A 56867-nucleotide genomic window follows, 5' to 3' on the forward strand; every position below is an offset into this window, starting at 1 on the left:
GATTCTGCGCCGCACGCGCAAGGCGCCAAGGAAATGGCCTGCGGCTGCGCCGGTTGCTACACGGCCCTGCACGCGATGGAAATGTATGCGGAAGCGTTCGAACGGGCCGGCGCGCTCGATAAACTGGAAGCGTTTGCCAGCTTCCACGGTCCGGCTTTCTACGGCGTGCCGCGCAACACGGACACCATCACCTTGAAGCGCGAAAGCTGGACCTTGCCGGCCTCGCTGCCGCTGGGCGACAGCCATGTCATTCCGCTCAACGCGGGCGAGCAGATCAACTGGAAAATGGTCTAAGCGTTCATGCTGCCATCGATAGACTGGACCCGCCCCTGGTTTGCCACGGTGCTGCCGGCGCGACGGCAGCTGGATCTGCAGCGCGACACGGTGATTGCCGCGCTGAACGCACGGGCGCGGGCGCTGGACTTGCGCAATCCCACCGGCTTGCCGCTGGCTTTCGTGCCGCAAGCGGACCTGCCTGAAGGCGTGGCCTACGAAGAGTTCATCGGTGCGACGGGCGGCGTGCCCACGCGCGACAATCTGCACGATTTTTTCAACGCCCTCGTGTGGCTGACCTTCCCCCGCATCAAGCGGCAGCTGAATGCGCTGCAGGCGGCGCAGATCGCCCTGTCCGGCGTCGGAAAATCGCGCGGTCCCGCGCGCGATGGCGCGACGATTTTTGACGAGAATTCCGCCTTGCTGGTGCTGCGCGACAGCGACGCAGGGCGCGCGCTGGACGCGGCCTTGCGCGGGCACGACTGGCGCAGCGCGTTCATCGCGCAGCGCGACAAATTTGGCGCGGGCGGCGACGCCGATGTCTGGTTGTTCGGCCACGCGCTGATGGAAAAACTGGTAGCGCCGCGCAAGGCCATCACGGCGCACACGCGCGTGATCTTCGCCGGCGACGCCTACTTTGCGCTCGACGATGCGGCACGCCGCGCCTGGCTCGACGAGCGGGTGGCGCAAGACCTGGCGCAGCAAGGCCTCACCACGGCGGACTTCACGCCGCTGCCCGTACTGGGTTTGCCCGGCTGGTGTGAAGGCCAGGACGACGATTTTTACAATGACGCGGCGGTGTTCCGCCCGAAGCGCAAGGCGGCTGGCGCAGAAAGAGATCAATAGTATGGAAAATACCGTCCGCTGGGGCATCCTCGGCACCGGCAAGATCGCCCGCGCGATGGCCAATGGCTTGCGTGACGCGCCCGGTGCGCAACTGGTGGCGGTCGCCTCGCGCAGCGAGGCTGGCGCACAGGCTTTCGGCGCCGAATTCGGCATCGGGCGTTGCCACGGTTCCTACGAGGGGCTGGCCATGGACCCTGACGTGGACGTGATCTACATCGCCACGCCGCACACCCTGCATGCGGAAAACGCCTTGCTGTGCCTGGCCGCCGGCAAGCACGTCGTGTGCGAAAAACCGTTCACCATGAATGCGCGCGAAGCGCAGGCCGTGGTTGACATGGCGCGCGAGAAAAAGCTGTTTTTGATGGAAGCCATGTGGAGCCGTTTCCTGCCCGCCGTGCAGGAAGCGCAGCGCATCATCGCCAGCGGCGAGATCGGCGTGCCGCGGCAGGTGCAGGCTGATATCGGCTTCGTCGCCAATTTCCCGCCCGAACACCGCATGTTCAACCCGGAACTGGGCGGCGGTGCGTTGCTCGACGTGGGCATCTATCCGCTGTCGATGGCGGCCTTCTTCCTCGGCCCCGTATCGCAGGTGCAGGCGCTGGCCGAGATGGGCGTCACGGGCGTCGATGAGCAGGTCGTGTTCTCGCTGCTGCACGCGGGCGGCGGCACCTCGTCCTGCGCCTGCAGCCTGCGCGCGCAGACCCCCACGGAAATGACCATTTCCGGCAGCCTGGGACGCATCCGCCTGCCCAGCCGCTTTTACAAGCCCGATCAGCTGATCGTCGAAACGATGGATGGCGCACGCCGCGTCGTCGCCGCGCCGCACCTGGGCAATGGCTACGCGCACGAGGCCATCGAAGCGATGCGCTGCATCCGCGCTGGCCTGCTGGAAAGTCCCCTCATGCCGCACGCCGACAGCGTGGCGCTGATGCGCAACCTTGACACCATGCGCGGCCAGATTGGCCTCGTCTACCAAGCCGACCAGGCGTAAACAGGAACCCCATGACATTGCCCTCATCCCGTCCCAGCCTGAAAACTGTTCTCATCGCCAGCGGCGTCGTCCTGACCCTGGCGATGGGCGTGCGCCACGGCCTGGGCTTCTGGATGCAGCCGATCTCGCAAGCGAATGGCTGGACGCGCGAAACGTATTCGCTGGCGCTGGCCATGCAAAACCTGATGTGGGGCGTCTTCGGTCCGTTCGCCGGCATGGCGGCCGACCGTTTCGGCACCATGCGCGTCGTCATCGTCGGCGCCATCAGCTACATGGCGGGCCTCGTGTGGATGGCGCTCGTGACGCAGCCGACCCTGTTCATCGTCGGTTCCGGCATCTTTATCGGCCTGGCGCTGGCCTGCACGGCGTTCGGCGCCATCAGCGGCATCATCGGCCGCAGCGCGCCGCCCGAGCAGCGCTCGTGGGCCTTCGGCATCTCGTCGGCGGCCGGCTCGTTCGGCCAGTTCCTCATGATGCCGGTGGAGCAGCAACTGATCTCCGCCGTGGGCTGGCAAAACGCTTTTTATGTGCTGGCCGCGCTGGTGCTGCTGGCCATGATCCCGATGGCTTTTTATTTGCGCGAGCCGCCCGTCTCGCACGCCAGCGGCCCGCAGCAAAGCGTGGGCGCCGCCTTCAGCGAAGCCATCGCCAGCCGGTCGTTCTGGCTGCTGCTGGCCGGGTATTTTGTCTGCGGTTTCCAGCTGGTCTTCATCGGCGTGCACTTGCCGGCCTACCTGAAGGACCAGGGCCTGATGAATCCGAATATCGCCGTCACGGCGCTGGCCCTGATTGGCCTGTTCAACATCGTCGGCTCCTACTACGCGGGCAAACTCGGTGGCAAGATCGCCAAGCGCTACCTGCTGTCGGCCATCTACGTGACGCGCGCCGTGGTCATCACCGTGTTCCTGCTGGCGCCATTGTCGGCGTGGTCCGTGTACCTGTTCGCCGCAGGCATGGGCGTGCTGTGGCTGTCGACCGTGCCGCTGACGAACGGCATCATCGCCGGCATCTTCGGCGTGAAGCATTTGTCGATGCTGGCCGGGATGGTGTTCTTCTCGCACCAGGTGGGCAGTTTCCTCGGGGCGTGGCTGGGCGGCTATCTGTACGAGCACCAGGGCAGTTACCACATCGTGTGGATGATCACCATCGGCCTGGGCTTGCTGGCCGCGCTGATCAACCTGCCCATCGACGAGCGCGCCGTCAAGCGCGTGGCGGTGGCCGCGTAATGGCCAGCTGGCGCACATGGCTGTGGCGCCTGGCTGGCGCCGCGCTGCTGGCCCTCGTCTTCCTGGCCTATCTGCGCCCTGACTTCATGCTCGACCTGGCGAACCGCTTCTGGATGTGCATGTAGGCTGCGCGGGCGCAAGGCTGTTTGTGAGAAGTCGGATTACGCTACGCTAATCCGACCTACCCGACCTGCCGCCGCGTATATCGCGTAGGTCGGATTAGGCCGAAGGCCGTAATCCGACACCCACGAAACCATGCGATACCGACGCGCATCCCAGCCAGGCGGCAGCTTTTTCTTCACGGTGGTGACGGCCCACCGCCGGCCTGTTTTTGCCACTGCCACGGCCGTGGCTTTGCTGCGCGACGCTTTCCGCGCCGTGCGCCATAAACGGCCATTCGCTATCGATGCCATCGTCATCCTGCCTGACCATCTGCACTGCATCTGGACCTTGCCGGATAGTGATGCCGATTTCATGACGCGCTGGCGCTTGATCAAGACGTGGTTCAGCAAGCGCTGCGATCTTGAAAATGTCTGGCAGCAGCGGTATTGGGAGCACGTCTTGCGTGACGAGAGCGACTTCGCAAACCACGTCGATTACATCCACTACAACCCCGTCAAGCATGGTCTTGTGAGTAAAGCCATCGATTGGCCGTATTCCAGTTTTCACCGGTATGCAAGGCAGGGATGGTGTGCCGCGGATTGGGGCGGGGATGGTGTGGATGTGGCGGGTGTCGGGCGGGAGTAGGCGGGGTCAACAATGTTGTCGGATTACGCTACGCTAATCCGACCTACCGTTTGCGTCGTGAGTAGGTCGGATTAGCGCAAAGCGCGTAATCCGACATGCAATGTAAGACCTACACCTTCAAAAATTCCTCTTTCCCACCCAGCCAGCGCGCCAGGTGCGCTTCGACGGTGGCCGCTGCGGCGGCCGTGGTGGCATGCAGCAGATCGTGCGCCACGTCGCGGGCCTGGTCTACCAGCCATTGATCCGTTTCCAGGTCGGCGAAGCGCAGCATGGCCTGGCCGGACTGGCGCGCGCCGAGGAATTCGCCGGGGCCGCGGATTTCCAGGTCGCGGCGGGCGATTTCAAAACCGTCCGTCGTTTCGCGCATGGTCATCAAACGCTGGCGCGCCACGCCGCCCAGGGGACCCTGGTACAGCAGCAGGCAGACGCTGGCCGCCGTGCCGCGGCCCACGCGCCCGCGCAGCTGGTGCAGCTGCGACAAGCCAAAACGCTCGGCATGCTCGATCACCATCAGCGAGGCGTTCGGCACGTCGACGCCCACCTCGATGACGGTGGTGGCCACCAGCACGTGGATATGGCCGGCGATGAAGGCATCCATCACTTCCTGCTTTTCCGCCGGTTTCAAACGGCCGTGCACGAGGCCCACCTGCAGCGCGGGCAGGGCTTCGGCCAGCATCATGCAGGTGTCGGTGGCCGTCTGCAGCTGCAGCGCTTCCGACTCCTCGATCAGCGGGCAGACCCAGTACACCTGCCGGCCTTCCAGCGCGGCCGCATACACGCGGGCGATGACTTCGTCGCGCCGGTTCTGGTCGATGGCGCGCGTGACGATGGGGCTGCGTCCGGGCGGCAGCTCGTCGATCACGGACACTTCCAGGTCGGCGTAATACGTCATGGCCAAGGTGCGCGGGATCGGCGTGGCCGACATCATCAGCTGGTGCGGCACGGCCGCGCTGTCGCCCTTGTTGCGCAGGGTCAGGCGCTGACCCACGCCGAAGCGGTGCTGCTCGTCGACGATGACCAGGCCCAGTTTGGCAAACAGCACGTTGTCCTGGATCAGCGCATGCGTGCCGATCACCAGTTGCGCTTCGCCCGATTCGATCAGGGCCAGCGCCGCCGTCTTTTCCTTTTTCTTCAGGCTGCCCGTCAGCCACGCCACCTTGACGCCCAGCGGCTCCATCCAGGCGGCGATCTTGCGGAAGTGCTGCTCCGCCAGGATCTCCGTGGGCGCCATCAGCGCGGCCTGGTAGCCGCTGTCGATCGCCTGCGTGGCGGACAGGGCGGCGACGACCGTCTTGCCGCTGCCGACGTCGCCCTGCAGCAGACGCTGCATCGGATACGGCTGGTGCAGGTCGGCGCGGATTTCTTCGAGCACGCGCGCCTGTGCGCCCGTCAGCTTGAAGGGCAGGGCGGCGCCGAAGGCATTCGATAAATTGCCGACGATGGGCAAGGAGGCCGCGCCTTTCGAGCGTCGCGCGCGCTGGGCGCGTTTCAGCGACAGCTGCTGCGCCAGCAGTTCATCGAACTTCATGCGCACCCAGGCCGGGTGCGAGCGATCCATCAGCGCGCTTTCATCGATGTCCTGCGGCGGATAGTGCAGCAGGTGCACGGCGGCGCGGAACGGCGACAGCTGCATCTGCTGCAACAGCTCGTCCGGCAAGGTGTCTTGCCAGTCGATGCGACGCATGGCGTCGGCGATCTCGCGCCGCAGCACGTGCTGCGACAGGCCTTCGCCTGACGGGTACACGGGCGTCAGGGCCGTCGGCAGCGGCGCGCCTTCGTTGACGACCTTATACGTCGGGTGCACCATCTCGGCGCCGAAAAAACCGTGTTTGAGTTCGGCGCGCGCACGCACGCGCGTGCCTTCGGCCAGCTGCTTGACCTGGCTGCCGTAGAAATTCATGAAGCGCAGCAGCAAATTGCCCGTTTCGTCCGCGATCGTCACCAGCAATTGCTTGCGCGGCTTGAAATTGACTTCGCATTTGGTGACGATGCCCTCGACTTGCCACGACTCGCCGCCGCGCAGACAGGCGTCGCGTATGGTGTAGACCTTGGTCTCGTCCTCGTAGCGCATCGGCAGATGCAGCACCAGGTCCATATCCGTGCGCAAGCCCAGTTTGGCCAGCCGGCTTTCCGTGCTGACCACTTTTTTGACGGCTTTCGGCTTCGCGGCCGGCTTGGCTGCGGGAGGAAGATCGGGCTTTGGATCGGACATATGCAAGGTTTTGGTGCCGCTAGCGTAAAATAGAGGGTTGTCCGGCACACCCTGTGCGTACCGCGGTTGTAAATTGTTGCGGCGGATTATTGTAATGCCTGTATAGGCGCACAGTATAGTGCCAGATGTTCCATTGCGCACTCCTAATCATTTTTGACGTACTTTTGAAGCAAAACGCATGTATTCGCTTTCCGATTTCGATTTTAATTTGCCGCAAGAAAACATTGCGCAAACTCCGTTGGCCGAGCGCAGCGCCTCGCGCCTGTTGCATCTGGACGGCGACGCCCTGGTCGACCGCAGCTTTGCCGACATCGTCGGGCTGTTGCAGGCGGGTGACCTGCTGGTGATGAACGATACGCGCGTACTCAAGGCGCGCTTCTTTGGCGTCAAGGAAAGCGGCGGCAAGATCGAGGCGCTGGTCGAGCGCGTGCTCGATGACCGTACCGTGCTGGCCCAGGTGCGCGCGTCGAAGTCGCCGCCGCCCGGCTGCCGCATCCGCCTGGCCGATGCCTTCGATGTGACGGTCGGCCAGCGCGTCGGCGAATTCTTTACCTTGCACTTCGAGGCCGACGTGTTTGACCTGATCGAGGCGCATGGCCGCTTGCCGCTGCCGCCGTACATCGAACACGATGCGGACGAATTCGACGAAACGCGCTACCAGACCGTCTTCAACAAGGTGCCCGGCGCCGTGGCCGCGCCGACGGCCGGCCTGCATTTCGACCAGGCCCTGCTCGACCAGTTGAAGGCCAAGGGCGTCAACTTTGCCTATGTGACCCTGCACGTGGGCGCCGGCACCTTCCAGCCCGTGCGCACGGAAGTGCTGGCCGAACACAAGATGCATACCGAGTGGTACACCATGCCGCAGGAAACCGTCGACGCCGTGCGCGCCGCCCAACTTGCCGGGCGCGACGTGGTCGCCGTCGGCACGACCAGCTTGCGCGCGCTGGAATCGGCCTCGCAAAGCGGCCAGCTGGTGGCGGGCAGCGCCGATACAGCCCTGTTCATCACGCCCGGCTATGCGTTTAAAACGGTGACGCGTTTGATCACCAACTTCCATTTGCCGAAGTCGACCCTGCTGATGCTGGTGTCGGCCTTTGCCGGCTATGAGCCGATCCGCAGCGCCTACGCGCATGCGATCGCGCAGAATTACCGTTTCTTCAGCTATGGCGACGCGATGCTGCTCACCACGCAATCGCGCGCTCCGTTGAACCTTGATACTCCCGTGAAAGACTGACATGCTGGAATTTACATTACTCAAGACCGACACGAGCGGCCTGACCAAGGCACGCCGCGGCACCTTGAAACTCAACCATGGCGTCGTGCAGACGCCGATCTTCATGCCAGTGGGCACTTACGGCTCCGTGAAAGCCATGTCGCCGCTGGAACTCAACGAGATCCACGCGCAGATCATTTTGGGCAACACCTTTCACCTGTGGTTGCGTCCTGGCAACACCGTCATGGAAAAATTCGGCGGCTTGCACGGCTTCATGGGCTGGAACAAGCCGATTTTGACGGATTCGGGCGGTTTCCAGGTGTTTTCGCTGGGCGCCATGCGCAAGATCACGGAAGAGGGCGTGCATTTCAATTCGCCCATCAATGGCGATAAATTGTTCCTCTCGCCGGAAGTATCGATGCAGGTGCAGCGCGTCTTGAATTCGGACATCGTCATGCAGTTCGACGAATGCACGCCGTACGAAATCCAGGGCCGTCCAGCCACCATCGAGGAAGCGGCCAAGTCCATGCGCATGTCCTTGCGCTGGGCGCAGCGCTCGAAGGACGAGTTCCACCGCGGCGAGAACCCGAATGCGCTGTTCGGCATCGTGCAGGGCGGCATGTTTGAAATGCTGCGCGACGAGTCCTTGGCCAAGCTCGAAGAGATCGATTTTCCCGGCATCGCCATCGGCGGCCTGTCCGTCGGCGAGCCGAAGGAAGACATGATGCGCATGCTGGCCCACGTGGGCCCGCGCCTGCCGGCCAACAAGCCCCATTACCTGATGGGCGTCGGTACGCCGGAAGACCTGGTGGCCGGTGTCTCGAACGGCATCGACATGTTCGACTGCGTCATGCCGACGCGTAACGCCCGCAATGGCTGGCTGTTCACCCGTTTTGGCGACATCAAGATCAAGAACGCCAAGTACAAGGAAGACCAGGCGCCGCTGGACGAGACCTGCAGCTGCTACGCCTGCCGCAATTTCTCGCGCGCCTACCTGCACCATCTGCACCGCTCCAAGGAAATCCTCGGCGCGCGCCTGAACACCATCCACAACCTGCATTACTACCTGGACCTGATGCGCCAGATGCGCGAGGCGCTGGACGAAGACCGTTTCCATGCGTTTACGCTGCAATTCCACGCGGAACGCGCACGCGGAACTTAAGAAAACCTTAGCTTGCGTCCCGGCGGCGGCATGGCCGGAAGTTTTGTGTATTGGTGCTTGGACTGGGGCGATAAAGCATTGCATAATGCCTTTTTAGCCCCATTTAAAGTTGCCATGGCTGCAATTCGGGTTATGACGTATAGCCAATGCTAGAATACAGCGCTATTTTTTCAAACTGATTAGAACTGGAGTCACCGTGTTTTTCATTTCCAACGCTTATGCGCAAGCCCCAACCGAAGCCCTGGGCCTCGGCGGCAACCTGACCAGCTTCCTGCCGCTGGTATTGATGTTCGTGGTCATGTATTTCCTGATGATCCGCCCACAGCAAAAACGCGCCAAAGAACAACGGGCGATGATGGACGCGCTGGCCAAGGGTGACGAAGTCGTCACCGCCGGCGGCATGCTGGGCCGTGTTGTCAAGGTAGTGGACGCTTACGTCACCATCGAAGTGGCGGCCGGCACCGAAATCACGGTGCAAAAGAGCTCCATTACCACCTTGCTGCCTAAAGGCACCCTGAAGGCACTGTAATTCCTCGCTGTCATTGCTTCTGCAATGACAGACCCGGGGCGGCTATCCGCCGCCCCTCGGGACGCCTCCGACGCTCAACACTGAACGCTGAATCACTATGAATCGCTATCCTGCCTGGAAATACATCATCATCGTCGTCGCCTTATTGCTGGGCGCACTTTATACGGCGCCCAATTATTTCGGTGAATCACCGGCGCTGCAAGTAACCAGCGGCAAGTCGACCGTCAAAGTGACGGGCGATCTGATGACGCAAGTCGAGCAAATATTGACGAAAGAAAACGTCAAGTCGGAAGGTGTCACCATGGATGGCGCCGGCAACCTCGCCTCCGTGCGCGTGCGTTTCGCCGATCCCGATACCCAGTTCAAGGCGAAACTGGTGCTGGAAAAGGACCTCAATCCCGATTCCACCGATCCCGCGTACATCGTGACGGTCAACCTGCAAGCCAATACCCCGATGTGGATGCAAAAGCTGCATGCCTTGCCCATGTTCCTGGGCCTGGACTTGCGCGGCGGCGTGCACTTCCTGATGCAGGTCGATGCGAAAGCAGTACTGAACAAGAAAGTGCAGGGCGTCCAGTCCGCCGCGCGTAGCGTGTTGCGCGACAAGAATATCCGCCACGCCGGCATCGAGCGCGTGGGCGACAGCGTGCAGATCAACTTCCGCGACGCGGAAACGCGTGTGAAAGCTAAAAATGTTCTGTCCGACCAGATGACGGAGCTGACGTTTGCCGATGCGGGCGAAGGCAGCGACCTGAAACTGAACATCACCCTGAAGCCTGCCGCCCTGAAGGCGACCATCGACGAAGGCGTGAAACAGAATATTTCCACCCTGTCCAAGCGCGTCAACGAGCTGGGCGTGGCCGAGCCGCTGATCCAGCAGCAAGGTCCTGACCGCATCGTGGTGCAATTGCCTGGCGTGCAGGACGTGGCCCGCGCGAAAGCCATCATCGGCCGCACGGCGACCCTGGAAGTGCGCCTGGTCGATGAAAGCATCGTGCCTGGCACCGAACTGTCGAGCGCCATTCCATTCAACTCGGAACTGTTCACCGTCGGCAAGGGCGTCCCTGTCGTGCTGGCGAAAGACGTGATCCTGACGGGCGACTATATCTCCAGCGCCACGGCCAGCTTCGACCAGAACCAGCAGGCTGCCGTGTCGATCGACCTGAACGGCGACGGCGGCCGCAAGATGCGCGAAGCGACGCGCGAGCGCGTGGGCAAGCGCATGGCCATCGTGCTGTTTGAAAAGGGCAAGCCGGAAGTGCTGTCGGTTGCCACCATCCAGCAGGAACTCGGTTCGCGCTTCCAGATCACCGGCATGGGCGGCGCGGAAAACGCCAACGAACTGGCGCTGCTGCTGCGCTCGGGCGCACTGTCCGCACCGATGACCGTCATCGAAGAACGCACGATCGGACCGCAACTGGGCGCGGAAAACATCGCCAAGGGCTTCCACTCGACCCTGTACGGTTTCATCGCCATCGCCATCTTCATGATCGCCTATTACATGCTGTTCGGCGCCTTCAGCGTGCTGGCCCTGGCCACCAACCTGCTGTTGCTGGTCGGCTTGCTGTCGATGATCCAGGTGACCCTGACACTGCCAGGTATCGCCGCTATCGCGCTGGCGCTGGGTATGGCGATTGACGCCAACGTGCTGATCAATGAACGTATCCGTGAAGAGCTGCGTGCCGGCAATACGCCGCAAGCGGCGATCGCCGCCGGCTTCGACCGCGCCTGGGCCACGATTCTGGACTCGAACGTGACCACCCTGATCGTCGGCCTGGCACTGCTGGCCTTCGGCAGCGGTCCCGTGCGCGGCTTCGCTGTAGTGCATTGCCTGGGCATCCTGACCTCGATGTTCTCCTCCGTCTTCGTCTCGCGCGGCGTGGTCAACCTCTGGTATGGCCGCAAGAAAAAGCTGACGACCTTGTCGATCGGCACGGTGTGGGTGCCGGGCACCAGCAAATAAGCGGCGGCCCGAACTCACTCCATAGCGACAACAGCGATAGCGTCCGGTGGCACAGCCGCCGGACGCACAGAAAAGAACTCAGAGGATTTCATGGAATTTTTCCGGATCAAAAAAGATATTCCCTTCATGCGCCATGCGTTGATTTTCAACGTGATTTCGGCCGTGACCTTCATTGCCGCCGTCTTCTTCCTGTTCCACAAGGGCTTGCACCTGTCCGTGGAATTCAAGGGCGGCACCGTGCTGGAGGTGAAGTACCCGAAAGCGGCCAACCTCGAGGGCATACGCGGCACCCTGATCGGCATGGGCTACGAAGAACCTGGCGTGACCAGCTTCGATACGGCGCGCGACGTCATGATCCGCCTGCCGGTGGAAAAAGGCGTGACTGCCGCGAATACCTCGCAGCGCGTGTTCGAAACCCTGTGCAAGGTCGAGCAAGGCACGACCAAGGGCATCGATACCGTCACCGACAAGGGTGAGCATGTGATCAAGAGCGCCTGTATGGATGCTGCCGGCAATGAAGCGCTGGTGCTGCAGAAAGTCGAATTCGTCGGCCCGCAAGTGGGCGACGAATTGACGCAGAACGGCCTGAATGCGCTGGTGGTGGTGATTCTGGGCGTGATGGCATATCTGGCCGTGCGCTTCGAATGGAAATACGCTGTCTCGGCGATTATCGCCAACTTGCATGACGTGGTGATCATCCTGGGCTTCTTCGCCTTCTTCGAGTGGGAATTCTCGCTGACGGTACTGGCGGCGATCCTGGCGGTGCTCGGCTATTCCGTCAACGAATCGGTGGTGATCTTTGACCGTATCCGCGAAAACTTCCGCAAGCAGCGCAAGGCAACCGTGCATGAAGTGATCGACAACGCGATCACCAGCACCATTTCGCGTACCATCATCACCCACGGCTCGACCCAGATGATGGTGCTGTCGATGCTGGTCTTCGGCGGCCAGACCCTGCACCACTTCGCACTGGCGCTGACCATCGGTATCTGCTTCGGTATTTACTCGTCCGTGTTCGTCGCGGCCTCGATCGCCATGTGGCTGGGCGTCAAGCGCGAAGACTTGATCAAGCCGATCAAGGAAAAAGACGAAACCGACGGCGCCGTGGTGTAAGCGCAGGTTTTTTTGCAGGTCGAATGAAGAACGATCACCGTTAGCGGTGGTCGTTTTTTTTATGGCGGATGACGATGAAGCGTTTTTTATGGGCAGGTGTGATGGCGGGCGTGACGGCGTTGGCCGGCGCCGCCGATTTCAGCCGTACTGGCAGCGGCAGCATTGCCATGCGCGGCCCGGTCGCCGAGGGCGACGTGGACAAGCTGCGGCGGCTGGCCACGCCGGACACCAGGCTGTTGCGCGTCAATAGCGATGCTGGCGATGCGCAGGCGGCGATGCAGCTGGGACGCATGGTGCGCCAGCTGCGGCTCGATATCGCCGTCGACACCGTGTGCGCAGGCAGCTGCGCCCTGTACGTTTTTCCCGCTGCTCGCGGCAAGCGCATTCCGATGGGCGCCGTGCTGGCGCTGCAGGAATCGGCCTTTTTGCGCGCGCAGGCGGACCGGGTGCAGCTGCGGCGCACCCTGGTCGGAGCGGGCGTGGCGGCCGAGGACCTGGACAGTGAAACGCAAGCGCTGGCAGCTCAATTGGCAGAGACGGCGGCGCTGGAAACGGCGTTTGCCGCGCAGCTGGGCATTGCGCCCGCCTTTTACCGCGACTTCCGGCAAGTGGCGGCGCAGGCCGAGAGCGTGCGCCAGCGCTTTCCCGACCAGGAGGCGGCCGTCTACTGGTGGCCGGCCGGCACCCGCCTGCAGCGCTGCTACGGTATCGGCGGCGTGGACGAGGGCACGCGCGCGGCGCGCCTGGCGCCCGATGGCTATCTGTACGTGCCGGCCCTGTCGGCGCTCGTTATGGGTGACCAGGGCTTGTCTGACTGTTTATGAAACGAGTCCACAGGGCCTCGAGCACGCATTTATCTCGGCGATTTTCGGGCCATCACCTTCCAGTTGGCAGCCCAGACGCACTGGAGGCGTCGGAATGCCTCGGCTCTGACCTCCTTCAGAGAAATCAGACGCCGTAGATTGTGGGCGGCGACATTCCAATGGAGCTGTTCGGATCAAGTACGACTTCAAAGTGCAAGGTGTCGTGTTTGCTGACGTGCTCACCTTGATTCTGCACACCAGCTTGTAATGCTTGTCGACGTTGGCCGAGACCTTGTTGCCGAAGCAGGACCGGCCATGCTTCGTGCTCCAGCGCGCATCGACGTTTTTCTGGCGCTGCTTGACTGGAACTCCATCTGCTCGTCGCTCAGGTTAAATAATTGCTCGATCAACAGAGTCCGAATCATCACCCGGTCGGGAATGGTGGGCGGCCGCCTCGCTCACGGCTGTGGCGTGGCACTATTGACCGCGTCCGCCAGCGCGGCGAAGTCACGATGCCGCTCCATCAACCGCAGCGTATAGCCAGGCTTGTTCAGCTTCGCTTCGCGCTCTTGGTTGGCAAACAAACTGGTTTTGATCATAAAAATTGAGGCGGAATCAATGTGCCGGCATCATGTCATGATCCGCCCAGTTTTTTGAGGTTCCCTAGCGACGCATTTTTAGGAGTAATCCTATATCTCACTCCCATGATCTTTTGGACAATCATTTTCAGTTCAGCTCACCAGGAATATTTTTATAAAAACGTATTTCACCCGCCATCTCAAAGATCGTTTTTATATAAAATATTGCAAACCATATAGGTCTTGGTGAAAATTCTGAATATTTAACCGTCCCACAGATCGTGAGTCGATTCATTTAACTTACTACACGGAGCCAAAAATGCAGGTTATGACATCAGCGGAAATTGATGCAGTAAGCGGTGCTGGAGATGCAGGAGCTGCGATAGGCGCCGTAGCCGGAGGTATTGCTGGCCACATGTATGGTGGCGTCGCAGGTGCAGTCATCGGCTCCGCCTTTGGCCCTGCCGGAGCCATGGCAGGCTATGTCATCGGCCGTCAACTAGGCGGTTATATCGGTAGTGGAGGTGGTGGCTGGCTGGGTAGTCGGATGCAAAATCAATTAAGTGGGATGCAAAATCAATTAAAATAATAATTATCTAATGATTATATTTTTATGGCAATGCCGGGTGCTTCTATGGAAAAATCAAGATGACAAGTATCAAACTGAATAAACTGGCATTGTTCATCAATACAGGATGCTGTCTTGCCGGGATCTTGGCCTATTCATTAGTTGCACCAGGTACACCCACATTAAACACAGCATGTTTTGCCGCTTTAGGTATGGCGGCTTCCTTCTTTGGCATAAAAGCCATAACAAAACGATTTCGCGGTACCATTTTTGAAAAAAATGACCAGGCTAAAATTGATCCAAGCTCAGCAGCAGTCAAGTTTTTGCTGTCAGCACCAATTCTGTTGGCAATAGTTGAAATATCGGCGCTTTTATGGTTTGGTTTCGAACCAAGAAGTGTCAGTGCCATTCATATTATTGCTGCCTGCGCTGCAGGACAAAATGCTGAAGCCGCATTCAAAAGCTAGTTTATTGATCTCAAATTATGCCCTTCCATAGAGCTGGCATATCACTTATTCATCCGGCACATTCCATAGTTCTGTCGCGTGATCATTCAATGTAACAGACAGAGTAAGACTTTCCGGCGATGTCGTATTTCCGTCCTTTCCCGGTAGGTATCACGATCGAAACCGAAGTTTGATTGCTATTCAAAAAGAAAACTATTTTGTGTAACCAATCAAACGCTACTGCACCAAGCCCTAGCCCGCCTATGCAAGCGCTGTTCCGCCAGCAAGCCATCGAGCGTCTGGGCAATAAACAATACGGCACGGTGCTGCTTGCGCGCTCCGTCAGCCATGTATTCCTGACCTGGCTGTTCCTTGCCATCACGCTGGCCATCGTCGCTTTCTTCATCTTCTTCAGCACCACGCGCAAGGCGCAGTCGCAGCGCGTGCTGTTGCCGACCGGCGGCGTGATCCGCATCATGCCGGGCCAGGCGGGCGTCATTGCCGGGGTACGCGTCAAGGAGGGGCAGGTGGTGCGCGCGGGCGAGGTACTGTTCGTGCTGTCGGGCGAACGCAGCAGCACCAATGCGGGGGCGCCCCAGCAGGTCGTATCAAGCCTGTTGAAAAGCCGGCGCGATAGCTATGACGCGGAATTGCAGCAGTCGCGCCTGCCGTCCTGCTGCAAACGGAAGCGGCCGAATGCGGCCTGGCCGCCGTGCATGGGGAAATCGCCGCTATGCCGATGGGCTTCAATACCCTGGTGGGCAACATCGGCAGCGGCCTGTCCGGCGGCCAGAAACAGCGCATTCTGCTGGCGCGCGTCCTGTACAAGAAGCCGAAGCTGCTGGTGCTCGACGAAGCGACCAGCCACCTCGATACGCGGAACGAACAGGCCGTGAACGCGGCAATCCAAACAATCGCGCTCACGCGCGTGATCGTTGCGCACCGCCCGGAAACTATCGCCATGGCGCAGCGGGTGGTGGTATTGTGTCAAGGGGCAATTTCCCAGGATGTTATGCAAGAGGTAAAGTGTACGGTGTAACTGTTGTATGCCGTTTCGTTTGATTATTGAGTAATTGTTTTTTTTATGAGATTGCCATGAGCCGCAGCGGCCGTTTGTTCCTGCTGATGGACGCCATGCGCGCCAGGCGCGTGCCCGTCACGGCGGCCCAGCTGGCGCAGCAGCTGGGCGTGTCCGAGCGCACGATTTACCGCGATATCCAGACCCTGGCCGAACTGGGCGCGCCCCTGCAGGGGGAGGCCGGTATCGGCTATGTGCTGCGCCGTGGCGCCTTCCTGCCGCCGCTGATGTTCGGCGCCGATGAACTGGAAGCGCTGGTGCTGGGCGCGCGCTGGGTGCGCCGGCAGGGCGATGCGGGCCTGGCGCAGGCGGCCAGCAATGCCCTGGCCAAGATCGCGGCCGCCTCGCCGCGCGACCTGCGCGACAGCATGGCCGAGACCAGCTTGTGGGTGCCGCTGGGGCGCCCCGCCGAAGGCACGCAGGCGGCCGATCGTTATGTGCAGCCCGTGCGCGAAGCGATCCGCTACGAACAGAAAATCACGCTCGCCTATGAGGATGAGCAGGGCAGCGCCACCTCGCGCACGGTGTGGCCGTTTGCCCTGGCCTTTTTCGAAGGCAAGCGCCTGCTGGCCGCCTGGTGCGAGCTGCGCGGCGATTACCGGCATTTCCGCATCGACCGCATCGCCAGCGTGCGGCAGCACGAGGAACGCTACCCCACGCGGCGCCACGTGCTGCTCGATGCCTGGCGCAAGGCGCACGAGATTGATCCGGAATCCTGATATCCGCTCCTGACAAAAACTGTCAGTGACGGCGACTACGATGGTGGCTTCCTCACTCACCGGAGCCATCTACCATGCGCCTGTACCACCACCCCATGTCCTCGAATGCCCGCCGTGCCCTGATGACGGCGATCCACCTCGGCCTGCCGCTGGAACTGGCCGAAGTCGACTTGATGAATGCGGACGACCGCCGCCGCCTGGGCGAACTGAACCCGAACGGCAAGGTGCCCGTGCTGGCCGATGGCGATTTCCTGCTGTGGGAATCGTGCGCCATCATGCAATACCTGGCCGAGCAGGTGCCGGGTCAGACGCTTTATCCGCAGGCGCCGCAAGCGCGCGCCGACGTCAACCGCTGGCTGTTCTGGGCCGCACAGCACTTCGCGCCCGCCATCAGCGTGCTGGCCTGGGAACGCGCCTGGAAGGGCATGACGGGCAATGGTCTGGCGGATCCGCTGGAAGAGGCGCGCGGCGAGCGCGACCTGCATGAGTGTGCCGTGGTGCTGGACGCGCATCTGGCGGCGCGCAGCTGGGTGAGCGGCGATGATGTGACCCTGGCCGATTTCGCCGTGGCCGCGCCGCTGATGTACAGCGAGGCCGTGCGGCTGCCGCTGGCGCAGTACCAGCATATCCAGGCGTGGTTTGCCCGCGTGCGGCAGCTGCGCGCCTGGCAGGAAACGGATGTGGAACTGTTGCCGGGATAATCTGCGCGCTAAGTGTGCCAGCGCACGGAGCTGGTGCGGCGCAACGCATAAGATAGGGCTGTCTCTTTCAGGACATCCCTAGCTTTGGACTTTACCCGCTTTCGAGCGGGTTTTTTTTTGAATAGCGGCTTGATAAATTGCCAATCGCTGCACAGATGGGACGCACCCCACTTCCCGCAGGTACGCCATGTTCATGCCACGCCATCCGAAACCCTTGTTGAGTACCAGGGCGGTCGCCACGCAAGTCGTCCAGCAAAAGCAGGGAACGCAGGCCATGGACAAGCATGTGCTGATCGTCGATACGCTCAAGCCGGCGGCGCCGCCGGTCATCAAGAAGCCAGCGGATTAGTGCACCAGCACCTTCAGCAGCGACTGCACTTCATCGTCCGATTCTTCCATGATGCTCGACAGGGTCGCATCGTCGCCGATCAGGCAATCGATGCTGCGTGCGGCGCGGGCCGCGCGCACGGCGATGGCGGCCGGGCTTTCGTTGAGGGGCGACGAGACGGGCGCCAGGTCATTCGCCAGCAGCAGGGTGTCGCCCAGCGATTCGGGCGGAATGGCGCGCAAGCCTTCCCACAGCGCACCGATGGCGCCCATCACCGCTTCCGGCACCTTCAGTTTGGCCAGTACGCCGTGGCCGATAGCCTGTTCGCCATGTTCGACCCAGTCTTCCGGTTCGCCGTCGAGGATGCCGGGGAATTCAGCCGCGCGCGACAGCAGATAAAAGCCGCCCACTTCATGCATGATGCCTGCAAACAGGGCCGTATCGGGGTCCACTTTGGTGACGCGGCGGGCCAGTACCTGCGACAGGGCCGCCACGTGGGCCGTATGCTCCCACAGCTGGTTGGCCTTCGCTTGCAGCACGGGATCGGTGATGGTGCTGCCCAGCTGGCGCACGATCAGCGATGCCACCACCGATTGCAGGGTGCGCACGCCGAGCCGCTGCACGGCGTTGCGCACGCTGGTGATTTCATTGCCGGAACGGTTGAACGCCACGGAATTGGCGATGGCCACCGTGCGCGCGGCCAGCAGCGGGTCAGCCTGCACCAGCTTGGCGGCGGCCTCGATATGGCAGTCGGGATCGGCCAGCGCCTCTTGCAGCTTGAGCGAAGCGTCCACATTGGCAGGAAAGGTCAGCTCGCCACGAGCGGCTTGTGCGGCGATGCTTTTAAAGGCGTCGAGTCTGTTCATTGAAAAAATTATACTCGCAATATTTCCGTACGGAACTTTTTAACCATGATCTTTTCGCAAACAGCTTAGCAAAAGGCAAGCAAAGCCCCGTAAACGGAAAAAGGCATGCCCCGTTATCGGCGGCATGCCTCTTTTGATAACGCGAGCGTTATCAGTCTGCTTCGCTAAATATCGCGTCGCAGCCTTCAACGAGCTCATCGCTGTCTTCCAGCTCATCCGTCAAGCCCAGGTCGAACAATTCCTCGACGGCGTTCATGAAGCTGTTGTGCTTGGTGGCGCCGATCAGGCGGTAGATTTCGCCGTCTTCGTTGCGCACGCCGATGATCAGTTTTTCCTGGCGCACCAGTTCCGGCGTGCTGGCGTTGAGCAGCAGGTTGCCGATGATGTGTTTATCGAAATGAGCAGGCTTTTTGCCTTCGAGCAGTGAGGTTTTCAACTTGGTTTCCTTTGTCTTGTTTGAATGTCTGTGCTTGGTGAATGGTCAGCCGTTGGCGATGGCCTGTTTCAAGCCCGCCAGGGTGCTTTCCAGGCGTATGAAATCGTCTTCGGTATAGCCGTCGAACAGGCGCTGGCCCTGTTTTGTCAGCTTGGGGAACACGTCATGGAACACCTGTTCTCCCTCGCAGCTCAGGCGCACGTAATAGGAACGCTTGTCGCGCGGACAACGTTCGCGGATCACCAGCCCCTTTTGTTCCAGTCGGTCCACCACGCCCGTCAAGGTACCCTTGGTAATCAGGGTTTTCTGGCCCAGTTCCTTGTAGGACATGCCGGAGGTGTTGCCGAGCGTGGCGATGATGTCGAATTGCGCATGCGTCAAGCCGTACTGGCGCACGAAGTCGCCAGAAAACCGCTCGAAGCCTTGCATGCATTCGGCCAGCAGCCGGATACTTTTTAAATATCGTTCACCCATGGGGGTGATTATATCCTTCCGCCCCGCTTTTTTCCGCCGCGCCGGGATGCGCCCTTGCACGCGGGTCTCGATGGGGCGGAAGTCCGGTATCATGTGGGCAACTCAGCCCTTGCCCCTGGCCCGCCTCGCCGATGTCCTTCGCTAATCTTTCCCGTATCGGCCTCGACAAACCGCTGCGTTTGCTGCTGGTGCATGCCGGCGATGCCGAGTCGATCACCTGGGCCGGCCTGGTGCAGCCGCTGCGCCTGTGCGCGCGGGCGCTGGGGCCGGACGCCCTGCGACTGGACGTGCGCACGCCGGAACAGGTGGCCGCGCAGGGGGGCAACTGGCATATCGCGCTGCTGGTGGCCGACGAAACGGAAGCGCCGTTGCGCGCCGAGCTGTGCCGGGCCGTGATCGAACGCTGCCGTTCGGCGCCATTCTGGGGCGGCGTGGGCGCGGCCGTGCTGTGGCTGGCCGACGCGGGCGTCATGGATGGCGTGCGCATCGCCTTGCCGTGGGCCCTGTACGCGGATGCGGAAGCGAAGGCCGAACGGGCCATCCTGACGCCGCACCTGTTCGATATCGACGGCCCGCACATCACCTGTTGCGGCGGCGCGGCCAGCATCGACTTTTCGCTGACCCTGATCGAGACCATCTTCGGCGCCGACGTGCAGGCCCTCGTCAAGGAAGCGCTGTGCGTGGACAAGGTGCGCGGCAAGGAAGAGCGCCAGAGGGTGGCCCTGCAGGCGCGTTTCGGCGTGCTGCAGCCGAAATTGTCCGAAGCGGTGACCTTGATGGAAGCCAATATCGAGGAACCGCTGTCGACCGACGACATCGCCAGCCTGGTGGGCCTGTCGCGGCGCCAGCTGGAGCGGTTGTTCAAGCAATACCTGGGCAGTCTGCCGTCGCGCTACTACCTGGAGTTGCGCCTGCAGCGCTCGCGGCAATTGTTGCTTGATACACATTATTCCATCGTGCAAGTCGGCCTGATGTGCGGCTTTTCCTCCGGTTCGCACTTTTCCACGGCCTTTGGCACCCTGTTTGGCAATACGCCGCGGGAAGAGCGGCAGCGCAAGCTCATGCCTCCCGCGTAATTAAGCAAGCCTGGCTGTGATGAATTGTGAAAATCCTTGTCGCAGATTCAAAAGAGTTTTAGCATCCCGCTTTTTATAATGCAGTACACACGTAGCTGTCGTAGCTGCGGAGTACCTAACATATTGATGGGGAAATGCTATGAATGCCAAGCTTGATTCGACCGTAACGGCTCGTCCAGTCACCCGGGAAACCTTTGACCAGGTCCTCGTTCCTACCTACGCCCCTGCAGCCATGGTGCCAGTGCGCGGTTCCGGTCTGGATCTGTGGGACCAGACCGGCAAGCATTACCTCGATTTCACCTCCGGCATCGCCGTCAACAGCCTCGGTCACTGCCATCCTGCGCTGGTCGACGTGCTGACCAAGCAAATCAATAATTTGTGGCATTTGGGCAACGGCTACACCAATGAGCCTGTGCTGCGCCTGGCGCTGGCCCTGACGGAAGCGACCTTCGCCGACCGCGCCTTCTTCTGCAACTCGGGCGCGGAAGCCAACGAAGCGGCCCTGAAACTGGCGCGCAAGTACGCGCACACCAAGTTCGGCGCGCACAAGTCGCGCATCATCTCGTGCTTCAGCTCTTTCCACGGCCGCACCCTGTTTACGGTCTCCGTCGGCGGTCAGGCCAAGTATACGGAAGGCTTCGAGCCGCTGCCGCCGTCGATCGACCACATCGCCTACAACGACATCGAAGCGGCGCGCGCCGCCATCGGCGATGACGTGTGCGCCGTGATCGTCGAGCCGGTACAAGGCGAAGGCGGCGTGGTGCCGGGCAACCCTGAGTTCCTCAAGGAGCTGCGCGCCCTGTGCGACAAGACGGGCGCCCTGTTGATTTTCGACGAAGTCCAGAGCGGCATGGGCCGCACTGGCGCGTTGTTCGCCTACATGGGTTACGGCGTCACGCCGGACATCCTGACGGCCGCCAAGGCGCTGGGCAACGGCTATCCGATCGGCGCTATGCTGACCACGAATGAACTGGCGCAGACCTTGGCCGTCGGCACCCACGGCACCACCTACGGCGGCAACCCGCTGGCCGCCACCGTGGCCCTGACCGTGCTGGAGACGATCAACACGCCGGTGTTCCTGGCGCGCGTGAAAGAAGCGAGCGTCAACACCATCGCCATGCTGCAAGGCTTGATCACGGATTACCCGCAAGTGTTCTCCATCGTGCGCGGCAGCGGTTTGCTGCTGGGTCTGGTAGTCAGCGATGCCTGGAAAGGCCGCGCGAAAGACATCCAGAAAGCGGCCGAAGCGCAAGGCTTGATGGTGCTGATCGCCGGCATGGACGTGGTGCGCCTGGCGCCGGCCCTGATCGTCTCGGACGAGCAGATCGCCGAAGCAGGCCGTCTGCTGCGCGTGGCCATCGACGGCATGCTGAAAGCCTGAAGCTAGCCCCGCTCCCTGTTTGATCACCGGCCCGCCGCTTTGCTGCGGGCCGGCTTGGTTCTACCCGGGTATTCAGCCCAAGTATCGTCAGCATTGAAGGAGTACCCATGTATGTTGTCCGTCCGGTAGAAATTGCGGATATCGCAGCCCTCGAAGCGCTGGCCGCGGTAACCATGCCGGGTGTCCATACCCTGCCGAAGACGCGCGAAAAAATCGCCGCCTCCGTCGAGCGCTCCATCGCCTCGTTTGCCGCCCATGTCGACATCCCCAGCGAAGAGTCGTATCTCTTCGTGCTTGAATCCCTGCTCGACAAGAGCATTGCCGGCACGGCCGCCATCTTTGCCTCGGCCGGCTCGAACGGCACCTATTTTTCCTTTCGCAACGACGTCATCCAGCAAGTCTCGCGCGACCTGAACATCAGCCACAGCGTGCATGCGCTGACCCTGTGCTCGGAGTTGACGGCATACTCGCAGCTGTCCGGTTTCTACGTGCGCAACATGGAGCAGGCGGGCCTGGAAGCGGCCCTGTTGTCGCGCGCGCGGCTGCTGTTCGCCGTGCTGGCGCCGCACCGTTTTGGCGACCGCTTCTTCGTGCCGCTGGCCGGCATCACGGATGCCAACGGCCAGTCGCCATTCTGGGATGCGCTGGGCCGCAAATTCTTCCAGATGGATTTCCTCGATGCCGAGAAAGTCATCGGCGGCGCGCGCAATCGCACCCTGATCGTCGAACTGATGCCGCATTACCCCGTCTACGTGCCGCTGCTGCCCGGCGACGCGCAGGCGGCCATGGGCCAGATCCATCCGAGCGGCGAACTGGCATTCAATTTGCTGACGGAAGAAGGCTTTGAAGCCGACGACTACGTCGACATCTTCGATGGCGGTCCGATCCTGCAAGCGCACAAGCATGCGCTGCGCTCATTTACGGGTTCGCTCACGCGCCGCGTCGTCGCAGGCGTCACACCCAGCCGCACGGGCCTGAAAGTGCACTATGCGGTCGCTTCCGGCGCCGAACGCAATTTCCGCGCCGTGACTTTTACCTGCGATGCGCTCGAAGCGCAGGACAGCGTCGGCTTGCCGGCAGACTTGCTCGAGGCGCTGGCCGTGGCCGAAGGCGACAGCGTCATTTGCGTGCGTATCTAAGGGAGTTAATTTTATGCTAGTAGTACGCGCCATCAACGCCAATGACCTCGATGCCCTGTATGGCCTGGCCAGCCAGGTCGGCACCGGCATGACCACCCTCAAGCCGGACATGAAAATGCTGGGCGACCGCCTGGCCATCGCCTGCGCCTCGTTCGCCGAAACCATCCCGCCCGAAAAGCGCGACTACATGTTCGTCATGGAGGATACGGATACGGGCCGCCTGGCCGGCGTGTGCGCCATCAAGGGCGCCGTGGGCCTGGACGAACCGTTCTATAACTACCGCATCGGCACCCTGGTCCATTCCAGCCGCGAACTCGATGTGTTTACGCGCATGGAAACCCTGTACCTGTCGAACGACCTGACGGGCAGCACGGAACTGTGCTCGCTGTTTCTGCACCCCGATTACCGCAGCGGCAACAACGGCAAGCTGCTGTCGAAAAGCCGTTTTCTCTTCATCGCCCAGTTCCCGCAGCTGTTCACGGAAAAGCTGATCGCGGAAATGCGCGGCTACCAGGCGCCGGACGGCAGTTCGCCGTTTTATGAAGGCCTGGGCCGCCACTTCTTCAAGATGGATTTCCACCACGTCGACGATTTGACGAGCCTGGGAAAAAAATCCTTCATCGCCGAACTGATGCCGCGCCAGCCCATGTACGTGGCCTACCTGCCCGACGAGGCGCAGGAAGTCATTGGCAAGGTGCATCTGAGCACGGCGCCCGCGCGCCGCCTGCTGGAACAGGAAGGCTTGCACTTCGAAGGCTATGTCGATATTTTCGACGCCGGTCCCGTGCTGCAGGCGCGCGTCTCCGAACTGCGCGCCATGCGCGACAGCATGCCGGCCGTGCTCGACGCCGCGACTGTGCCGGAAGTGTGTGGCGACGTTGCCCAGGCCGAGCCTTACCTGGTGTCGAACACCGACCTGAAAGATTTCCGCATGATCGTCACCAGCGCCAATCCGCACAGCGGCAAGATCGCGCTGGACGACGATGAACTGCATCTGCTGCGCTGCCATCACGGCGACACCGTGCGCACCTTGTCACTCAACCCGAGGAAGCATCCCCATGTCTAACGTATTGAATCCATCTACCGCAGCATCGAACTTCATCAACGGCGCCTGGCTGCCAGGCACGGGCCGTGAACTGCTCACCATCGATCCGTCGAACGGCAAGGAGACCTGGGCCAGCCTGGAAGCGACGGAACACGAAGTCGAAGAGGCGTGCCAGGCCGCGCGCGCCGCCTTTGAAGCATGGGCCGAGACGCCCGTCGAAGAGCGCATTGCCATCTGCGTGCGCTTTCGCGAACTGCTCAAGGAACATGCGGAAGCGCTGGCGCTGCTGATCTCGGAAGAAGTGGGTAAACCATTGTGGGAGTCGCGCACGGAAGTGGCCACCATGGCCAACAAGATCGATATCTCGGTGCAGTCGTATCACGCGCGCACGGGCATCACGCAAAGCAAGATCGCCGATGGCGACGCCGTGCTGCGCCACCGCCCGCATGGCGTGTTCGGCGTGTTCGGCCCGTACAATTTCCCCGGCCATCTGCCGAACGGCCACATCGTGCCAGCCCTGATCGCTGGTAACACCATCGTCTTCAAGCCCAGCGAATATGCACCGCGCACGGCCATCAAAACGGTGCAGCTGTGGCAGCAGGCCGGCTTGCCCAATGGCGTCGTCAACCTCGTCAACGGCGGGCGCGATACGGGCGTGGCGCTGGGCGCCAATCCACACCTCGACGGCGTATTGTTTACGGGTTCGTGCCAGACGGGCATCAGCCTGCATCGCCAGTTCGGCGGCCAGCCGGGCAAGATGCTGGCGCTGGAAATGGGCGGCAACAACGCTTTAGTGGTGTGGGACGTGAAGGACGTCGACGCGGCCGTGCACCACGCGATCTTCTCCGCCTTTGTCTCGGCCGGCCAGCGCTGCACCTGCGCGCGCCGCCTGGTGGTGCAGGACAATGCAGCGGGTTCTGCCTTCATCGCGCGCCTGGTGGAAGTGGCCGCGAAACTGGGCATCGGCGCGTCCGATGCGCAGCCGCAGCCATTCATGGGTCCCGTGGTATCGAGCGCCGTGGCCGCGCGCCTGGTGCAGGCGCAATCGGACATGGTCGCCAAGGGCGGCACCACCCTGCTGCAGATGCGCCAGTTGAATCCCGAGGCGGGCTTTGTCACGGCTGGTATCGTCGATGTCACCGCTGCTACCGGCATCCCCGACGAGGAATGGTTCGGCCCACTGTTGCAAGTGATACGCGTGGCCGATTTCAACGCTGCCCTGAAGGTCGCCAACGCCACCGAATTCGGCCTGGCCGCGGCGCTCCTGTCCGACGATCCGGCCCTGTGGCAAACCTTCCAGGTACGCGCGCGCGCTGGCATCATCAACTGGAACCGTCCGACCACGGGCGCGGCCAGCACGGCGCCGTTCGGCGGCATCGGCAAGTCGGGCAACCACCGTCCGAGCGCGTATTACGCGGCAGATTACTGCGCCTACCCGGTCGCCTCGATCGAGAACAGCGCGCTGGAAATGCCGGCCAAGCTGTCGCCCGGCCTGAATTTTTAAGGAAACTCCCCATGCACAGCACGCGTGAATACAATTTTGACGGCCTGGTCGGGCCATCGCATAACTATGCCGGACTCTCGTTCGGCAACGTGGCCTCATTCAGCAATGTGAAAAGCGCTTCCAATCCGAAGCAGGCCGCCTTGCAGGGTCTGGCCAAGATGCGCGAACTGGCCGCGCGCGGCTTTGCGCAAGCCTTGCTGCCGCCGCAGGACCGGCCGAATTTCCGCCTGCTGCGCTCCATCGGCTTCACGGGCACGGATGCCGAGGTGCTGGCGCGCGCCTACAAGGAATCCCCGGTGATTCTGGCTTGCGCGTATTCCGCCTCGCCCATGTGGACGGCGAACGCCGCCACGGTCAGCCCATCGGCCGACACGCAAGATGGCCGCGTGCATTTCACGGCCGCCAACCTGAATAACAAGCTGCACCGCGCCTTCGAGCACGCGCAGTCGGCGCGCAGCCTGCGCGCCATTTTCAGCGACGACAAGCACTTTGCCGTGCACGACGCGCTGCCGTCCACGCCCGCCTTTGGCGACGAGGGCGCGGCCAACCACACGCGTCTGGGCGCCAGCCACGGCGCGCCATCCGTTGAATTGTTCGTGTATGGCCGGGTGGAGTTCGACCCGTCCGCACCGTCGCCGAAGCGCTATCCGGCGCGCCAGACCCTGGAAGCGTCGCAAGCCGTGGCGCGCCTGCATGGCCTGGACGCGAAGCGCACCGTGTACGTGCAGCAGAACCCGGACGTGATCGACCAGGGCGTGTTCCATAACGACGTCATCGCCGTCGGCAATGGCAATGTGCTGTTCTACCATGAACAGGCGTTTGCCGATGAAGAGGCAAGCCTGTCGCAGCTGCATCGCGCCGTCGCCGCCACGGGCGCGCAACTGGACGCGCTGCGCGTGGACACGGGCCAGGTGCCGATCCAGGATGCGGTGACCAGCTATCTGTTCAACAGCCAGTTGCTGACGAAAGAGGGCGGCAAGATGGCGCTGGTGATCCCGCAGGAATGCCAGGAAAACCGCGCCGTGTCGCGCTACCTGGAAGGCCTGGTGGCCAGCGGTGGTCCGATTGACGAACTGATTCATTTCGATCTGCGCCAGAGCATGCGCAACGGCGGCGGGCCCGCCTGCCTGCGTTTGCGCGTGGCCCTGATGGAAACCGAGGCGCGCGCCATGCATCAGGGCGTGATCATGACGGAAACGCTGTACCATCGGCTGGTGCAGTGGGTGGAAAAACATTACCGCGACCATCTGGAGCCGGGCGACCTGGCCGACCCGCAGCTGGCGCTGGAAGTGCATGCGGCGCTTGAAGAATTGACGATCATCCTCAACTTACCGGGATTGTACGACTTGTAGGCGATAGAAAATACACAGAAAAAATCCGAGACAGACTATCCGCAACACAGAATTGGACGGGCGACCCCCGTCTCTTGACACCGCTGCCGCCCAGCCACAAGCCCTAACGACAGCGTTGGACATTCACATTACCGTAATGGAGATGCAAGATGAATCACACGCCACAAGATTTGCGTACACAAACGCTGGAGTTGATTAACGCGGCTGGCAATGCAGGCAAGGCGGCAGCGCCTGTCGTGCAGCTGGTGCAGGCATGGCTCGACTCGCTCGATGCCGAAGACCTGGCCGACATCGCGCCCGACAGCCTAGCGCCCGTGCTGGTGGACGGCTTCACGCAAGCGGCCAAGCGCACCGGCAACGGCTGCCAGATCGCCACCCTGCGTTATGCGGATGGCCGTGGCGGCATGGCGAGCGCCTTGCTGATCCTGAACGAAGACATGCCTTACCTGGTCGACTCCATCGTCATGGCCATGCGCCGCCAGCACCTGGCCGTGCGCGGCGTGATGAACACCGTGCTGCCCGTGCGCCGCGCTCTTGATGGCAGCGTCGAAGCGGTGCGCCAGTCTGGCGACCCGCTCGAATCGTATGTGCTGGTGCTGCTCGACGAAGAGCTGGCGCCGCAAGCCCAGACCGCGCTGGTCGCCGCCCTGGAGACGGTCGCGCGCGACGCCGCCATCGTGCGCCGCGATGCCGCCGCCATGAGCGAGCGCCTGGCCACCGTCGCCACGGCTGCAGCGCAGCATGGCGAAGAAGGCGCGGAAGTGGCGGCCTTCCTGGAGTGGGCCCGCAGCGGCGGCTTTGAAGTCTTCGGCTACGCCTACTACCGCGTCAAGCCGGGCGTGCGCGAACTCGAACGCGACATTCCTAGCCGTGTTGGCGTGCTGCAGGATACGGCGCACCCGGTCTACGGCACCTGCCTGGCGAATATTCCCGGCGACTTCGATACCCTGGCCAAGCGCGACTCGGCGCTGTCCATCGTCAAGGCCGACGTGGCGGGCACTTTGCACCGCGACCAGCAGTTAGATTTCATCGGTGTGCGCGACATGGATGCGCAAGGCGCGATTCTGGGCGAGCATTGCTTCGTCGGCCTGTTCACCCGCGCCGGCAATTCCACTCCGCTGGCGGCGCTGCCGTTCGCGCGCGGCCGCGTGGCCAAGGTTTTGAGCCTGGCCGGCGTGCGCCAGCAAGGCTTCCGCGCCGAGAAATTCCGCGAAATCCTCGAATCCCTGCCGCGCACGGAAGCGCTGGAAGCGGACCTCGACTGGCTGGCGCAAGTGTGCGGCGCCGTCGTTTCGCTGTACAAGCAGCCGCGCACCAAGGTCTTCGCGCGCCGCGACGTGTATGCGCGCCACCTGAACGTGCTGGTCTACCTGCCGCGCGAGCGCTACAGCGCCAGCGTGGCATCGAGCCTGGCGAAAGCCCTGCAAGCCAGTTCCGGCGCCACGCACGTGAGTATGCAAACCCTGGTGGCCGACGGCCCCCTGGCGCGCGTCTACCTGATCGCCCACGCCGCCCGCTACCCGCTGGACCTGGAAACGGATATCGAACAGCCGCTGCTGAGCGTGCTCGATGGCTGGCATAACGGCTTTGCCGCCGTGGCCGACGCCGTGCCTGACGTGGCCCTGCGCACCAGCCTGCGCAAACTGTGCGCTACCTTGCCGCTCGATTACGTGGCCGCCACCGCGCCGGCCGTCGCCTTCCGCGACCTCGACACCATCCTGCGCAACACGGATCCGGCGCACGTGGCCGTGCGCATCGAGACGGGCGCCGTCACCACGATTCGCCTGTACTCGGCCAACAAGGTGCCGCCGCTGTCGACCATCCTGCCGGCCCTGCACAATGCGGGCGTGGCCATCGACCGCGAACAGGCGTATTCCGTTTCGCTGTCCGACGGCACGCGCTATTTCGTCACCAGCCTGACGGTCGATGCGGCCAGCGCGGCGAAACTGGCGCAGCCATCCGTCGTCGCCGTCGCGCAGGAATTGTTTGCCGCCCTGTTCAACGACACGGCCGAAGATGGCCGCCTGAATGGCCTCGTCATCGAAGGCGGTTTGTCGACGCGCGAAGTGCAGCTGGTGCGCGCCTACACCAGCTACTGGCGCCAGACGGGCAGCCGCTTCTCGGTGCGCTACATCGCCGAAAGCCTGCGCAAGCAGCCGGCCCAGGTCAAAGCCCTGGTCGAAGCCTTCCTGCAGCGCTTTGATCCTTCGCTGTCCGACGCGCAGCATGCGACGGCCCTGGAAAGCATCGCCGCCATCAAGGCTGGCCTGCCTTCCGTGAACCACGCGGACACCGAGGAAATCCTCGGCGCGCTGGCCGACCTGATGGCCGCCACCCTGCGCACCAGCTACTTCCAGAACAATCAACAAGGCGACAAGATCATCTTCAAGTTCGACACCAGCAGCCTGGCGCTGGTGCCGGAACCGCGTCCTTACCGCGAGATTTTCGTCTTCTCGCGCCGCTTCGAAGGCGTGCACCTGCGCGGCGGCCCCGTCGCCCGCGGCGGCTTGCGCTGGTCCGACCGGATGGAAGACTACCGCACCGAAGTGCTTGGCCTGGTGAAAGCGCAGATGGTCAAGAACGCCGTCATCGTGCCGGCCGGCGCGAAGGGCGGTTTCGTCTGCAAGATGATGCCGAAAGACGCCGTGCGTGAAACCATCGCGGCCGAAGGCGAAGCCGTCTACCGTCTGTTCATTTCCAGCCTGCTGGAAGTGACGGACAACCGCTCGCTGGGCAATATCGTCCCGCCGGTCGACACCGTCTGCTTCGATGAAGCCGATCCTTACCTGGTGGTCGCCGCCGACAAGGGCACGGCGACGTTCTCGGACATCGCCAACGGCATCGCCGTGCAGCGCGGTTTCTGGCTCGGCGACGCGTTCGCCTCGGGCGGCTCGAACGGCTATGACCACAAGAAGCTGGGCATCACCGCCAAGGGTGCATTCGAAGCCGTCAAGCGCCACTTCTATGAAATGGACCACGACCTCAATACCACCCCGATCACCATGGTCGGCGTGGGCGACATGTCGGGCGACGTGTTCGGCAATGGCGTATTGCTGTCGCGCCAGCTGAAACTGGTGGCCGCATTCGACCATCGCCACATCTTCCTCGATCCGACACCGGACGTCGCCGTCTCGTTCGAGGAACGCGCACGCCTGTTCGCCTTGCCGCGTTCCTCGTGGGATGACTACAACAAGGACTTGATCTCGGCAGGCGGCGGCGTGTATCCGCGCTCCGCCCGCAGCATCGAACTGTCGCCGCAGATCCGCGCCGCGCTCGATATCGCGGAAACTGCGCTGGCGCCGGAAGAACTGATGCATCGCATCCTGAAGTCGCCTGTGGACCTGTTCTACAACGGCGGCATCGGCACCTACATCAAGGCGTCGACGGAGAGCCACGCGCAAGTGAAGGACCGCGCGAATGACCACATCCGCGTCAGCGGCAATGAGCTGCGCGTAAAAGTCGTGGCCGAAGGCGGTAACCTCGGTGCGACGCAGGCGGGCCGTATCGAGTTCGCGCTGGCCGGTGGACGCATCTTCACCGATGCGATCGACAACTCGGCCGGCGTGGATTGCTCGGACCATGAAGTGAACGTGAAAATCTGGCTGGACGTGGAAGTCAATGCGGGCAAGCTGACGGAAGCCGAACGCAATCGCGAGCTGTATGCGATGACGGACGACGTCGAGCGCCTGGTCTTGCGCGACAACACGCAGCAGACGCATTTGCTGGTGCGCGAATTGCAGGCACAAAGCGAAAGCGCCGTGCAGGATGGCTATGCCGCGCTGATCGCCAGCCTGGAAGAAGAAGGTGCCCTGTCGCGCGAGCTGGAGCAGCTGCCGTCGGTGGCCGAACTGGCGCGCCGCAAGAGCGACGGTCGTGGCTTGAGCACGCCGGAACTGGCGGTGGTGATCGCCAACGTGAAGAACCGCTTCAAGCGCATCCTGTCCGCCTTGCCGTTGACGGGCGAAACGTGGGCCGAGCCGGTCCTGAAACCGTACTTCCCGTCCCTGCTGGTGGAAACCCGTTCGGCGCTCGACCACCCGCTGGCCAACGCCATCCTGGCGACCGTGCTGGCCAATGAAGTGATCAACCGCTGCGGCCCGCTGATGATCCGCAACCTGGCGGCGGAACACGGCGTGGACGAATCGACCGTGATCCTGGCCTGGGGCCAGGCATGGGTGGCGCTGAACCTGGCGCCCGTGTTCGACGCGCTCGATGCGGATGCCTTGACGATTCCACGCGAGGTGTCGATCAAGGTCGACGCGCAAACGCGCGTGCTGCAGCAAACCATGATCGCCGGCGTGCTGTCGGTGCCGGCCGAGCAATTGCGCGGCGCCGGTCTGGCCGAACTGACTCGTTTGTTTGGCGCGGAATCGAAGCGCGAGCTGCTCAAAGCCGTTGGCATCAAGTCGGAAGCGGCGCTGGTGCCGGGCCTGAGTCCGGCCTTCGTGCAGGCGTGGGATGCGGTCGACGCGCTGGAAGTCGTTGCCGGCTTCCTGTTCCCGGCCCTGTCCGTGCCGCGTCCTGCTTCGATGGACCTGGCGGCCTTCCTGCAAGTGGGCCTGGCCCTGCGCAGCCAGGCGGGCATCGACACCCTGGAGCGTGGCCTGAAGCTGGCCGCGCAAGGCAAATCGCAGGAACAGTTGCGCAACTACGCGCAGCAGGCCCTGCGCCGCACGCAACAGCGTCTGCTGACGCAAGTGCTGGCGCGCGCCGAGCAAGGCAATGCGGGCCAGGCCGTCGATGCCGTGACGGGCGCGCTGGGCCTGTCGGCCTATGTGGCGGCGACGGAACTGGAGCAAGCCATGCTGGACGTGTGGACCTTGTCGGAAGCCGTGAATAAAATCACGGCGAAAACCCCAGCGGAAGCGGCGGTGTAATGACGCAAGAAGTAACGCAGGGAGTAACAGCGGTAGTGCAGGCGCTGGCGCAGGCCGATTTCAGCGGCGTGGCCCAGTTGTTTGCGGACGCCGGTTTCACGGTGGCCTTGCCGGCGCCCGGCATGCTGCAAGTCGTCAAGCCGGGAGAGGCGCGCGCCAGCGTGGCCGTCTCGGTGGGCGTGCATGGCGACGAAACGGGACCGATCGAAGTGCTGGCGCATCTGCTCGACGCGCTGTCGCGCGATGCGTCCGCACTGGCCGTCGACCTGCTCGTTTGCGTGGGCAATGTCGATGCGATCCGGGCCGGCAAGCGTTTCATCGACGCCGACCTGAATCGCATGTTCCGCCCCGTGCGGGGCAGCCTGGCGCAAGCGGCGGAAAGCGCGCGTGCCGATGAAATGATCGCCGCCACGTCAGCGTTCTTTGCAGCGGCGGGCCCTGTGCGCTGGCACCTGGATTTGCACACGGCCATTCGGCCCTCCGTGTATCCCACGTTTGCCATCGTGCCGGACCTGGTGGCTGACGATGCCAAGGCGCAGCTGATAGCCTGGCTGGGCCAGGCCGCCATCGGCGCCATCATCATGAACCCGCAGTCGGCCGGCACCTACAGCTATTATTCGGCCGAGCATTTCGGTGCGGCCGCCAGTACGGTGGAGCTGGGCCGCGTGGGCACCCTGGGGCAGAACGATTTGTCCCTGTTCGACGACGTGTCGCGGGCGCTGGACGGCTTGCTGCGGGGCTTGCCTGCGCAGCCCGTCAAGGCAGCGCCGCACGTGTTCAAGGTGGCGCAGGAAATCATCAAGCACAGCGATGAATTCCGCATGGCGTTTGATCGCAGCACGCAGAATTTCACGTCCCTGCCGCAGCACGCCGTGATCGCCAGCGATGGCGACCACGTCTACACGGTGCAGCACGCGGAAGAACTGGTGGTGTTTCCCAACCCGGACGTGCGCGTGGGCTTGCGCGCGGGCTTGATGGTGGTGCGTACCTCCTGATCGTCCAGCCGTCACACAGCATCAAGCGCCAGCCGGGGAAACCCGCCTGGCGCTTTTTTCATAAAAAGATGCCGCACAGAAATAATTATCCATTAAGCAATCAACTGGTTTAAAATATTTGCCCTTTTGTAAATTCCTGGACCGATCATGTTGAAACGCCTGCTGACAGCGCTGCTGTGCCTGACCCTCTCCGGCCTGACGGCTGCCGCCCCTGCCGAAGAGAAGGCTGCCGCAACGGAAATGACGGCCGAGCAATTCCTTGCCCAGTTGCACCTGCAGCGCGGCAAGATCACTTTGCCTGGCGGCATCGCCACCCTGGATTTGCCTGCCAACTTCCGTTATTTGTCGCCAACGGACGCCGAGCGCGTGCTGGTCGATGCCTGGGGCAATCCGCCGGGCATGGAATCGCTGGGCATGATCGTGCCCGCCAAGATCAGCGTGCTTGAGCGCGATAGCTGGGGCGTGGTGGTGACGTATGAAAAAGAAGGGCATATCAAGGATGACGATGCGGACAGCATCAAGTACGACGAATTGCTCAAGGATATGCAGGCGTCCGTGCTGGAAAACAATGCGGAGCGCAAGAAGCAGGGCTATCCCGGCATCCATTTGATGGGCTGGGCGGAAAAACCCAGCTATGCCAAGGATACGCACAAGCTGTACTGGGCCAAGGATTTGATGGTCGATGGCGGCGAGCACTCGCTGAACTACAACGTGCGCGTGCTGGGCCGTGAAGGAGTGCTGAACCTGAACGCGATTGCCAGCATGCAGCAGATCGCGACGATCAAGACAGAGATGCAGCAAGTGACGGCGTTCACGGAATTTACCGACGGCAACCGCTACACGGATTTCGACAGCAAGACGGACAAGGTGGCCGAGTATGGCCTGGCGGCGCTGGTGGCTGGCGGCGTGGCCAGCAAGCTGGGCCTGTTTGGCAAACTGCTGGCGCTGCTGCTGGCCTTCAAGAAAGTGCTGCTCCTGGCCGTCGTGGGCGGCGGCGCGGCCATCGTCAAGTTTTTCACTGGCAGGCGCAAGGACAAGCCGGCACCGATACAGCCGCAGGAGTCCGTTGAACAGCCAGCGCATTTACCGGACGGCAAGGTGAATCTGGACAAGTAAGCTTGTGTGCGTACCCGCAGGCGGCGCCTCGGGTACACTGATTCATCGTTCACTATCAGGAGTCCGCCATGTCCGTGTCCATGTATCAGGCAACCATTCCCGTCTTCATCCGCGGCTTGCGGGTCGTCTCGGCCCTGCTGGAAAAAGCGCAAGCCCATGTGGAGGAAGATGGCATCGTGCCCGAGATTTTACTGGGCGCGCAGCTGGCGCCCGACATGCTGGACTTGACGGCGCAGGTACAGCGCGCCAGCGATACGTCGAAGATGTCGGTCGAACGCCTGAGCGGCGTGCCGGCGCCGAAGTTCGAGGATAACGAAGCGTCGTTCGAGCAGTTGCAGGAACGCATCGCCAACACCATCGCCTACATCGACAGCGTGAATGCGGGCCAGATGGCGGGCAGCGCGCAGAAGGAAGTCGTGCTGAACTGGACTGACGAGGGGACAACATTCTCGGGCGACGATTACCTGCTCAGCTTTGCCTTGCCGAACTTCTATTTCCACGTCTCCATGGTCCACGCCATCCTGAGAAACAATGGCGTGGCCGTGGGCAAGCTCGACTATCTGGGACCGTACGATTAACGTTGTGGCTGTTGCACCTGGTTCTGCACCGCATTGCCCAGCATGCCGCCGCCGATCACGCCGGCCACCGTTGCCAGCGCCTTGCCGCGGCCGCCACCGACCTGATTGCCGATCAAGCCGCCGATGACGGCGCCCGTGCCGATGCCCACGTAGTTCGGTTGTGCCGGTGCCGGCGCAGGCACTGGCTGCTGGCGCACGGGTTCGCGGTAGGCCGTGTCGCGGTAGCCGTCGTTGTTGTCATTGTAGGCAGGACGCGCTTGCGCCACTTGCGTGTGGTGCACGACGCGCTTGTGCACGACGGGCGCCGGAGCTGGTGCCGGGGCGGCTTGTGCGACGACAGGCGCGGCTACCGGTGCAGCGGCGGGAGCCGCCAGGGCGGCGGCGCTGGCTGGCGTCATGGCGGCCACGTCGGCAGGGATGGCTGGCGTGGCCGGCACATTCGCCCGCGAATTGGGCAGGATGCCGGCGATGGACGCCGCTCCGACCAGGCACAGGACCGTCACGGAAATGGCGGCGCCGGCCATCAAGGGGTGGATGCGGCTGGCGGTAGTCGTCGTGTTCATGTGTTCTCCTGGGGTGGTGCTACGGGTGTTATTGATGTGTCCAGATTAGCGGCCGCGCCGGCCCAAGGCTAGCCCTTGCGCTGTATCAAACGTAAGCAGGTGTAAGCCGCGCTTTGCAAAGCACAGTAGAATCGGTGCTTCCCTTTTTCCGGAGTCCGCCATGAGCCAGCTATTCACGCCATATGCCCTGGGACCGCTGCACGTGGCCAACCGCATCGCCATCGCGCCCATGTGCCAGTACTCGGCCGACAACGGCAACGCCACCGACTGGCATATGATCCACCTGGGTCACCTGGCCCTGTCCGGCGCGGGCTTGCTGATGACGGAGGCGACGGCCGTCTCGCCCGAGGGACGCATCTCGGCCGAGGACCTGGGCCTGTGGTCGGATGCGAACCAGACGGCGCTGGCCAAGGTGGTGCAGGCGATCCGACGCCATTCTCCGATTCCGCTGGTGGTGCAACTGGGCCACGCGGGACGCAAGGCGTCGAGCCGCGCGCCATGGCAGGGCGGTGCCTGCGTGCACCTGGCCGATGGCGGCTGGCAAACGGTGGCGCCGTCCGCCATCGCTCATGCGCCCGGTGAAACCGTGCCGATCGCCCTCGATGAAATGGGTTTGCTGCAGATCAAGGGCGCCTTTGTCGCGGCCGCGCAGCGCGTGCATGCGCTCGGCATCGAGGGCATCGAACTGCACGCGGCGCACGGTTATCTGCTGCACCAGTTTTTGTCGCCGCTATCCAACCAGCGCACGGATGCGTATGGCGGCAGCCTGGAAAACCGCATGCGCTTTCCGCTGGAAGTGGTTGAAGCCGTGCGCGCCGCCGTGCCGGCCACGGTGGCCGTGGGCGTGCGCATTTCCGCCACCGACTGGGTCGAAGGTGGCTGGGAAATCGAGCAAAGCGTGCGTTTCGCGCAGGAACTCAAGCAGCTGGGCGCCGACTTCATCCACGTTTCCAGTGGCGGAATTTCTCCGCAGCAGCAAATCCCTGTGGGCCCAGGCTACCAGGTGGCGTTTGCCGAACGCATCAAGCGCGACAGCGGCTTACCCACGATTAGCGTGGGCCTGATCACGGAAGCGCAGCAGGCGCAAGACATCATCGCCCATGGACAGTCCGACATGGTGGCGCTGGCGCGCGCCATCCTGTTCGACCCGCGCTGGCCCTGGCATGCGGCGGCCCAGCTTGGCGCGCAAGTGCAGGCGCCGCCGCAGTACTGGCGCTCGCAGCCGCGCAAATTCAAGAACCTGTTCGGCGACACGACCCTGGGGCAGCGTTAAGGCTTACTCTGCTACACTGACGCTTCTTTCCCCATTTCTCCAGGACGCTTCGACATGCGCCATTGATACTGCCGTGCTGTGCACGGCCTCGCCCATCCCGCCACAGCGCCTTGCGCTGCGCGGGTTCGCCAGCCTTGCTCAAGGAGTATCCATGCCCGCATTCCTGCAACTCGACCGTCTTTCCTTTGTGCTGCCCGATGGCCGGGTATTATTTTCCGATTTGCAATTTAGCTTTGCCCCGCAACGTATCGCTCTCGTCGGCGATAACGGCGTGGGCAAGAGCGTGCTGGCGCGCCTGCTGGCGGGCCAGGCGCAGCCGTCCTCTGGCGCCGTGCGCTGTGACGGCAGCGTGCATTATGTGGCGCAGGAACTCGATCCGCAGCGCTATCCCACCGTGGCGGCCCTTGCTGGCGTGAGTAACTTGCTGGCGGCGCTGGCGCGCATCGCCGAAGGCAGCATCGATGAAGCCGATTACGCGCTCGTGGGAGATCGCTGGGATGCCCAGGCCCGTTTGCGCCAGGCGCTCGATGCGCTCGATTTGCGCCATGTCAATGCCGCTACGCCCACGGCCAGCCTGAGCGGCGGCGAGCGCCAGCGCATCGCCCTGCAAGGGGCCTGGCTGTCGCAGGCGGACTGGCTGGTGCTCGATGAACCGAGCAATCATCTCGACGTGCAGCAGCGCGCCCGCCTGGTGGCGCAGATGGCGCGCTGGCCGGGCGGCTTGCTGCTGGTCAGCCATGACCGCGGCTTGCTGGAGCACGTCGATGACATCGCCGAGCTGTCGCCGCAGGGCTTGCGCAGCTATGGCGGCAATTACGCCATGTATGCGCAGCAGCGCGCGCTGGAGCAGGCCGGTTTTGCGGCGGCCCTGCAGGCGGAAAAGGCCAGCGCCAGACGCGAACAGCGCGAAGCGCAGCAGCAGGCCGAACGCCAGCAGAAGCGGGTAGTGCGTGGCGAGCGCGAGGGGCGCGAAGGCAATCAAAGCAAGCTGCTGCTCGACGCGCGCAAGGAGAAAAGCCAGGATAGCCAGGGCAAGCTGCGCCTGCGCGCGCAAGAGGCGCAGCAGGCGCGCCAGCAAAGGGTGATGGATGCCAGCGCCCGCTGCGCGCCCGAGGCCGAACGTCTGCTGCTGGCGCCCGACAGTGCCGTGCCGAACGGCAAGCTGATCCTGGAGCTGCGCGATCTGGTCTTGCCCTATGGCCAGGTGCAGCCTGTGAGTCTGGTCATCAGTGGGCCGCGCCGCCTGGCTGTGACGGGAAATAACGGCAGTGGCAAGTCGACCCTGTTGCGCGTGATCGCCGGCCAGCTGGCGCCCGCCAGCGGCGAGCTACTGTGCCATGCGCGGATGGCGTGGCTGGACCAGCATGCCGGACTGCAAGACGGCGAGTGGAGCGCCGTGCAGCGCTTGCAGGCACGCAACAGCCTGCTGCCGGAAGGCGAGCTGCGCACGCGGCTGGCGCTGCTGGGCATTGCCGGCGCGCGCGCCACCATGCCCAGCCGTTTGCTCAGCGGCGGCGAGCGCATGAAGGTGGCGCTGGCGGCCGAACTGTATGCGCAGGCGCCGCCGCAACTGCTGCTGTTAGACGAACCCGACAATCATCTGGACCTGGCCAGCCTGCAGGCGCTGGAGCAGATGCTGCTGCAATATCGGGGCGCGCTACTTGTGGTTTCGCACGACCAGGCATTTCTGAAGGCGATAAACCTTGACCCCGAGGGCTTGACATTGCACAAGTGACAATTTAATGAAAAAAGTCACGCTCGATGCCTGTAGAGCATGCTTCATGAACCGATGCTGAATTTTGTTTGATTGTCGGTATAATCCACTGAATAACCGGGCCTATTTGTGAACTAAAACTGCTGGTTCACCAATATGATGACGTTTAATCTGGCACTGTTGTCGGTCACTACCGCGCTGCCAGGGCGTCATCCTCCGTGCCCTGCCGTGCATGAATTTTGGTTTCGCTTATATTGTTTTCTTGGAGAAATAGCATGTCGTTTTACGAAAAACTCAAAGCCCTCAACATCGAACTGCCAGTCGTTGCCGCGCCAGCTGCCGCCTACGTGATGCATGCCCGCACGGGCAACACCGTCTTCCTGTCCGGCCACCTGGCCAAGAAGGATGGCAAGGTCTGGGTTGGCCAGCTGGGCAAGGACGTCACCACGGAAGAAGGCAAGATCGCCGCGCGCGGCATTGCCATCGAGCTGATCGCCACCCTGCAAGATGCGTGCGGCGGCGACTTGAACAAGGTCAAGCGCATCGTCAAGGTCATGAGCCTGGTCAATTCCACCTCCGCATTCACGGAACAGCACCTGGTGACCAATGGCGCCTCGGAACTGTTCGTCGAAGTCTTCGGCGACAGCGGCAAGCACGCCCGCTCCGCCTTCGGCGTGGCGCAAATCCCGCTGGGCGCTTGCGTCGAGATCGAGCTGATCGCCGAACTGGCCTGACGCGGTAGCCTGACCACATGAGTATGCCGGCGCTCAGCCGCCGGCCAGCCTTTTCTTCCTTTCCAGCAAGAGCGGAACCGCCATTGGGGTGGAGGGATCGGTGTATTCAAGAAAAAAACGGAGACACGTAATGAAAACGAGTGAACAAGGCTTGCACCGCGGCCTGGGTGAGCGGCAGATCCGCCTGATGGCGCTGGGCGCCGCGATTGGCGTGGGCCTGTTTTTGGGTTCCGGCAACGCGATCAAGATGGCCGGTCCCGGCATCATGCTGTCGTACATCATCGGTGGCGCGGTCATCTTCATGATCATGCGCGCACTGGGCGAAATGGCCGTGCACAACCCGGTCGCCGGCTCTTTCAGCCGCTACGCCCAGGATTACCTGGGCCCCCTGCAAGGCTATCTGACGGGCTGGAACTACTGGTTCCTGTGGCTGGTCACATGCGTGGCGGAAATTACCGCCGTCGCCATCTACATGGGCATCTGGTTCCCCGACACGCCGCGCTGGATCTGGGCCCTGGCGGCCCTCGGTTCCATGGGGGCCATCAACCTGCTGGCCGTGAAAGCCTACGGCGAGTTCGAATTCTGGTTCGCCCTGATCAAGGTGGTCACCATCATCCTGATGATCATTGGCGGCACGGGCATGATCGTCTTCGGTCTCGGCAACGACGGCGTGGCCATCGGCATCTCGAACCTGTGGACGCATGGCGGCTTCTTCCCGAATGGCGCGCAGGGCGTGCTGATGTCGCTGCAGATGGTGATGTTTGCCTACCTGGGCGTGGAAATGATTGGCCTGACGGCTGGTGAAGCGGCGAACCCGAAGAAATCGATTCCCGACGCCATCAATTCCGTGTTCTGGCGCATCCTGATTTTCTATGTCGGCGCACTGTTCGTCATCCTGTCGATCTACCCATGGAATGAAATCGGCACCACCGGCAGCCCCTTCGTCATGACGTTCGAACGCCTGGGCATCAAGACGGCCGCCGGCATCATCAACTTCGTCGTTCTGACGGCGGCCCTGTCGTCGTGTAATGGCGGCATCTTCAGCACGGGCCGCATGCTGTACAACCTGGCGCTGCAAGGCCAGGCGCCGAAAGCGTTCGCGGAAACCACGGCCGCCGGCGTGCCGCGCCGCGCCATCCTCGTGTCCGTCTTCGCGCTGCTGCTGGGCGTGCTGCTGAACTACCTGGTGCCGGAAAAAGTGTTTATCTGGGTCACCTCGATCTCCACCTTCGGCGCCGTCTGGACCTGGGGCGTGATCCTCGTCACGCAGATTCAGTTCCGCAAGACCTTGACGCCGCTGGAAATCAAGAACCTGGCCTTCCGCATGCCGTTCGCGCCGTATGGTTCCTGGATTTCGCTGGCCTTCCTGGCGCTGGTGATCGGCCTGATGGCGTATTTCCCCGATACGCGCATCGCCCTGATGGTGGGACCGGCCTGGCTGATCCTGCTGACGGTGCTGTACTACGCGCTGGGCCTGGCGCCGAAAGCGCGCCGCGACGACGTGCCGCAAGGCTACGAAGCGGGCTGGCCGCCGGCCGATGCGCCACACGGCAAGAAGTAATTCAGCTGAACTGAGCTGAGCCAGAAGCGCGCCCCTGCCCCTGCAGCGGCGCGCTTTTTCTTTCATGGAAGCAATTTTTTCTTCAGCAGCACTCTTGCGGGTTTAGCGGCGCACGCCAGTCGTTGTTTCCTTACATCAAAGTTCTGTTTAGCTGAGCCGATGAAAGCCCTATAATCGCTTAGTTTTGAGAATGGACGCGATCTTTCCGGTTTTTTGCCAGGTAGGGCCGGAGCGCTATTTGTTTTTACCCGTCATGTTCCGAACAACACCTGACAAAACCGTAGCGAGCGGATGTGAGTCGTGGCTAAGAAGCGCAGCTGTGCGAATGCACAGTGAGCATCGCAGGCCGCGAATCGCGACGCGCAGTAGGTTTTTGCAGGTGTTTAAGTGCATGCCTCATAAAGGAATGTCAGTGAGCCAAACCCTGGTCCAGAAAATTTGCCGCACCAAGCCGATCGATACCACGGTCGAATATGGTGAAGGCCTCAGCAGCAGTGGCTTGAGCCGGTCCATCGGCCTGTTTTCCCTCACCATGATCGGCGTCGGCGCCACCATCGGCACGGGCATTTTCTTTACCATGGTCGAAGCCGTCCCCAAGGCGGGCCCTTCAGTCGTCCTGTCTTTCCTGATCGCCGCCATCACGGCCGGCTTGACGGCCTTGTGCTATGCGGAATTGTCGTTCCGCATACCCGCTTCCGGCTCCTCGTATTCGTTTGCCTACGCCACCGTGGGCGAGTTTCTTGCCTTCATCATGGCCGCCTGTCTGCTGCTCGAATACGGCTTGGCGGGCAGTGCCGTGGCCATCGGCTGGTCGTCCTACTTGAACAATTTCCTGGAAAACGCGTTCGGCTGGCACATCCCGGAGATGCTGCGCACGCCGATGATCGTTTCTGGCCCGCATGGCATGGAGTTTCATGCCGGCCACATCAACTTGCCGCCGATCTTTTTGATCTGCATGTGCGGCTTCTTGCTGTTGCGTGGCGCCAAGGAATCGGCCCTGATGAACGCCATCATGGTCATCATCAAGCTGGCGATCCTCGTGTTTTTCATCGTCATCGCGTTTTCCGGTTTTAACGCCGACAATTTCTTCCCCTTCTTCAATACCGACAATAGCAAGGGCTTTGCCGGCATGACGGGCGTCACGGCCGCGGCCGGCACCGTCTTCTTCTCTTTCATCGGCCTCGATACGGTGGCGACGGCGGGCGATGAAGTGAAAAATCCCACGCGCAATGTGCCGCGCGGCATCCTCGGCGCCTTGCTCATCGTCACCGTGTTTTATTTGCTGGTGGCCGTGGCCGCCCTCGGCGCGCAACAGGCGAAATTGTTCGAAGGCCAGGAAGCGGGCCTGGCGGTGATCCTGCAAAACGTCACGGGCAAGACCTGGCCCGCGCTGGTGCTGTCGGCCGGCGCCGTCATTTCCGTCTTCAGCGTGACCCTGGTGACGATCTACGGCCAGACGCGCATCCTGTTTGCCGTCAGCCGTGATGGTTTGATCCCGAAATCGTTCCAGAAAATCCACCCGCGCACTCTGGTGCCGGTCAGCAATACCATCATCGTCTGCCTCGTCGTGGCCGTGGTGGCCGGTTCCGTCGATGCGACTTACCTGTGGGACATGGTCAGCATCGGTACCCTGACGGCCTTCATGGTCGTCTCGATCGCCGTGCCCGTGTTGCGCCACAAGCAGGGCGCGAACCGCATCGAAGGCTTCAGCGTGCCGTTTGGGCCATACGTGATTCCGGGCCTGAGCATCCTGGCTTGCCTGTACATCATGCGCGATTTGCCGCATACGACGTTTGTCGTGTTCAGTGTGTGGATGGCGGTGACGGTGGCCATTTACTTCCTGTACAGCATGCGGCATTCGCATCTGGGCAAGAAGGCCCATTAATGCAGTCTGTTCCATCCGAAACCGCCGCGCTTGCCGGCGGTTTTTTTTATTTCTAACCGGAATTTACATGATGAAAATAACTGATCTGGCCGCCTGCGGCTTGCTGGCAAGCAGCCTTCTGGGCACCCTGGCGCAGGCCGCCCCTGCAAGCGAGCCGGCCTTGCGCGATTACCGCGCCGTCGCCCTGTCGGCCAATGGCCAGCGCATCGCCGCCATCGAGTCGAGCAGGGTGGAACAGCCACAGCCGCAGCGCCCGCATGCGGTGATCGTCGTACGCGACGCCGCCAACGGCGCCATCGTGCAGCAATTCGATCCGTGTGCCGTGTGTTCCTACGACAAGCCCAGCTGGTCGCCGGATGGCAAACAGCTGGCCTTCATCGGCTATGACGCCAAGGCGGGCACGGCGCAGCTATACCTGGCCACCCTGTCGCAGGCGCCGGTGCGGATGTTGACCAGTATCAAGGGCGTGGCCAGCACGGCGCGCTGGTCGCCGGACGGCAAGCAGCTGGCTTTGCTCGCGACGGTGGGCGCGCGCAAGCTGGCCGGCGCCGTCGAGGCGGGCGCGCGCCAGGTGGGCGAAGTGGGCAGTGAAGACGATGCCCAGCGCATCGCCGTTGTGCCGGCCAGCGGCGGCGAGCCGCGTCTGCTGTCACCCGCCGACACCTATGTGTATGAATACAGCTGGACGGCCGATGGCCGCGGCTTTGTTGCCACCAGCGCGCAGGGCAATGGCGACAGCAACTGGTGGGTCGCCAAGCTCAGTCATATCGATGCGGCCACGGGCGCCCTGCGCGTGATCGCGTCGCCGGCCATGCAGCTGAACCTGCCTTCCGTTTCGCCGGACGGCAAGACAGTGGTCTTCATCGGCGGCCTGATGAGCGATTTCGGCTCCATCGGCGGCGATATCTACACGGTGCCCTTGGCCGGCGGCACGCCGCGCAATCTCACATCAGACTACCGCGGCACTTTCAATGGCGTCGTCTGGCGCGGCGCCGGCTTGCTGGCGACGGCCCTGATCGATTCGCAGCTGGCGCTGGTGCCCGTCGATGCGCAGACCGGCCCCAGCCAACCTGTGATGCTCGGTGAACTGAGCAGCAGCGGCAGCGATGGCCGCTTGTCGTTCAGCGCCGATGGCCGTCACGCCGCCGCCGCGCAGGAAGATTTTACGCACGCCAGCTACTTGGTGGCGGGCCCGGTAGGCCAGCTGAAAAAGATTACGCGCGACAATGACGGCTTTGCGCCGCAGCTGACGGTGCAGAACGTGGGCTGGAACAACGAGCAATACAAGGTGCAGGGCTGGCTGCTGGGGCCGTTGAAGACGGACGCCGGCAAGCGCTACCCGATGATCGTCAACGTGCATGGCGGCCCTGGTGCGGCCGCCTCGCCCCGCTACGTGGGAGCAAGCACCCTGATCCACGAATTGACGCAAAAGGGTTATTTCGTCTTCCTGCCCAATCCGCGCGGCAGCTTTGGCCAGGGCCAGGCATTTACGCGTGCCAACATGGCCGACTTCGGTGGCGGCGACTGGCGCGACATCCTGGCCGGCATCGATGCGGTGCAAAAAGTGGCGCCCGTCGATGGCCAGCGCCTGGGCCTGATCGGCCATTCGTATGGCGGCTTCATGACCATGTGGGGCGTCACGCACAGCGACCGCTTCAAGGCGGCCGTGGCGGGCGCGGGCGTGTCGAACTGGATCAGCTATTACGGCCAGAACGGCATCAATCAGTGGATGATCCCGTTCTTTGGCGCCTCCGCGTATGACAAGCCTGAGGTCTACCGCCGTGCTTCACCGATCGAATCGATCAAGGCGGCCAGGACGCCGACCCTGATCTACGTAGGCGAGCGCGACGTGGAAACGCCGGCCGCCCAGTCGCTGGAATTCTGGCACGGCTTGCGTGCCATGGGCGTGCCGTCCAGCCTGTTCATCTACGATGGCGAAGGCCATTCCTTCCGCAAGCCCGAGCACCAGCGCGACTTGCAGAAGCGCACTATCGGCTGGTTTGAACAATACCTGAAGTAAGCTGTGCAGGCTTAGCGCGGTGCCACAATATGCACGATCGCCGCGCTATGTATCACGATCTTGTCAGCATCCGCCTGCAACAGGCGGATACGCCGCTGCACCAGCGGCCATCCCGACCAGGCCACGTCGCTGACGGGCGGCGCGGGCAGGGTAGCCAGCGGGGCGCTGATGGCCGCCTTGTCGTCGAGCTGTTCCAGCGCGCGCGACAGGGTCAGACACACTTGCGTATGGCTGTGGCCAAGCAAGGCATTGACGGGCGCGACGGGCAGCTGGCTGGCATGGCGCCCGAGGATGGAGCGCAGCGCCGCCACGTGGGCGACCAATAAATAATTTTGCACGATGAACAGGTTGATGTCTTCCACGGCCCGCTGCTTGCTGGCCGGTTCATCGAGCATGCGCACCAGCGCCGAGCTGAGCGCGGCCAGGCTGTCCATCAATCGCTTGCGCTCGATGCGGTAGGCGAAATCGTCAAAACATTTGCCTTGCAGCAGCGCAAAGCTGGCCTGCATATAACTCACATTCACATTCAGCACCTGGCGCACGAGGCGGGGCAGGCTCTGGTATTCCCAGTTGGCCAGTACAAAGCTGAACACGGTGGCCACGGCCGCGCCGATCAGGGTGTCGATCAGGCGCTCGCTGACGAGGTTCGGGTTGCTGGGCGCCACCAAATGCATTTGCAGCAAGATCATCAGGCTGACGGCGATGGCCGTGTAGCGGTAGCGCAAATAGATGAAGGTGGGCGTGGCCACGATGGAGAGAAATAAAATGGCCATCAGCACGATATTACTGTGCACGTAGCGGATCACGATGGCCGTGACCACGCAGCCGATGATGGTGCCGATGATGCGGTCGGCGCGGCGCTGGCGCGTCATGCTGAACGTGGGGCGCAGGATGATGACGATAGTCAAGACAATCCAGTAGCTGTGCGCCGCATATGGCAGCCAGTGGCCGATCAGCAATCCCACGGAAATGGCCATCGACACGCGCAGGGCGAAGCGGAACACGGGCGAGTCCAGGCGCAAATTCGACAGCAGGGTTGTCAGCTCATATTTCTGCTGCGACAAGAAGGGCGCCATGTCCGCACCGCTCCAGAACGGCACGTCGGCATAGACTTTTTGCGTGGCCAGGTGCAGCTCGGCGATCATTTTCAGAATCGCGCGGATCTTGTTGCGCTGCGCGCGCAGGGTGGCCAGCGCTTCCTGCGCAGCGTCACCTTTTGCGTGAAGGCGGGCAATTTCCGCTTCGATGTCGGCCCATTCCTTGTCATAGATGATCTGCGCGTACGAAGCGCGCTTGCGCGTGACGGCGTAGGCGACGGCTTCGATGTCGCGCGCCGCCTTGTAGGCCAGGTCGTGCAGGGATTTCAGCACGTCGGAGTCGGCCAGGTGCTGGCGCAGCAGCGCGTAATCCGTGTGCGTGGAAAGGATCAGTTCATACAGATCGAGCATGCATACGTGCACCTGCACGACGATGGCGTCCTTGCTGTTCTTGTGGCTGCGCAGAATCAGGTCGCGCGACGCTTGCTGGCGGTCGGCCAAAATGCTTTGGTGGCGCACCAGCTTGTTGAACTGTTCCGTCAGATTAAAACGCGTGTCGTAGAAGTCGGCCTTGATGTCGATGTAGGCGGCCAGTTCGAACAGGGCTTCGGCCAGCACTTGCTGTTTGATGCGGTGGCGCAAGACCCAGGCAATGGCCATGGCGTAGGCCAGATAGATCAAGCCGCCCAGCATGAACAGGCCCGCATGGTGGAACGATTGCTGCCACGTCATCTGATGCTCCATCGACATGGTCATGATGAACAGGGCGGCCAGCTGCAAGGGCATGGATTTCTTGCCGTACACCACCATCATGCTGGCGAGGAAACTCACGAGGACAAGTACCGTCATCAACAGCCACTGCACGGGGCCGCACAGGCTGATCAATAAGGTCACGGCGCTGCACAGCAGCACGGAAGCGAGCATTTCATTGAACTTGTGGCGCAGCGGGCTGGGCATGTCCATCAGGGTGGTGCACAGGGCGCCGATGCATACCGTCATGGCGGTGGCGCTGTCGCTGATTTCCTGGGTCAGCAAGGCCAGGCCGACCAGGCCGATGGCCACGCGCAAGCCCAGGTAAAAATAATGGCTGTAAATAAAGGTGCGCAGGTTCAGTGCGTAGTGCATGGGATTACCTTGTGGGCAGGGCACAGAAAGAGGCGCCGCACCGGGGTCTCCGATGCGGCGCCAGGATGTTGCAGTCGCTACAGCCCGGAGTTACATCAGGGCGATCACCGGATAGCGCCGCCATTCCGGCTCGGCAAAGCGCTGGCAGTGTGCAAAAATGAAGTCGAGCACGGCTTCCTGATTGCTCAGCAAGGCCGGGTTGGCTGCTTTCCACTCGGCAAACTTGGCGGCCAGCGCCGGCTCGTCGCGCAGCAATTCGGAGGCCATGTCTTCGAACACGTAATCGGAAAACGCTTCTTTCTTTTCCAGCACGCTGTTGAAGAAACCCCAGCGGAAGAAGCTGTCGTGCGCCTGCGGTTCCAGGGTTTCCACGGCGTAGCGGGCGTTGTCCTGCTCCAGGGACACTACATAGTCGCCGGCCTGCACGGTGAACTGGCCCGTGCGCGCTTCGAGTTCCACCGTGTCGTGGAACATGTGGCCTTCGTAGGCCGTGGCGCGCGTGCCGACGGATGCGATGTGGTAGTAGCGTGCCGTTAGCGTCTGTTCGGTGGTGATGCGGCTCATTTCGACGCCGTTCCAGCGCAGGCGTTCGATGACTTCGCGCCACGCCTGCGGCACGATATAGGCTTTCGGGGCAGCCACGGTGACGTCCGCATCGAAGCGGTTGTAATAGGTGATATCGCGTTCCCACGGCTGCGAGCGGTCGTATGACAGGCGCTGGTAATCGCCGAGGATACTTGGCGTGTATTGCGCCGCATAGCCCTTGAAGGGGAAGGTCGACGGTTGTTCTTCGTTCATGCTCCAGTGGATGGGCCACTGGGCTTGCGTGCGTCCCGCCGCCTTGGCTTGCGCGCGCAGTTGCTTGATCTGTTCGCCGTGTTTGACCGTGAACGCCATGGTGATGTCGAGCAGGGCGCGCATGGAGGCGTAGCGGTCGGCAAACGGTTTCAGCATGTGCGTTTCCGGCATGAAACCGATGACGTGGTGCAAGGCCGCAAAGCCGGTCGAGAAACGTGGCACTTCAAGGAATTCGGCGATGCCGTGGTCGGGACTGTCCTTGACGGGGTTCACGTACGGGCAGGTGGGCCAGCCGGCGCTTTCCATCTGCGCAAAGATGTGCGGCAGCATGGTGTTTTGCAGGAAGGGGCCCAGGCCGTTGCCCAGCTTATCCGTCTGCGTGTGGATCAGGGTCATCGTGTACGGGTAGTCGGCGCCGTTCGACGTGTGCGTGTCGACCATCACATCCGGGTCCCAGCTGGCCAGCAGGCGGTTGAACACTTGCGCGTTCAGGCTGTCGCACTTGATGAAGTCGCGGTTCAAGTCCAGGTGGCGGCTATTGCCGCGGAAACCGAATTGCTCCGGGCCATCCTGGTTCACGCGCGACGTATTGGCGCGGTTCAGGCTGCCATCGACGTTGTAGATCGGAATGAACAGCAGCACGGTGCTGCCCAGCGCTGCCAGGCGTTCCGGCTGCGTACACAGGTCGCGCACGATGGCCATGCAGGCGTCGATGCCTTCCGGTTCGCCCGGGTGGATGCCGTTGTTGTTGAAGAACACGGTGCGGCCTGCACGCTTGATTTGCTCGCGGTCGAACACGCCGTCCGCGCTGACGACGCCAGCGTGGATGGGCACGCCCGAGTCGGACAGGCCGATCTGTTCGAAATGCAGCACTTGCGGGTAGCGTGCGGCGAGATCCTTGTAGAAGGTGATGCATTCCAGCCAGGTCGTGGTCTGGTTGTGGTTACCGAGTTCGTAGGTCGTGCGCAAGTCTGGTGGCATAGCGGTCTGAGTCTGGGAGGGGGAAGGCGCGCTGGGTAAGTACGCCCGCTAGGCGCCAATTGTAGCACCGGCGCTGCCGCCTTGAGGCGCCGCAGGGGCTAGTCGCCGTACTTGTGTTATGAATACGTTTCACGCGCAAGGGAGGTGGCATGGTGAAGATGGCGATGGCGATGGCGGTGCTGGTGTGGTGGGCTTGCCTGGCGGCACAGGCGGCGCCCTTGCGCTTGCCGGCGGGCAAGGGACCTGTGGCGCAGGGCGGGTCCGTCACGGCTAGCGCGCAGGGTGCGCTGATACGCTACCGGGGCTGGCTGCTGGCCGTCGATGGGGCAGTCTCGGAAGAACGGCCCGACGTCGTGCTGACGTCGGCGGTGGCGGGCCACGCGCCGCAACTGCAGACCGGGTCCACGCAGCACAGCTTGCCCCTGTGGTCAGCCTTCGAGCTCGTCAAGGGAAGCGCGCGCCTGCGCATCACGGCGCTGCCGGGACCTGAGGCTCCCGCGCTGCTGCTCGATTTTGGCGAGGCCGATTATCGCATCGTGATTCCCGCCGCTACCATCGCGCGGCAAGCGTATCCGCTGCTGGCGCAGCGCTTTCCCGGCGCCGACCTGGCCTTGCTGCTGCAGGACGGACGCAGGGTGATGTTGCCGCTGGGAAGTGGCCGGGCGCAAGTGTTTGGCGAGGAGCAAGCCGTGCCTTACCGCTTCACCAAGGTAAAACGCTAGGCGAAAAAAAGCCACTCCCGCAGGAGTGGCTCAGCTTAAAGCGCCCGTTGCCGGGTTATTGCTTCTTGTTATTCAGCGCCCATTTCTTTCAGCAGGTTGTCTGCGTGGTCGATGTGTTTCATGTTCCACAGCATGTAGCGCAGGTCGACCTGGATCGAACGGGTGTTGGCCTTGTTGTAGTCCCAATCGGAAATGATCGAGTCCAGCGTACCGTCGAAGGCCAGGCCGATGAATTCGCCTTTGGCGTTCAGGGCAGCCGAACCGGAGTTGCCGCCGGTGATGTCCAGGGTGGCCAGGTAGTCGACCGGCACGGTTTTCAGCTTCGGATCGACGAATTTACCGAAGTCCTTGGCTTTGATCGCGGCCAGTTGGTTGGCTGGTGCATTGAACTCGCCCTGGCCCGTGGCTTTGGCGGCGACGCCATTGACGGTGGTGAAGGCGGACCAGGTGGTGCCGTCGGCGCCGTGGTCGCGGCCGGCTACTTTGCCGAACGTGACGCGCAGGGTGCTGTTGGCGTCAGGATAGACGGCTTGGCCCTTGCTCTTCATGAAGGCAATTTTGGCTTTCATGTAGTTGGCGTAGGCTTGCTGGATCTTGCCTGCCAGTTCTTCGTCTTCCGCTTCGTTTTTCAGCGAATCCGGGTACATGGCGACGGCTGCCTGGATGAAGCTGTCCTTGCTGGCCTGGAATTCGGCTGGCGTGCGTTTCAGCCATGCTGCGCGCTCGGCCTTGTCGGCCAGCTTGCTGCCGGCATACAGTTTGTCCAGGGCGGCGGACAGGTCGGCTGGCGACATGCCGTCCTTGATGCCGATGGCGGCGTCGAAGCTGGCGCGGCGCTGTGCTGCCGGTTGCGCGGCGTACTTGGTCAGGCTGTTCAGTACCAGCGCCTTGTCGACTTTTTCATCGTAGGTGCGCTCGACCGAGGTGATGCCCGCTTCCAGGCGTGGCAAGTCGCGCGTCTGGTAGCCGGACTTGCGTTCCGTATCGGACTTGGTGCCTTCGTTCGACAGGCGGTACAGGCTGCGTGCCGTGTTCAGCAGGCGTGGCTGTGCGTAGCCCAGGAAGAAATCGCGCTTGGTGTCGGCATCGCGCTCGGCGATCAGCTTTTCCACTTGCTCGATGTCGCCGGCAAATTCAGCCTTGCGTGCTGGCGTGGCGTTGACCCAGGTCTTCAGGGCTTCGTGTTCCGCCGTCTTGCGTGCCAGGAAATCGCTGCCCGCGTAGGAGTCCAGCATGCCTTGGCGGTTCTTGTAGTAATTGTTGACGCCGGCAACTTGGCCCGCGTACTTCAGGGCAACATCCTTGTTGTCCTTGGTTTCGCGCGCGATGATGGCCAGGGTTTCGCCCGACGCTTTCACGAAGGCCGGGTAGTTCCAGTCAAACGTGTACGCCACTTCCGATGGCAGGCGGTGACGGTTGGTGCGGCCAGGGTAGCCCAGGACCATCACGAAATCGCCTTCTTTCAAGCCATCCTTGGCCAGTTTCAGCACGTGTTTTGGCTGGTAAGGCACGTTGTCCTTGCTGAAGTCGGCAGCTTTGCCGTCTTTGCTGACATAGGCGCGGTAGAAACCGTAGTCGCCCGTGTGGCGCGGCCACATCCAGTTGTCGGTGTCGCCGCCGAACTTGCCCACGCCCGCTGGAGGCGCGTGCACCAGGCGCACGTCGCGGATTTCCAGTTGCTTGATCAGGTAGAACTCCAGGCCGCCGTAGTAGGCCGACACGGTGCAGCGGAAGCCGGCTTCTTTTTCGCATTCGGCGACCAGTTTCTTCTGGTTTTTCTCGATCGCGTCGATGCGTGCCTTGCCTTGCAGCTTGGCCACGTCTGCGGTGATGATCTTGTCGCTGACATTGGTCACGGCCGAGGTGACGAAGATGCGGCTGCCTGGGGAAGCCGGCAGTTCTTCAGCGAACGTCTTGGCCAGGAAACCGTTGGCCAGCAAATCGCGCTCTTTGGTCGAATTGACCGCTACGCTGTTGTAGACGCAATGGTGGTTGGTGGCAACCAGGCCTTGCGGCGAGACGAACGAGGCCGAGCAACCGCCCAGGCTGACGATGGCGCCCATCGGGAACTCGGTCAGTTTGGTCAGATTGGTCGGATCGAGTTTCAGTCCGGCCGCTTTCAGTTCCTTGGCTACTTGTGGCAGCTGTTGGGGCATCCACATGCCTTCGTCGGCGTGTGCGAAGTTGCTCAGGATGGCGAGCGCGATTAAAGATTTTTTCATTCGAGTTCTAGTCTTTTACATGAAGGGAAGTCGGAACCAACGTGTACCCAGTGTTTTTTCTCAGCGGGCGACATAGAGTATCCGTATCGAACTCGCACTAGTCAATCACATTTTCCCGACAGCATGTTTGTAGTGGCTTGTGGAAATTGCACTATTTTCGGCATTGCAGGGGCAGGAGCGGGCTGCGAACGGGCATTTTCTTGTGCCGCGGCTGTGGTATTGTCCATACAATTGTCTTGCCAGCAATAAAAATGGCCGGGCGCTTGCGCGGCCCGGCCACTTGCGGATGTGCTGCGATTGGTCTGCTCAGCGTATTTTGCCGCGGCGCAAAAGATTCACGATGCCCAGCAGGATCACGGCGCCCAGGAACGAGACCAGCAGCGAAGCCAGGCTGAAATTGTCGCTATTGATGGTTCCCGTGCCGAACAGGGGGGCCAGCAGCCAGCCGCCCAGGAAGGCGCCGACGATGCCGACGACGATATTGAGAAAGATGCCCTGTTGTGCATTGGTTTTCATGACCATGCTGGCCAGCCAGCCGATGACACCGCCAATAACGATCCAGATAATGAAATTCATGTAATCCTCCGCGCGATGGATGAGTGGTTGTGCCAGAGCGGTGCGGCCTGCACGTCATGGCAAATTGATACTGATGCCGCACGATAGAAAAGTCCAGCGGATTCGCACGGCGTATGCAAAAGCCCGCCTGGCTGCGGGCAGCGAGGCGGGCTTGTCATGCGGCAAGGTCGTGTTTAGTCGGCCTTGATGGCTTCCACCTGGATGGCCAGCTTGACTTCCGGCGAGAACGCCGGCATGCCGTAGTTCAGGCCAAAGTCGCTGCGCTTGAATTCCGCCGTGGCGTCGGCGCCGCACACTTCACGCTTGTAGCGCGGGTGCATGATGCACTTGAACTTGCTCACGTTCAGCTTGACGGGTTTGGTCACGCCCAGCAGGGTCAGTTCGCCGTCGACTTCCACCAGCTGCTCGCCGTTGAACTTCAGCGATTTGCTCTTGTAGGTGATCTGAGGGAATTTCTCGACGTTGAACATGTCCGCTTTTTTCGCGTGCGTATTCATGGCGTCCAGGCCGAAGTCGATCGAATCGGCATCGATGACGAGGTCCAGGCTGCCCGTCTTGGCGGCGCGGTCCAGGGTGACCGTACCCTTGGTCTTGTTGAACTTGCCGCGCCACACGGACATACCCATGTGATCGGCTTCAAAGCTGGGGAAGGTATGCGTCGGGTCGAGGTTGTAGGTGTCGGTAGCGGCCATGGCCGAACCCGCGCCGGCCGCTGCCAGCACGGCGATCATCAAGTGCGAAAATTTCATTGAGTTCCTAGAGTTAAACAACGAGAAATAAAACGATTATTGGGCTGCGACGTGGAATTTGATGGTGACCTCGTCGGCAACCATGCTCGTGTCTTTCCACTCGCCTTCGCCGATGTTGTAGGTCAGGCGCTTGATCGGCAGGGCGCCGTCGAACGCGTATTTGCCGCCATCGGCCTTCACCGCCAGGGGGAAGGTCACGTCGGTAGTCTTGCCTTTGATGCTCAGCTTGCCGCTGACCGTCAGCTTGCCCGCGCCGGCGGCTTTGATGCTGCTCGAGACGAAGGTGGCTTTCGGGAACTGGGCTGCGTTAAACCATTCTTTCTTGGCCACTTCCTTGTTGTATTCCGGATCGCCGATATCGATGCTGGCCGTCTCGATTTCCACCGATGCTTTTGACGCGTCCGGCGTGGCCGGGTTGTAATCGATGGCGATATTGAATTTCTTGAACTTCGCTTCCACCGGCACGTTCATTTGCTTGAACACGGCCGACACGCTGGTCTTGGCGGGATCGACTTTCAGCAAGGTGGCGGCGGTGGCGGCCACGGACAGGCCCAGCAGGGAAGCGAGGACGAGGCGTTGGGTGGTTTTCATCTTGTTTTTTTCCTGTAGTTTTTCAGTGAGCAAGGGGAAGTCGGTGTTACGGCAGCATGCGCTTGAGGACGCCATCGCGGTCGATGAACTGGTGCTTCAGCGCCGCCAGCACATGGGCGGCCACGGCGGCGGCCATCGTCATGTTCAGAACATAATGAATTTCTTTTAAGAGCGGCTTAAGTTCCGGGTTCGGCGCCATGATGACGGGCAACTGGAACAGGCCCAGGTAGACCACGGGCACGCCGGCGGCCAGGGTGTACAGGTAGCCGGAGACGGGCACGGCGAAGATCAGGATGTACAGCAGCACGTGCATGGCGTCGGCCGCCTTCTTTTGCCAGGCAACCATGCTGGCCGGGTGCGGCGGCGGCACGTTGGCCTTGCGCCACAGCAGCCGGATGGCGGCGATGGCCAGCACGGTCACACCGAGCCATTTATGCCACGAGAAATATTTGAGCTTGGTGGGCGTCAGGCCGGGAATATCGACCATGACCAGGCCCATGATGAAGGCGCTGATGATCAGCAGGGCGGTCAGCCAGTGCAGGATGATGGCGGTGGTGGTGTAGCGTTGCATCGACGGCTTTCTTGAAAGTAGTACGTGTTAGGACTAATTCGGCCTAATATACCAAAGAAAAGCAAATTGCGCTGCGTGCTGCAGATTCTACAAGAAAGATTGCCGGAAAAACCGCGGGGCGGGCAGCATTTGTGTGCTGGCCGCCCCGCAGGAGTGGGATAGCAGGATCCCCATGTGGAAACTGCTTAGATGGCTTTGGCCAATTGCGCGGCGATACCGATGTAGTTCGCTGGCGTCATGGTCAACAGCACGTCCTTGGCATCCTGCGGAATGGCCAGGCCATTGACGAAGGTTTGCAGCGCTTCTTTCGAGATGCCCTTGCCGCGCGTCAGCTCTTTGAGCTGCTCGTACGGGTTTTCGATGCCATAGCGGCGCATCACGGTTTGTACGGGCTCGGCCAGCACTTCCCAGGTCGCGTCCAGGTCTTGCGCCAGGCGCGCGTGGTTCACTTCCAGCTTGTTCAGGCCGCGCAGGCAGCTGTCATACGCCAGCAGGGTGTAGCCGAGGCCCACGCCGATGTTGCGCAGCACGGTCGAATCGGTCAGGTCGCGCTGCATGCGCGAGACGGGCAGTTTTTCCGACAGATGTTTCAGCACGGCGTTGGCCAGGCCCAGGTTGCCTTCCGAGTTTTCGAAGTCGATCGGGTTGACCTTGTGCGGCATGGTCGACGAACCGATTTCGCCCGCTTTCAGCTTTTGCTTGAAGTAGCCCAGCGACACGTAGGTCCAGATGTCGCGGTTCAGGTCCAGCAGGATCGTGTTGGCGCGCGCGAAGGCGTCGAACAGCTCGGCCATGTAGTCGTGCGGCTCGATCTGGATGGTGTACGGATTGAAGACCAGGCCCAGGCGCTGTTCGATGACCGCTTGCGAGAATGCCGGCCAGTCGAAGCCGGGATAGGCGGACAAGTGGGCGTTGTAGTTGCCGACGGCGCCATTCATCTTGCCGAGGATTTCCACCTGCTCGATGCGTTTCACGGCGCGCTGCAAGCGGGCCACGACGTTGGCAAATTCCTTGCCCAGGGTGGTCGGGCTGGCCGTCTGGCCGTGTGTGCGCGACAGCATCGGCACGTCGGCGTTGTCGTGCGCGATCTGCGTCAGCCTGGTCACCAAGCCTTGCAGGGCCGGCAGCATCACGCCATCGCGCGCGGCTTTGAGCATCATGCCGTGCGAGGTGTTGTTGATGTCTTCCGAGGTGCAGGCGAAATGGATGAATTCCGACGCCGCCACCAGTTCTGGCACGTCCGCCACTTGTTCCTTCAGCCAGTACTCGACGGCCTTGACGTCATGGTTGGTGACCGCTTCGATGGCCTTGATGCGGGCCGCGTCGGCTTCCGAGAAATCGGCCGCCATCTTGTCGAGCAGGGCGCTCGCTTCCGCCGAGAACGGCTTGATTTCAGCGAAACCAGCTTGCGACAGCGCTTGCAGCCAGGAGATTTCCACTTTCACGCGGTGGTGCATGAAACCGGCTTCGGACAGGATCGGGCGCAGCAGATCGGTCTTGCTGGCGTAGCGGCCATCGAGCGGAGACAGGGCCGACAGCGTGGAATACGGAGGTGTAGAAGTCATGAGAGCGGACGCAAGTTAAAGAAACGGTTGGCGTGTGGCGCGCGGGGAGGGCAGGGCTATTGCAATACAGCAACACTGACGGCGCCACAGTAAAGGGCGATTTTACCACCGCTGGCCGCTGGCCAGCCGTCCGTTGGCCGCCGGCGCACCGCAATTTGGCCGAATTTGGCCCCGATGCGGCGTGCCTGCCACACCCGAGCGACCGTCGGGCGCGTGCTGCCAAACACCGCTGCCGCCGATGCTATACTGCTTGCTGCTCCCTTACCTTAAAGTACCTATGAAACTGATCGGTTCCCTCGCCAGCCCGTATGTCCGCAAAGCCCGTATCGTGCTGGCGGAAAAAAAGCTCGACTATGTCTTCGAGCTGGAAAACGTGTGGGCGCCGGAAACCCGCATCGCCCAGGCCAATCCCCTCGGCAAGGTGCCCTGCCTGGTGATGGAAGATGGTAGCACGCTCATCGATTCGAAAGTCATCGTCGAATACCTCGACACGCTCACGCCCGTCTGTAAACTGCTGCCCGCCGGCGGCAATGGCCGCGAGCGGGCCGATATCAAGAACTGGGAAGCGCTGGCCGACGGCATCCTCGACGCCGGCGTGCTGGTGCGCCTGGAGCGCACGCAGCGTCCGCCCGAGCAGCAAAGCGCGGCCTGGATCGCGCGCCAGCTGGACAAAGTCACCTTGGGCCTGGCGGCTTTGGCATCGCGCCTGGGCGAGAGCGCGTATTGCGCCGGCAAGAACTACACCCTGGCCGACGTGGCCGTGGGCTGTACCCTGGGCTGGCTCAGCTTCCGCTTCCCGGAAATCGACTGGCGCGCGGATCACCCGGCGCTGGCGCGTTTGTTCGACAAACTGTCCGAGCGGCAGTCGTTCAAGGACACCGTGCCGCAGTGAGCGCACGATGACCGGCAACGATACGAAGGCACAGCAACGCCTGCAGATGGCCGATATCGCGCGTCTGGCCGGCGTGTCCACGTCGACCGTGTCGCGCGCCCTGAGCGGCAGTTCGCTGGTCAATGAAGAGACGCGCGCGCGCGTCATCGCGCTGGCCCGTTCGCTCAAGTATTCCATCAATATCGGCGCGCAAAACCTGCGCCTGAAACAGAACCGCACGGTGGGCGTGGTGGTGCCGTATGACGCGGCCACGCGCCAGCACCTGTCCGATCCTTTTTTTCTGAGCATGCTGGGCAGCTTGGCCGATGCGCTGACGGAGCAGGGTTTCGACATGCTCATTTCGCGCGTGGATGCCGAAACGCTCGATGCGGCCGCCCAGTCCTTCGACAGCGGCCGCGTGATCGGCATCATCCTGATCGGCCAGTGGCGCCACCATGAACAACTGAACCAGCTGGCCGCGCGCCAGGTGCCCATCGTCGTGTGGGGGGCGCAATTGCCGCAGCAGCTGTATTGCACCGTCGGCGGCGACAACATCGCTGGCGGCCGGCTGGCCACGGAACACTTGCTGGCGGCGGGGCGCCGGCGCATCGCCTTCTTTGGCGACGCCAAGCTGCCCGAAGTGGCGCAGCGCCACCAGGGCTATGCGCAGGCGCTGGCCGCGCAGGGACTGGCCCCCGACCCGCAACTGTACGTGGCCGGCTCCTTCCTGCCGCAGGGCGGCGCGACGGACGTGCAGGAACTGCTGGACCGCCAGCTGCCGTTCGACGCCATCTTTGCCTGCAGCGACTTGCTGGCCATGAGCGCCATCAGCGCCCTGCGCGCGCGCGGCGTGGCCGTGCCGGAACAGGTGGCCGTGGTCGGCTACGACGATATTGAACTGGCCGCGTATTTCCATCCGCCGCTGACCACCGTGCGCCAGCCGATCCGCGCCGCCGGACGCGCGCTGGTGGCCT

General features: G+C 62.3%; 50 protein-coding genes and 2 pseudogenes (2 of these 52 only partly in view). 38 read left to right on the top strand and 14 right to left on the bottom strand.

The features are described 5' to 3' along the window. The 6 genes from pyrC to ACPJXG_RS01210 all read left to right on the top strand — a co-directional run. Positions 1-294: the end of a dihydroorotase gene (pyrC, locus tag ACPJXG_RS01185; protein ID WP_035822857.1), read on the top strand. Its footprint begins 771 nt before the window's first position; only the last 294 of its 1065 coding nucleotides appear in the window; the start codon falls outside the window, past its left edge; its stop codon occupies positions 292-294. A 6-nt stretch (positions 295-300) separates the two neighbouring features. Then, on the top strand, positions 301-1119 hold the full coding sequence (locus ACPJXG_RS01190; protein WP_035822854.1) for a DUF3025 domain-containing protein: 819 nt from the start codon (positions 301-303) through the stop codon (positions 1117-1119). Position 1120: 1 nt separating this feature from the next. Beyond that, a complete protein-coding gene (locus ACPJXG_RS01195; RefSeq protein ID WP_425253140.1) occupies positions 1121-2110 on the top strand; it encodes a Gfo/Idh/MocA family protein in 990 nt (329 codons plus the stop codon). 11 nt (positions 2111-2121) lie between these two features. After that, complete coding sequence (locus ACPJXG_RS01200; protein ID WP_116745779.1) at positions 2122-3336, top strand: MFS transporter; 1215 nt, start codon at positions 2122-2124, stop codon at positions 3334-3336. After that, positions 3336-3461, top strand: coding sequence for a hypothetical protein (locus ACPJXG_RS01205; RefSeq protein WP_255206293.1), 126 nt, complete (start codon positions 3336-3338; stop codon positions 3459-3461). The genes ACPJXG_RS01200 and ACPJXG_RS01205 overlap by 1 nt, the downstream gene beginning before the upstream one ends. Positions 3462-3591: 130 nt before the next feature. Further along, positions 3592-4083, top strand: coding sequence for an REP-associated tyrosine transposase (locus tag ACPJXG_RS01210; RefSeq protein ID WP_425253141.1), 492 nt, complete (start codon positions 3592-3594; stop codon positions 4081-4083). A 109-nt stretch (positions 4084-4192) separates the two neighbouring features. Here ACPJXG_RS01210 and recG read toward each other — a convergent pair whose 3' ends face one another. Beyond that, complete coding sequence (gene recG / locus ACPJXG_RS01215) at positions 4193-6295, bottom strand: ATP-dependent DNA helicase RecG (RefSeq protein WP_425253142.1); 2103 nt, start codon at positions 6293-6295, stop codon at positions 4193-4195. 178 nt (positions 6296-6473) lie between these two features. Between recG and queA the strand changes: the two genes are divergently transcribed. From queA to ACPJXG_RS01245, 6 genes are all read left to right on the top strand, one after another. Next, positions 6474-7529, top strand: coding sequence for a tRNA preQ1(34) S-adenosylmethionine ribosyltransferase-isomerase QueA (gene queA, locus ACPJXG_RS01220; protein ID WP_425253143.1), 1056 nt, complete (start codon positions 6474-6476; stop codon positions 7527-7529). Position 7530: 1 nt separating this feature from the next. Beyond that, a complete protein-coding gene (gene tgt / locus ACPJXG_RS01225; RefSeq protein ID WP_425253144.1) occupies positions 7531-8670 on the top strand; it encodes a tRNA guanosine(34) transglycosylase Tgt in 1140 nt (379 codons plus the stop codon). Between the two features lie 196 nt (positions 8671-8866). Continuing rightward, positions 8867-9199, top strand: a complete 333-nt coding sequence (gene yajC / locus ACPJXG_RS01230) for a preprotein translocase subunit YajC (protein WP_035822846.1) — start codon at positions 8867-8869, stop codon at positions 9197-9199. A 97-nt stretch (positions 9200-9296) separates the two neighbouring features. Beyond that, positions 9297-11162 (top strand): protein translocase subunit SecD, encoded by a 1866-nt coding sequence (gene secD, locus ACPJXG_RS01235; protein ID WP_425253145.1) that lies wholly within the window; start codon positions 9297-9299, stop codon positions 11160-11162. Positions 11163-11252: 90 nt separating this feature from the next. After that, positions 11253-12275 carry a protein translocase subunit SecF gene (secF, locus tag ACPJXG_RS01240; protein WP_035822841.1) on the top strand — a complete coding sequence of 341 codons (1023 nt, stop codon included), beginning with the start codon at positions 11253-11255 and terminating at the stop codon, positions 12273-12275. Positions 12276-12349: 74 nt separating this feature from the next. Then, the gene (locus ACPJXG_RS01245) at positions 12350-13099 is read left to right on the top strand and encodes a hypothetical protein (protein WP_425253146.1); all 750 of its coding nucleotides are present in this window, start codon (positions 12350-12352) and stop codon (positions 13097-13099) included. Between the two features lie 437 nt (positions 13100-13536). On the opposite strand, the gene ACPJXG_RS01250 is transcribed toward ACPJXG_RS01245, so the two are convergent. Then, the gene (locus ACPJXG_RS01250; protein ID WP_425253147.1) at positions 13537-13677 is read right to left on the bottom strand and encodes a hypothetical protein; all 141 of its coding nucleotides are present in this window, start codon (positions 13675-13677) and stop codon (positions 13537-13539) included. A 298-nt stretch (positions 13678-13975) separates the two neighbouring features. Between ACPJXG_RS01250 and ACPJXG_RS01255 the strand changes: the two genes are divergently transcribed. From ACPJXG_RS01255 to ACPJXG_RS01285, 7 genes and pseudogenes are all read left to right on the top strand, one after another. Next, positions 13976-14245, top strand: a complete 270-nt coding sequence (locus ACPJXG_RS01255; RefSeq protein WP_402719670.1) for a hypothetical protein — start codon at positions 13976-13978, stop codon at positions 14243-14245. A 59-nt stretch (positions 14246-14304) separates the two neighbouring features. Beyond that, entirely contained in the window at positions 14305-14691 is a 387-nt protein-coding gene (locus tag ACPJXG_RS01260; protein WP_402719669.1) for a hypothetical protein, read from the top strand. Between the two features lie 455 nt (positions 14692-15146). Continuing rightward, positions 15147-15233 (top strand): annotated as a pseudogene (locus ACPJXG_RS01265) (biotin/lipoyl-binding protein); the annotation flags it as partial. 128 nt (positions 15234-15361) lie between these two features. Continuing rightward, positions 15362-15709 (top strand): annotated as a pseudogene (locus ACPJXG_RS01270) (ATP-binding cassette domain-containing protein); the annotation flags it as partial. A 56-nt stretch (positions 15710-15765) separates the two neighbouring features. Next, positions 15766-16467 (top strand): helix-turn-helix transcriptional regulator, encoded by a 702-nt coding sequence (locus ACPJXG_RS01275; RefSeq protein ID WP_425253148.1) that lies wholly within the window; start codon positions 15766-15768, stop codon positions 16465-16467. 74 nt (positions 16468-16541) lie between these two features. Continuing rightward, positions 16542-17168, top strand: a complete 627-nt coding sequence (locus tag ACPJXG_RS01280) for a glutathione S-transferase family protein (protein ID WP_425253149.1) — start codon at positions 16542-16544, stop codon at positions 17166-17168. Positions 17169-17355: 187 nt separating this feature from the next. Next, positions 17356-17517 carry a hypothetical protein gene (locus tag ACPJXG_RS01285; RefSeq protein ID WP_425253150.1) on the top strand — a complete coding sequence of 54 codons (162 nt, stop codon included), beginning with the start codon at positions 17356-17358 and terminating at the stop codon, positions 17515-17517. Here ACPJXG_RS01285 and ACPJXG_RS01290 read toward each other — a convergent pair. The 3 genes from ACPJXG_RS01290 to ACPJXG_RS01300 all read right to left on the bottom strand — a co-directional run bounded on the left by ACPJXG_RS01290 (position 17514) and on the right by ACPJXG_RS01300 (position 19272). Next, positions 17514-18362 carry an HDOD domain-containing protein gene (locus ACPJXG_RS01290; protein ID WP_099376227.1) on the bottom strand — a complete coding sequence of 283 codons (849 nt, stop codon included), beginning with the start codon at positions 18360-18362 and terminating at the stop codon, positions 17514-17516. The genes ACPJXG_RS01285 and ACPJXG_RS01290 overlap by 4 nt on opposite strands. 151 nt (positions 18363-18513) lie before the next feature. Further along, positions 18514-18798, bottom strand: coding sequence for a hypothetical protein (locus ACPJXG_RS01295; RefSeq protein WP_034745526.1), 285 nt, complete (start codon positions 18796-18798; stop codon positions 18514-18516). A 45-nt stretch (positions 18799-18843) separates the two neighbouring features. Then, entirely contained in the window at positions 18844-19272 is a 429-nt protein-coding gene (locus ACPJXG_RS01300; protein WP_176389670.1) for a MarR family winged helix-turn-helix transcriptional regulator, read from the bottom strand. 131 nt (positions 19273-19403) lie between these two features. Here ACPJXG_RS01300 and ACPJXG_RS01305 point away from each other — a divergent pair, with 131 nt between their 5' ends. The 10 genes from ACPJXG_RS01305 to ACPJXG_RS01350 all read left to right on the top strand — a co-directional run bounded on the left by ACPJXG_RS01305 (position 19404) and on the right by ACPJXG_RS01350 (position 34335). After that, positions 19404-20348, top strand: coding sequence for a GlxA family transcriptional regulator (locus ACPJXG_RS01305; protein ID WP_035822832.1), 945 nt, complete (start codon positions 19404-19406; stop codon positions 20346-20348). Between the two features lie 139 nt (positions 20349-20487). Next, a complete protein-coding gene (gene astC, locus ACPJXG_RS01310) occupies positions 20488-21729 on the top strand; it encodes an acetylornithine/succinylornithine family transaminase (protein ID WP_425253151.1) in 1242 nt (413 codons plus the stop codon). Between the two features lie 107 nt (positions 21730-21836). Next, positions 21837-22868 (top strand): arginine N-succinyltransferase, encoded by a 1032-nt coding sequence (locus tag ACPJXG_RS01315; protein ID WP_035822830.1) that lies wholly within the window; start codon positions 21837-21839, stop codon positions 22866-22868. Between the two features lie 13 nt (positions 22869-22881). After that, complete coding sequence (gene astA / locus ACPJXG_RS01320) at positions 22882-23934, top strand: arginine N-succinyltransferase (RefSeq protein WP_402719665.1); 1053 nt, start codon at positions 22882-22884, stop codon at positions 23932-23934. Beyond that, entirely contained in the window at positions 23927-25417 is a 1491-nt protein-coding gene (gene astD, locus ACPJXG_RS01325) for a succinylglutamate-semialdehyde dehydrogenase (protein ID WP_402719664.1), read from the top strand. Before astA ends, astD begins: the two co-directional genes overlap by 8 nt. A gap of 11 nt (positions 25418-25428) precedes the next feature. Further along, entirely contained in the window at positions 25429-26769 is a 1341-nt protein-coding gene (gene astB, locus ACPJXG_RS01330) for an N-succinylarginine dihydrolase (protein WP_425253152.1), read from the top strand. 149 nt (positions 26770-26918) lie between these two features. After that, positions 26919-31646 (top strand): NAD-glutamate dehydrogenase domain-containing protein, encoded by a 4728-nt coding sequence (locus tag ACPJXG_RS01335; protein WP_425253153.1) that lies wholly within the window; start codon positions 26919-26921, stop codon positions 31644-31646. After that, entirely contained in the window at positions 31646-32641 is a 996-nt protein-coding gene (locus tag ACPJXG_RS01340) for a succinylglutamate desuccinylase (protein ID WP_425253154.1), read from the top strand. The genes ACPJXG_RS01335 and ACPJXG_RS01340 overlap by 1 nt, the downstream gene beginning before the upstream one ends. Positions 32642-32788: 147 nt before the next feature. Continuing rightward, entirely contained in the window at positions 32789-33757 is a 969-nt protein-coding gene (locus tag ACPJXG_RS01345; RefSeq protein WP_425253155.1) for a DUF2167 domain-containing protein, read from the top strand. A gap of 68 nt (positions 33758-33825) precedes the next feature. Continuing rightward, positions 33826-34335, top strand: coding sequence for a DUF1993 domain-containing protein (locus tag ACPJXG_RS01350; RefSeq protein ID WP_100874760.1), 510 nt, complete (start codon positions 33826-33828; stop codon positions 34333-34335). Here ACPJXG_RS01350 and ACPJXG_RS01355 read toward each other — a convergent pair. Then, positions 34332-34898, bottom strand: a complete 567-nt coding sequence (locus ACPJXG_RS01355; RefSeq protein WP_425253156.1) for a hypothetical protein — start codon at positions 34896-34898, stop codon at positions 34332-34334. The genes ACPJXG_RS01350 and ACPJXG_RS01355 overlap by 4 nt on opposite strands. Before the next feature lie 160 nt (positions 34899-35058). Between ACPJXG_RS01355 and ACPJXG_RS01360 the strand changes: the two genes are divergently transcribed. The 6 genes from ACPJXG_RS01360 to ACPJXG_RS01385 all read left to right on the top strand — a co-directional run bounded on the left by ACPJXG_RS01360 (position 35059) and on the right by ACPJXG_RS01385 (position 44085). Then, positions 35059-36171, top strand: a complete 1113-nt coding sequence (locus ACPJXG_RS01360; protein ID WP_425253157.1) for an NADH:flavin oxidoreductase/NADH oxidase — start codon at positions 35059-35061, stop codon at positions 36169-36171. 151 nt (positions 36172-36322) lie between these two features. Further along, positions 36323-37906 carry an ABC-F family ATP-binding cassette domain-containing protein gene (locus ACPJXG_RS01365; protein WP_425253158.1) on the top strand — a complete coding sequence of 528 codons (1584 nt, stop codon included), beginning with the start codon at positions 36323-36325 and terminating at the stop codon, positions 37904-37906. A gap of 254 nt (positions 37907-38160) precedes the next feature. Continuing rightward, on the top strand, positions 38161-38619 hold the full coding sequence (locus ACPJXG_RS01370; protein WP_034778908.1) for a RidA family protein: 459 nt from the start codon (positions 38161-38163) through the stop codon (positions 38617-38619). 130 nt (positions 38620-38749) lie between these two features. Beyond that, positions 38750-40180: an amino acid permease gene (locus tag ACPJXG_RS01375; RefSeq protein ID WP_402719656.1), complete on the top strand. Its 1431-nt coding sequence runs from the start codon at positions 38750-38752 to the stop codon at positions 40178-40180. A 412-nt stretch (positions 40181-40592) separates the two neighbouring features. Further along, positions 40593-42065: an amino acid permease gene (locus ACPJXG_RS01380; protein ID WP_425253159.1), complete on the top strand. Its 1473-nt coding sequence runs from the start codon at positions 40593-40595 to the stop codon at positions 42063-42065. A 67-nt stretch (positions 42066-42132) separates the two neighbouring features. Further along, positions 42133-44085: an alpha/beta fold hydrolase gene (locus ACPJXG_RS01385; RefSeq protein WP_425253160.1), complete on the top strand. Its 1953-nt coding sequence runs from the start codon at positions 42133-42135 to the stop codon at positions 44083-44085. Between the two features lie 11 nt (positions 44086-44096). Here the strand turns inward: ACPJXG_RS01385 and ACPJXG_RS01390 are convergent, their stop codons facing one another. After that, on the bottom strand, positions 44097-46247 hold the full coding sequence (locus ACPJXG_RS01390; RefSeq protein ID WP_425253161.1) for an FUSC family membrane protein: 2151 nt from the start codon (positions 46245-46247) through the stop codon (positions 44097-44099). Between the two features lie 90 nt (positions 46248-46337). Continuing rightward, positions 46338-48026, bottom strand: coding sequence for a M14 family zinc carboxypeptidase (locus ACPJXG_RS01395; protein WP_425253162.1), 1689 nt, complete (start codon positions 48024-48026; stop codon positions 46338-46340). Between the two features lie 149 nt (positions 48027-48175). Here ACPJXG_RS01395 and ACPJXG_RS01400 point away from each other — a divergent pair, with 149 nt between their 5' ends. Beyond that, the gene (locus ACPJXG_RS01400) at positions 48176-48748 is read left to right on the top strand and encodes a hypothetical protein (protein WP_425253163.1); all 573 of its coding nucleotides are present in this window, start codon (positions 48176-48178) and stop codon (positions 48746-48748) included. 68 nt (positions 48749-48816) lie between these two features. Here the strand turns inward: ACPJXG_RS01400 and ACPJXG_RS01405 are convergent, their stop codons facing one another. The 6 genes from ACPJXG_RS01405 to purB all read right to left on the bottom strand — a co-directional run bounded on the left by ACPJXG_RS01405 (position 48817) and on the right by purB (position 55022). Continuing rightward, positions 48817-50970, bottom strand: a complete 2154-nt coding sequence (locus tag ACPJXG_RS01405) for a S46 family peptidase (RefSeq protein ID WP_035822796.1) — start codon at positions 50968-50970, stop codon at positions 48817-48819. A 306-nt stretch (positions 50971-51276) separates the two neighbouring features. Further along, positions 51277-51546, bottom strand: coding sequence for a GlsB/YeaQ/YmgE family stress response membrane protein (locus ACPJXG_RS01410; protein WP_034778894.1), 270 nt, complete (start codon positions 51544-51546; stop codon positions 51277-51279). Positions 51547-51719: 173 nt separating this feature from the next. Further along, complete coding sequence (locus tag ACPJXG_RS01415; RefSeq protein ID WP_402719651.1) at positions 51720-52295, bottom strand: YceI family protein; 576 nt, start codon at positions 52293-52295, stop codon at positions 51720-51722. Between the two features lie 36 nt (positions 52296-52331). After that, positions 52332-52886 carry a YceI family protein gene (locus tag ACPJXG_RS01420; protein WP_425253164.1) on the bottom strand — a complete coding sequence of 185 codons (555 nt, stop codon included), beginning with the start codon at positions 52884-52886 and terminating at the stop codon, positions 52332-52334. A 46-nt stretch (positions 52887-52932) separates the two neighbouring features. Continuing rightward, positions 52933-53457 (bottom strand): cytochrome b, encoded by a 525-nt coding sequence (locus ACPJXG_RS01425; protein ID WP_035822789.1) that lies wholly within the window; start codon positions 53455-53457, stop codon positions 52933-52935. 185 nt (positions 53458-53642) lie between these two features. Then, positions 53643-55022, bottom strand: a complete 1380-nt coding sequence (gene purB, locus ACPJXG_RS01430) for an adenylosuccinate lyase (RefSeq protein ID WP_425253165.1) — start codon at positions 55020-55022, stop codon at positions 53643-53645. Between the two features lie 277 nt (positions 55023-55299). Here purB and ACPJXG_RS01435 point away from each other — a divergent pair, with 277 nt between their 5' ends. Together ACPJXG_RS01435 and ACPJXG_RS01440 are read left to right on the top strand one after the other, a co-directional pair. Further along, positions 55300-55914, top strand: a complete 615-nt coding sequence (locus ACPJXG_RS01435) for a glutathione S-transferase N-terminal domain-containing protein (protein ID WP_099403975.1) — start codon at positions 55300-55302, stop codon at positions 55912-55914. A 7-nt stretch (positions 55915-55921) separates the two neighbouring features. Further along, positions 55922-56867, top strand: partial view of a LacI family DNA-binding transcriptional regulator gene (locus ACPJXG_RS01440; protein WP_425253166.1) — the 5' portion only. It continues 83 nt past the right edge of the window; only the first 946 of its 1029 coding nucleotides appear in the window; the start codon lies at positions 55922-55924; the stop codon falls past the right edge of the window.

The sequence above is a fragment of the Janthinobacterium sp. NFX145 genome (assembly GCF_049810325.1).
GTDB classification, from domain to species: domain Bacteria; phylum Pseudomonadota; class Gammaproteobacteria; order Burkholderiales; family Burkholderiaceae_D; genus Janthinobacterium; species Janthinobacterium rivuli.

What these genes read in the sequence shown, in the direction of transcription:
- ACPJXG_RS01190 (WP_035822854.1), top strand. Translation starts at nt 301, where the DNA reads ATGCTGCCATCGATAGACTGGACCCGCCCCTGGTTTGCCACGGTGCTG.
- ACPJXG_RS01195 (WP_425253140.1), top strand. Translation starts at nt 1,121, where the DNA reads ATGGAAAATACCGTCCGCTGGGGCATCCTCGGCACCGGCAAGATCGCC.
- ACPJXG_RS01200 (WP_116745779.1), top strand. Translation starts at nt 2,122, where the DNA reads ATGACATTGCCCTCATCCCGTCCCAGCCTGAAAACTGTTCTCATCGCC.
- ACPJXG_RS01205 (WP_255206293.1), top strand. Translation starts at nt 3,336, where the DNA reads ATGGCCAGCTGGCGCACATGGCTGTGGCGCCTGGCTGGCGCCGCGCTG.
- ACPJXG_RS01210 (WP_425253141.1), top strand. Translation starts at nt 3,592, where the DNA reads ATGCGATACCGACGCGCATCCCAGCCAGGCGGCAGCTTTTTCTTCACG.
- recG (WP_425253142.1), bottom strand. Translation starts at nt 6,295, where the DNA reads ATGTCCGATCCAAAGCCCGATCTTCCTCCCGCAGCCAAGCCGGCCGCG.
- queA (WP_425253143.1), top strand. Translation starts at nt 6,474, where the DNA reads ATGTATTCGCTTTCCGATTTCGATTTTAATTTGCCGCAAGAAAACATT.
- tgt (WP_425253144.1), top strand. Translation starts at nt 7,531, where the DNA reads ATGCTGGAATTTACATTACTCAAGACCGACACGAGCGGCCTGACCAAG.
- secD (WP_425253145.1), top strand. Translation starts at nt 9,297, where the DNA reads ATGAATCGCTATCCTGCCTGGAAATACATCATCATCGTCGTCGCCTTA.
- secF (WP_035822841.1), top strand. Translation starts at nt 11,253, where the DNA reads ATGGAATTTTTCCGGATCAAAAAAGATATTCCCTTCATGCGCCATGCG.
- ACPJXG_RS01245 (WP_425253146.1), top strand. Translation starts at nt 12,350, where the DNA reads ATGAAGCGTTTTTTATGGGCAGGTGTGATGGCGGGCGTGACGGCGTTG.
- ACPJXG_RS01250 (WP_425253147.1), bottom strand. Translation starts at nt 13,677, where the DNA reads ATGATCAAAACCAGTTTGTTTGCCAACCAAGAGCGCGAAGCGAAGCTG.
- ACPJXG_RS01255 (WP_402719670.1), top strand. Translation starts at nt 13,976, where the DNA reads ATGCAGGTTATGACATCAGCGGAAATTGATGCAGTAAGCGGTGCTGGA.
- ACPJXG_RS01260 (WP_402719669.1), top strand. Translation starts at nt 14,305, where the DNA reads ATGACAAGTATCAAACTGAATAAACTGGCATTGTTCATCAATACAGGA.
- ACPJXG_RS01275 (WP_425253148.1), top strand. Translation starts at nt 15,766, where the DNA reads ATGAGCCGCAGCGGCCGTTTGTTCCTGCTGATGGACGCCATGCGCGCC.
- ACPJXG_RS01280 (WP_425253149.1), top strand. Translation starts at nt 16,542, where the DNA reads ATGCGCCTGTACCACCACCCCATGTCCTCGAATGCCCGCCGTGCCCTG.
- ACPJXG_RS01285 (WP_425253150.1), top strand. Translation starts at nt 17,356, where the DNA reads ATGTTCATGCCACGCCATCCGAAACCCTTGTTGAGTACCAGGGCGGTC.
- ACPJXG_RS01290 (WP_099376227.1), bottom strand. Translation starts at nt 18,362, where the DNA reads ATGAACAGACTCGACGCCTTTAAAAGCATCGCCGCACAAGCCGCTCGT.
- ACPJXG_RS01300 (WP_176389670.1), bottom strand. Translation starts at nt 19,272, where the DNA reads ATGGGTGAACGATATTTAAAAAGTATCCGGCTGCTGGCCGAATGCATG.
- ACPJXG_RS01305 (WP_035822832.1), top strand. Translation starts at nt 19,404, where the DNA reads ATGTCCTTCGCTAATCTTTCCCGTATCGGCCTCGACAAACCGCTGCGT.
- astC (WP_425253151.1), top strand. Translation starts at nt 20,488, where the DNA reads ATGAATGCCAAGCTTGATTCGACCGTAACGGCTCGTCCAGTCACCCGG.
- ACPJXG_RS01315 (WP_035822830.1), top strand. Translation starts at nt 21,837, where the DNA reads ATGTATGTTGTCCGTCCGGTAGAAATTGCGGATATCGCAGCCCTCGAA.
- astA (WP_402719665.1), top strand. Translation starts at nt 22,882, where the DNA reads ATGCTAGTAGTACGCGCCATCAACGCCAATGACCTCGATGCCCTGTAT.
- astD (WP_402719664.1), top strand. Translation starts at nt 23,927, where the DNA reads ATGTCTAACGTATTGAATCCATCTACCGCAGCATCGAACTTCATCAAC.
- astB (WP_425253152.1), top strand. Translation starts at nt 25,429, where the DNA reads ATGCACAGCACGCGTGAATACAATTTTGACGGCCTGGTCGGGCCATCG.
- ACPJXG_RS01335 (WP_425253153.1), top strand. Translation starts at nt 26,919, where the DNA reads ATGAATCACACGCCACAAGATTTGCGTACACAAACGCTGGAGTTGATT.
- ACPJXG_RS01340 (WP_425253154.1), top strand. Translation starts at nt 31,646, where the DNA reads ATGACGCAAGAAGTAACGCAGGGAGTAACAGCGGTAGTGCAGGCGCTG.
- ACPJXG_RS01345 (WP_425253155.1), top strand. Translation starts at nt 32,789, where the DNA reads ATGTTGAAACGCCTGCTGACAGCGCTGCTGTGCCTGACCCTCTCCGGC.
- ACPJXG_RS01350 (WP_100874760.1), top strand. Translation starts at nt 33,826, where the DNA reads ATGTCCGTGTCCATGTATCAGGCAACCATTCCCGTCTTCATCCGCGGC.
- ACPJXG_RS01355 (WP_425253156.1), bottom strand. Translation starts at nt 34,898, where the DNA reads ATGAACACGACGACTACCGCCAGCCGCATCCACCCCTTGATGGCCGGC.
- ACPJXG_RS01360 (WP_425253157.1), top strand. Translation starts at nt 35,059, where the DNA reads ATGAGCCAGCTATTCACGCCATATGCCCTGGGACCGCTGCACGTGGCC.
- ACPJXG_RS01365 (WP_425253158.1), top strand. Translation starts at nt 36,323, where the DNA reads ATGCCCGCATTCCTGCAACTCGACCGTCTTTCCTTTGTGCTGCCCGAT.
- ACPJXG_RS01370 (WP_034778908.1), top strand. Translation starts at nt 38,161, where the DNA reads ATGTCGTTTTACGAAAAACTCAAAGCCCTCAACATCGAACTGCCAGTC.
- ACPJXG_RS01375 (WP_402719656.1), top strand. Translation starts at nt 38,750, where the DNA reads ATGAAAACGAGTGAACAAGGCTTGCACCGCGGCCTGGGTGAGCGGCAG.
- ACPJXG_RS01385 (WP_425253160.1), top strand. Translation starts at nt 42,133, where the DNA reads ATGATGAAAATAACTGATCTGGCCGCCTGCGGCTTGCTGGCAAGCAGC.
- ACPJXG_RS01390 (WP_425253161.1), bottom strand. Translation starts at nt 46,247, where the DNA reads ATGCACTACGCACTGAACCTGCGCACCTTTATTTACAGCCATTATTTT.
- ACPJXG_RS01395 (WP_425253162.1), bottom strand. Translation starts at nt 48,026, where the DNA reads ATGCCACCAGACTTGCGCACGACCTACGAACTCGGTAACCACAACCAG.
- ACPJXG_RS01400 (WP_425253163.1), top strand. Translation starts at nt 48,176, where the DNA reads ATGGTGAAGATGGCGATGGCGATGGCGGTGCTGGTGTGGTGGGCTTGC.
- ACPJXG_RS01405 (WP_035822796.1), bottom strand. Translation starts at nt 50,970, where the DNA reads ATGAAAAAATCTTTAATCGCGCTCGCCATCCTGAGCAACTTCGCACAC.
- ACPJXG_RS01410 (WP_034778894.1), bottom strand. Translation starts at nt 51,546, where the DNA reads ATGAATTTCATTATCTGGATCGTTATTGGCGGTGTCATCGGCTGGCTG.
- ACPJXG_RS01415 (WP_402719651.1), bottom strand. Translation starts at nt 52,295, where the DNA reads ATGAAATTTTCGCACTTGATGATCGCCGTGCTGGCAGCGGCCGGCGCG.
- ACPJXG_RS01420 (WP_425253164.1), bottom strand. Translation starts at nt 52,886, where the DNA reads ATGAAAACCACCCAACGCCTCGTCCTCGCTTCCCTGCTGGGCCTGTCC.
- ACPJXG_RS01425 (WP_035822789.1), bottom strand. Translation starts at nt 53,457, where the DNA reads ATGCAACGCTACACCACCACCGCCATCATCCTGCACTGGCTGACCGCC.
- purB (WP_425253165.1), bottom strand. Translation starts at nt 55,022, where the DNA reads ATGACTTCTACACCTCCGTATTCCACGCTGTCGGCCCTGTCTCCGCTC.
- ACPJXG_RS01435 (WP_099403975.1), top strand. Translation starts at nt 55,300, where the DNA reads ATGAAACTGATCGGTTCCCTCGCCAGCCCGTATGTCCGCAAAGCCCGT.